Below are 43,567 nucleotides of genomic sequence, written 5' to 3'. Positions count from 1 at the left end.
TTTCGGCGCGCTGGCGCGCGCGGGGTCGAGGCCCCCGAAGTCTCGCCGTTCAGGCCTCGAGACTCGAGCCTTCGGCTCATGCGCTTTCGAGGCCTGAACGGCGAGACGGGCCTCAACCCTTTGGGGTGTCTCGTAAAACTCGACTCGGGGGGTGCGGTGGCAGTCGAGGTTCCGGTCGGCATGCGGGCCGGTTGTGCTCGGGTGGGGGTTTCTCCTGTTCTGGGCGGGTGGGAACCTGAATCGGGTAGTGGCCTGTGGGGGTGGGGGACGTGTTCGGGATCACCGCCGACGATCCTGTCGGTGAGTTCGGGGACAATGGGCGTCAGCCGAGGTGAGGAGGTGTCCCGTGGCGGACGGGCCGCTGATCGTGCAGAGCGATAAAACAGTCCTGTTGGAGGTCGATCACGAACTGGCGAATGTGGCGCGTCAGGCCATTGCGCCGTTCGCGGAGCTGGAACGGGCGCCCGAACACGTGCACACCTATCGGGTGACACCGCTGGCCCTGTGGAACGCCCGGGCCGCGGGGCACGACGCGGAGCAGGTGGTGGACGCGCTGGTCGGCCATTCCCGCTTCCCGGTTCCGCAGCCGCTGCTCGTCGATATCGTCGAGACGATGGCCCGTTACGGGCGGTTGCAGCTGGTCAAGCATCCGGCGCACGGCCTGACACTGGTGAGCCTGGATCGGGCGGTGCTGGCCGAGGTGCTGCGGCACAAGAAGATCGCCCCCATGCTCGGCGAGCGGATCGACGAGGACACGGTGGTGGTGCACGCGTCCGAGCGCGGGCACATCAAACAGCAGCTTCTCAAGATCGGCTGGCCCGCCGAGGACCTGGCCGGATATGTCGACGGCGAAGCCCATCCGATCGATCTCGATTTCGACGGCGCGAGCTGGCAGTTGCGCGACTATCAGGAGATGGCCGCGGATTCGTTCTGGGCGGGCGGGTCCGGTGTGGTGGTGCTACCGTGCGGCGCCGGTAAGACGATGGTGGGGGCGGCTGCGATGGCGCGTGCCAAGGCCACCACCCTCATCCTGGTGACCAATACCGTCGCAGGCCGGCAGTGGCGGCGGGAGCTGCTCGCGCGCACCTCGCTCACCGAGGAGGAGATCGGCGAGTATTCCGGGGAGCGCAAGGAGATCCGTCCGGTCACTATCGCCACCTACCAGGTGATCACCCGCAAATCGAAGGGTGAGTACAAGCATCTGGAATTGTTCGACAGCCGGGACTGGGGCCTGGTGATCTACGACGAGGTGCATCTGCTGCCCGCTCCGGTGTTCCGGATGACGGCCGATCTGCAGTCCCGGCGGCGGCTCGGACTCACCGCGACACTGGTTCGTGAGGACGGCCGCGAGGGCGATGTATTCTCGCTGATCGGTCCCAAGCGCTACGACGCGCCGTGGAAGGATATCGAGGCCCAGGGCTGGATAGCTCCGGCCGACTGCATCGAGGTCCGGGTCACGCTGACCGATGCCGAGCGGATGTCCTATGCGACGGCCGAGCCCGAGGAGCGCTACAAACTCTGTTCCACCGCGCATACCAAGATCGCCGTGGTGAAGTCGATTCTGGACCGGCACCCCTCGGCGCCCACTCTGGTGATCGGCGCCTATCTGGACCAGTTGGAGGAGTTGGGCACCGCCCTGGACGCCCCGGTGATCCAGGGGTCGACGAAGAACAAGGAACGCGAGGCCCTTTTCGACGCATTCCGCCGCGGTGAGATCCCGGTACTCGTGGTGAGCAAGGTCGCGAATTTCTCCATCGACCTGCCCGAGGCGTCGGTGGCGGTGCAGGTTTCCGGTACCTTCGGTTCGCGCCAAGAGGAAGCCCAGCGGCTGGGCCGATTGCTGCGCCCGAAACACGACGGCGGTCAGGCCCATTTCTATTCCGTGGTGGCCCGCGACACACTGGACGCCGATTACGCTGCACATCGGCAACGTTTTCTCGCCGAACAGGGTTATGCCTATCGGATAACGGATGCCGATGATCTGCTGGGCCCCGCGATCGGTCCCGGCGAGCAATAGCAGCATTCCGAACTCGACGAATTGTGTTAGGAATGGCGACGTGCGACGCTTCGAATTCGCGGTGGACCGCCGGCATGCCCACGCGGTCAACGAAGTCGTCGCCGGACGCCGCCGGGTGCGTTTCGCCGCCGTTCCCGTCGCCTTCGGCGCCGCCACCGGCACCGCCTACCTGGTGTGGCTGGGGCACCCCTGGTCCTATCCACTGGCTCTGGCCGGCGCGCTCGGTGCCGCGACAGCGTTGTGGGTGGCGGTGTGGGCACCGCGCCGCGCCGGTATCGATCAGCTCTATGCCGAGGGGGAACTGGTGCCGGCGGTGGTCGCACCGATCCGGTCGCGCGGTGCGGTACTGCTCGCGCTGGTGAATGTGGCCCGGCGCGATACCGGGGAGTCGCGATACGCGCTGGTCACCAGGAAGGTACGGCAATTGCCGGGGCACCGGGTGACCGAAGGGGAGCGGGTCCCCGCGGTCACGGTCCGCGCTGACCGCACCGCCCGTTCGATCGGCGAACGCTGGCTTCCGGTCGAGGCGATGCCGATCGCCTGGGGAACCGCGGATACGGCCGTGATCGACCGCGCCCGCGCCGCCATCGCCGAGATCGAATGGCGTTTGCTCGCCGACAATCTCGCCCTCGCCGAACAGGTCCACCGCAGTGCGGCCAAACGACTGTTGCTCGACCCGGACCGCCTACCGGACGGCCTCGGCGCCTGAATCGTGGCACGCGACATTACGCCGGTGGTCCACGGCGGCCCGGAAACGCTCGCGCGCCGCGTTTTCCGGGGGTGCCGGGATCCGGGGCCGGCAGCGACTAACGTCGTCGACCGGGGTAACCGGGAGAATACGAGTCGAGCACGGAAGGTGGAATCGCATGAGGCTCACCCGCTGGCTGATCGCCGCGGTGCTCGCGCTGTCGAGTCCGGCCCTGGTGCCGGTCGCCGCGCAGGCGCCGTCCGCGTCGTCGGCGGGATCGGAGGGCATGGGCGATCCGTACTTTCCCCGGGACGGTAACGGCGGTTACGACGTCGCACACTACGATGTGACGCTCGGCTACGATCCGGCCGATCACCAGCTCACCGGCTCGGCCCGGATCGATGCCGCGGCCACCCAGCCGCTGACGTCCTTCGATCTCGATTACAGCGGCCCTCCGGTGCGAACGGTGCGGGTGAACAATATGCCCGCCGGATTCGAATTGCGGAAACCGCACGAACTGGTCGTACACCCGGCGTTGCCGCTTCTGCCCGGCCTGCCGTTCACCGTCACCGTCGATTACGCGGGTACGGCCCCCGATACGCGCGGCGCGGGCTGGACCTACGCACCGACCGGCGGCGCCTTCGCCACCGGACAACCGCATTCGGCTTCCACCTGGTATCCGCTCAACGATTCGCCGCGGGACAAGGCCACATTTACCCTGCATACGACCGTTCCGGAGGAATGGCAGGTGATGTCGGGCGGCACCAAAGTGCGCGACGATGTGCGAGACGGTTTCCGCACAGTGAGCTGGGAACAGCGTTATCCGGTGATCGGATACCTAACCACTGTGGCCATCGACCGGTTCGAATTCCTGGAGCAGCGCCGGGCGAACGGGACCCCACTGCTCAGCGCTTTCGCGCCAGGTGCCGAGGATCTGCGCCAGTACGAGGAGAAGCTGCCGCAGATCCTCGATTTCGCCGAAGGTCTCTACGGCCCGTATCCGTTCGACACCGGCGGTGGGATATTCCTGGCCGCGAAGATCCCGTTCTCCCTGGAAACCCAGACCCGGCCCACCTATGCGTCGTGGGCCGATCTGAACACGGTGGTGCACGAGACGGCTCATCAGTGGTGGGGCGATTCGGTCTCCGTCCAGAACTGGTCCGATATCTGTCTGAACGAATGCGTAGCCAGCTATACCGCCGACTACCTCTGGCCGGAGCGGACCGAGGGCGCCGATGTGGACGCGAAATACCGTGACACGATCCGGGAGATGTCGGCGAAGCCGAAATTCTGGGAAGTGCCGCTACAGGATCCCGGACCCGAGGATATGTTCACCTCGGTCTACTACCGGGGACCGCTGTTTCTGCATGCCCTGCGTAAACAGCTGGGCGACGACATCTTCTTCGGCGCCTTGCGTGAATTCGTGGCGGCGCACGCCTACGGCAATGCTTCGATGCCGGAGTTCCGGACCTTCATCCAGTCCAGATCACCGACCGATCTCACCGGGTTCTTCGATGCCTGGCTGCGCGGCACGACCCCGCCGCCGGACCAGTACCTCTATCCGGGTTCGCTGCGCGGCTGAGTGATCCGGCGGCGGCACGGCTACTCGAGCAGCGCGACCGATGAGATCCGGTGCAGCGTGAACTGCCGGACCGTTCCGGTGACCGGATCCAGCGCTTCGAGCTGACCGTTGCCCACCCGCACCGGTTCGACGACCCGCTGGATCGCGGTGCCTTTGGCGTCGACATAGCCTATGTGGACCTGCCGCCGCACCCGCGCCGCCAGTTGGAGCAATGCCAGAGCGGCGGCCGTACTCGTGCGGGTGCCGTCGCTGCGTACCGCCTGCCCGGAGGCGGCGGTGGCGGCCCGTTCTCCGGCGCGTAGCTCGGTGACCAAGAGCTCCAGCTGATCGCTCGTCGGCGGCGACGGTCGGTACGGCTGCCGGGCCAGCGGCCGGACACTGATCCGCGCACCGCGCTGCCGCAGGTCCACGATCGCGCCGGAAGCATCCTCACCGGCAGGTGCGAAGCCTGCCGCGCGCAGCTGCTCGAACAATTCGCCCAGCGGCGCCTGCGATATCGCCACTGTCGGCGCGATACCGCGCAGTGCGAGGGTTTCGGCGACGGGGGAGACCAGCACCTGGGCCAACAGCGCGGGATCCTCACTGCGCACGAACGACTGTGCCATTCCGGCCCGCAACCGGCCGTGCCGCCGGGCCACATCGTCGATCAGATAGGTGAGTGTCTGCGGGACGGGAGTGCGGGAGTGCCGGCCGAAGAGACTGTGCAGTTCCGCGGCGGTGAGACCGGCGTCGAGTGCGCGGCGCAAGGTGGGTTCGCCGATCCGGTAGACGGTGGCCGCACCGGCCGATTCCACATCGGCTACCAGCTCGATCCGGCGTTGCAGATCGGCGGTGAGCGGTCCCGGTGCCACCACCGTCAGATCGGCCTGGACCAGGACATGGTCCACCGGGTCGGGGAGCGCGGCCTCCAGTGCCGCTTCGGCGGCCGCGAGAGTATCGGTGAGCATCGTCCGGGCGGCGGTGGTGAGCGCACCGCGCCCCACCAGTCCGAGTGCGGCGGCCTCGTCCAATGTGTTGTCGACGACCTGGCGCCGGAAGTGCCGCCGGCGCCGCGGGGTCCGCCATGCCAGCAGGCGCGCGAGGTCGCCGGGATCGAGCTCGGTACCGGGTGGTTGTTCGGCGAGGGTTTCCAGCACGATTCGCCGGTCCCGTACGGCATACGGCACCCGGAGCTCGTGCGCGAGTGCCGCCAGCGGCTTGTCGGCGGCGTCCCGCAGACCGATCATCCACGGATTCCGGTCCAGCTCCAGCCAGGCGTGGGCGAGTGGCACCCAGCGGCGGGCCGCCGGTGCTTCCAGCCAGGAGTCGGCGGCGGGTGTCGGCGCCCAGAAATCGTCGGCGTCGGTCTCCGGTGCCGGATCGGGGAAACCCTTCTCGATCAGCTTCGCCGCCGCCAGTAGTTCCACCAGCAGACCCGCCCGGGTTTCGTCGATCCTGGCGTGCTTGGCGATCCGGCGCAGTTCCCGCACGCCCAGGCCACCGGCCCGCAGCGCCGGCGCAGGTAGCTGCCCCAGTACTTCGAGGATCGCGGCACAGTGCCGCAGCAGTTCGCCGACCTCACCCGCACCGACGCCGTCGACCTCGGCTGTCCGGTGCGGGGTCGCCCGCGGCTCGGGCTCGGTCAGCCGGTACGGGTCGGTGACCGGTTCGCCGCGCAGCAGCTGACCCACCGCGGGCGGAAGCTCCACCGTCTCGTCGTCGATCCGGCGCAGCAGCCCGGCAGCCAGCAATCGAGGCACCGGACGGTCCGCCGGTGCGTCCGGCGCGGCGTCGCGGGTGCGCCCGCGCGGGCCGGTTTCGGCGAGTTTGTCCAACAGCGCACGTTCGGCGGCGAGCAGATCGGTGAGTGCCGCGGTGATCTCCGGTTCGGACAGGGCGCCGGCGGGGTCGGCTCCGCTGCCCAGCGACCACGGCAAGGCCTCTGCGGTGGCCGGTACCAGCCGGATCCGGTCGCCGTCGAACCAGAGCAGTGCCCGGTCGGCCAGTTCGGTGACCGCGGCGTCCACCGTCGCCGCCTTGGCGCGGGGGCGCAGCGCGCGTTTGAGTTCGATACGGGTGAACGGCTCCCCGCCGCCCGCGGTGTGCAGCGCCAGCACCTCCACGATCGCGAACGGTACGGTGCCCAGTTCATCGGCCGCGCGCAGGACCGAGGCACGTTGTTCGGCGCGAGCGGCGAGCACCGCCATGGAGGACGGCAGCGGTACCGCCAGATCGGGCCGGCGTTCGAGGAGAGCCACCAATTGTGCGTCGGATCGGGCACCGAGCCAGGCGGTGAACGAGTCTTGGCCGGTCATCCGGTCCAGACTAGCCGGGGCTGCCGGTTCGGTGGGGCCGCGGCCGGGTAGCTGTCGCCGACCGGGCCTGCGACGTGCGGTACCGAGGTGGTTGACGTGCGGCCCCGTGGCGCGGCCGTGCCAGAATGAGGAGGTGGTGAACAAATCGAAGAAACCCTACGTCGACAACGGCTGGCCCGAGGTGGCCGACGGCGATCACGCTGTCACCGAGTTGTCGTCGTCCCGCTCCGGTAATCTCTCGCCGTTCGGTGAGGACACCGAGTTCCCGCTGGCTGCCGACAAGCTGCCGTATCTGCACCCGCAAACAGTGATCAACCGCTGAGCGCACGAACGAAAGAACCCCGCGTCACCTGATGGTGAGGCGGGGTTCTTTCGTTGCCGGGGCGCCCGTTCAGGAGGGCAGCAGGCCCTTGTTGGCCTCGAAGACATTGAGCAGGCCGGGATCGAGCTGGGGGGTTCCGGCCTTGACGGCCTCGAACAGATCCAGCGCGGGCTGCGGAACCTGGACGCCCTGTGCCTGGACGGCGGCGAGCGCGCGATCCACGGCGGTGTAGACCTCCTGGGTCTGCGTGGGGGTCTGGGCCGGAGCCTGGGTCTGGGTGCCGGGCGCGGCATGGGCACCCGGGGTCTGGGTTTCGGTCTGGACGGCCGGAGTGTCGGCCGGGGTTTCGCGCGGGGTCGAGCCGCTGCTCAGGCCCAGCGAGGACGAGCAGGAAGGCCAGGCACCCCAGCCCTGCGAGGCGAGTACGTTTTCGGCGACGTCGATCTGCTGTTCGCGACTGGCCTGGTTCGCGGTCGGCGCGTACTGCCCGCCGCCGTTGGCCTGCCAGGTGCTCTGCGAGAACTGCAGTCCGCCGTGATAGCCGTTACCGGTGTTGATGGCCCAGTTGCCGCCGGCTTCGCACTGTGCGAGTCGATCCCAGTCGGAGTCGGGTGCCGCGCTGGCGGTACCGGCGAGGGCAACGCCCGCACCGCTGATCATGGCGCCGGTGACGGCGACCTTGGCCACAGTGCGACCGGTATTGGTGGGCTTGCGATGGCGTCCACTCATTCGGGTTCGTCTTCCTCTCGTACGCACCTGCGAGGTATTCGCTCGGGTCCAGGCTGAGAGGGTGCCCGTCCCGCCCTCGCCCCTCTTGGTTTCCGTCGGGTTCCGGTACCCGCGGGGCGAGGTTCGGTGCGGCGGGCCGGTGGGCCGGTGTGCCCGGCTGGGGTAGACGGTACGACGTTCCCCGCGAAAAATCACTATTTGGTAACCGGCGTGTGCGGATGGGTTGCGGAGCGGTCACGGCGGTCGCGATCGGACTCTGCGCAGCTAGTAGAGCCGCGTCGGGGATCGGTCGCAGGACACGCTGTGCCGTTATCGGGCTGTTATGTGATTATCATCACATAACGCTTCGGTCGCGACACGGCCGGGTATTCGACAGTCGTCACCTGGATCGGCGACCCGAGCGCAGCGCGAAGATCAGCGCCGCCACGAAGCCGACCGGAGCCAGCATCGCGCCCAGGTACAACCAGAGTCCCGGCTCGCCGTCCGTGAGGATCGGCGTCAGGAAGATCGCTACGACGGACAGCAGCCCGAGTGCGAAGAGCGCGAGCGCGAGCTGCAGCAACCAGTTGCCGGGGGTGCGCCCGGGTGGCGGGCCCGAGGGCCCCGGATCGGCGGAATTCGTCACCGTTCGACCGTAAAACTGATGTGCTGGCCCCGTACTCACCGGGGTAGACTCGGACCGATCTCGCGTCCTGCATGCTTGTGGGGCGCGTTTTTCGAGTAGTGGACAAGACCTGCCACCAGCGGGTTTCAGCAGATGAGTGTGACCGGGCCCGGTGGGCCGGGCGCCGAACAGACGAACGGATGAGCGCAGTGCCGACCGGCAAGGTGAAGTGGTACGACGTGGAAAAGGGCTTCGGCTTCCTTTCCCAGGACGAGGGTGAGGACGTCTACGTCCGCTCGTCCGCGCTGCCCCAGGGTGTCGAGACGCTCAAACCCGGTCAACGGGTCGAATTCGGGATGGCGGCCGGTCGGCGCGGGCCGCAGGCACTGAGCCTGAAATTGGTGGAGGCGCCCCCGTCGGTGCGGCAGAACCAGGAGCGCAGCCCCCGCAAGGAGCCGGTCGCGCGCAAGCACAGCCCCGACGAACTGCACGGCATGGTCGAGGACATGATCACGCTGCTGGAGGCGAAGGTGCAGCCGGATCTGCGCAAGGGCCGCTACCCGGATCGCAAGACCGCACAGCGCATCTCGGAGGTCGTACGCGCGGTGGCGCGGGAACTCGACAGCTGATCCGACGCGCGAGAACGTTCGGGCCGGCCGGTTCATCCGGCCGGCCCGCTCTCGTATCAGGCCGTTTTGATCGACCACACCGCGTGCGGAACGGGGAACTCGTTACCGGACTCGTCGATCGCGATGATCATCACCTGCAATTCCACCCCGATCAGTTCCAGTCCCGGTTCGGGCCGGGACTGGACGGTCAGGGCGCGAGTGTTCGCCGGGTGATCCCGATAGGAACTCGGCTGCTCGATCAGCTCACCGTTCTCGCGGGCGTAAAGCGGCAGCAGTTCCCACGGACTGTCGACCAGTTCGTCGGGTAGCGAGATCTGCAGGGGATTCCCGGCGGGCACCTCCAGGAACACGGTTTCACCCTGCCGGCAGTCCTGCATCCGCACCGTGCAGTAGCGGAACGGCGGCACCGTGACGCTGGTGCCGTGGGCGTAGGCGGTGAGTTCGGGGTCCTTCGGTTCGGCGTTCCGCGCCAGCAGCCAGACCACACCGGCGGTGGCGGCCACCAGCACCAGGATCCCGGCCAGGGCCAGCGCGAGGGTCGTGCGGACTTTGTTCGTACTCACCGGGCGGCTTCTCCTCGTAGGGGGTCGTAGTGCGGAACTTCCTGTTCGGCGTGCAACGGCCGGCGACCGCCGAGACCGGGCAGCAGACTGAACCCGCGATAACTCAGCACAGTCTGGACCAGCCCCCCGACCAGCACCGCACTGACCACCGCGAAACCTTTCCAGTAGTCGGTCGGCAGCAGTACCCCACCGGCGCCGCCGATCACCCAGCTGAGCTGCAGCACCGTTTCGGAGCGACCGAAGCCGGAGGCGATCGACTCCGGTGGGAGATCGTCCTGAATGGCGGCGTCGAGTGAGACCTTCGCCAGCGCGCTCGCCCCCGACGCGATCAGCGCGGCCACCGCCGCACCGAACAGGTTGTCCATCACGACGGCGAGTACGGCCACGGCCGTGCATCCGATCGTGCAGTTCACCACGATCAGCGAGGGTCGGCCGAGCAGCAGTCGGGCCCCGGTGGCATTGCCCGCGAAGTTGCCGATGGCGGCTGCCGCCCCGACCAGGCCCAGCATCGCCGCCTGCTGTACCGGGCGATGTTCGGTCGCCTTGGCCACGAAGGCGATGTAGAAGGTCAGGAATCCGGTGAGTACACGGATACTTCCGTTGCCCCACAGCCCGGTGACGACTGCGCGGCCGAGGGGCTGGCGGCGTTTGCGGGCCGGTATCGCGGATTCGGTGGTGGGATCGAAGGCCTCGGTTTCCGCGTCGCGGGCGTGATAGCCGAGGGTGGTCGGTACCTCGCCCTCGGTGATCTCCACCCAGCGCGGGATCTTCCAGCTCAGATACGCTCCGCCGACGGCGATTCCGGTGGCCAGGATCAGCGCGCCGGTCGAGCCCGCGACAGCGGCGGTCAACCCGGCGACACCGCCCGCGCCGAGCGTCCCGCCGACCAGTCCGAAGACGGTCAGTCGGGAATTCGTCCGGACCAGGTCTATATCGGGGGGCAGGACTCTGGGTGTCACCGCACTCTTGAGCACCGCGAACGATTTGCTGAGCACCATCATGCACAGCGCGAGCGGGTAGAGCACCCAGCTGTCGAAACTGAAGATCAGCACCACCGCCAGGACCGCGCGCACGGCGAACGAACTGGCCAGGGCCAGCCGGCGGCCCCGCTGCAGCCGGTCCAGGGCGGGACCGATGAGCGGCGCGATGATCGCGAACGGCGCGATAGTGATCAGCAGATACAGCGCGACCTTCGTCTTGCTCTCCGCGGTCGCGCTGGCGAAGAAGAGGGTATTGGCCAGGGCGACCGCTATCGCGGCGTCCAGCGCGAAGTTCGCCATGGTGGCGTAGGTGAGCGCCGTCAGACCGGATTTGTCCGCACCGTCGGCTTCGGCCGCCCGCCGGAAGGTGGCGATTCCCTTCTCGGTGATCTCCCGGCCACGCATGGCCGCCACCCGGGTGACGGTGAGTTTCCGGGGTACGCGCCGGCTCTCGGGATCTTGTTCCGAACCGGCGTCGGCGCTCGGATACTCCTTGGTCGGCGTCGGCCCAACGGATCTGCCACCGTCCGCCCCGGGCTGCCGATCGCCGGTGCTGCTCGGTGCAGTGCGATCCTGAGCGGCGGCGTCCGGCGCCGGTCGGTCCCAGGTTTCCCGGCGGCCCTCGGTCGAGGGAGGACGATCACCGGCACCGGATCGGCCCGGATCGCGCCGTGCGCCCGGATCGGGCGAGCGGGCCGGACCGGCGGAAGCACGGTCATCGGCGGGCGGACCCGGCCGGTTACGGGGGACGGGCCGGTCCGTCCCGGAGCCGGAGTCACCGGCCGTGGGAACGAAGCTGCCCGCTGGGGGAGCGGAGTTGCCCGCGCGGGAGCCGCCGGAACCGGAGCCGCCCGGAGCGGAGCCGCTGGGCACCGAGTCATCCCGACGCCCGCCGCCCGGAGCGGAACCGTTCGCGGCGTAACCCGGACCGGGTCGGCCGCGCTCGCCGCCGGACCGCGGCTGTCTCTCGCCGGAGAAGGACGGAGTGCCACTCGGCTCACCGCCCGGCCGGCCGGCCGTTCCGCGCTCGACCGGCGGATCGACCGGTTCTCCCGACCCGCGTGATCCGCTCAGCGACCCCAGCATGCGAGCGAACCGCCCCGCCCGCCGCGCCGAGCGGTCCTGGTCGGCCGCCACCGGCGGGACCTGATGGCCGCTGCGTGCCGACCCGGACCGGTGGCCGTCCGGGCGTGTGGTGCCGGATTCGGCGGCGGGCAGTGGACGGGTCGGTGGCGGGGCCGGTCGAGGGTTGCCGGGGTCGGGCTCGTGATTGCGGTGTGGCACGTTCGGCGGGGGGTAGCGGTCGAAACCTGGATGCCGCTGGGGTGGCGGAGACTCGCCGGCGGGCCACTGACCGCGATCGGAACCGGAGGGCTCGCGGGAAGTGGGCACATCATCAATTCTGGCCCACGGCGGCGGCCCGCAAACGCCCCCCTGCTCACGACGGCCGGAAAGTGAGATGTGTCGCTGTCGGGCCGCGCCGGTCAAGCCGGGACGAAACGGACTTCGAACACCGTGGGCCAATACTTTCCGGTGATCAGGAAGCGGTCGGTGCCCGGGATCTGGGCGATACCGTTGAGCACGTCGGTCTGTGCGCGCTCGGTGGCCGGCAGCAGTCCGGCGGCATCGACGACGCCCAGGACACGCCCGGTGTCCGGATCGATCCGGAGAATTTCGTCGGTGGGCCAGGAGTTCGCGTAGACCGAACCGTCCTCGGCGCATTCGAGCTCGTTGAGGCGGGCGTCGGTGTGACTGGTCAGTGCCACCGAACCGGTCGGTGCGAAGGTCTCGGGGTCGCGGAAGGTGAGTCCGGCCGAACCGTCGCTCATGACGAGTCGCCCGTCTCGGGTGCACAGACCCCAGCCCTCGCCCGGGTAGTCCACCCGGTGTCTCTCCGCCAGCGTCCCCGGGTCACGTGCGAACGCGACCCCTTCTTTCCAGGTGATCTGCCACAGCGTGTCGCCGGCCAGGGTGATGCCTTCACCGAAGTAGGGCGGCGGAAGCGCGACACGGACCAGTTCCGCACCGGTTTCGCGGTCGGTGGTGCGGATACCGGAGTACCCGACCATCCCGGTGCTCTCGTACAGCACGCCGTCGTGGATTTCGAGGCCTTGGGTGAACGCGCCCAGGTCGTGCCGGTGGGTCGCCAGCACCTCGATACCGAGCCGTGGGACCGCGCCTCCGGTACTCCCGCAGGCGGCTGTGGCGAGCAGGCAGACCAGCGTGGCACCGACCCAGGTACGCCGAGTGCGCTTCATACGGCAAAATGTAGTCCGTGAGCGCAGTATCTGTTTCGGACACCGAGGTGCGGACGATCCTTGCCGGGGCCGTCGACCTGGCTCGTAGTGCGCTCGTGGACCTGGAGCCGACCGGGGTCGGAGTGCATCTGGGGGTCCGCGCCGAGGACGAATGCTCGGCGACGCACCGCTTCGAGGCCACCCTGCCCGGCTACCACGGATGGCAGTGGGCGGTGGTGGTGGCGGCCGCGCCGGACACCGACCGGGTGACCGTGAGCGAGTCGGCGCTGCTGCCCGGGCCCGACGCGCTGATCGCGCCGGACTTCGTGCCCTGGGATCAGCGAATCCGCCCCGGCGATCTGGCGCCGGGAGATCTGCTCGCCCCGGCCGCGGACGATTCGCGACTCGCCCCCGGCTACACCGCCACAGGTGACCCCGAGGTCGACGAAGTGGCCGGCCAAGTGGGGCTGGGCCGGAAACAGGTGCTCAGCCGCGAGGGCCGGGAGGACGCGGCCGAACGCTGGTACGCCGAATTCGGACCCGATACCGAGATGGCCAAGGCGGCGCCTGCCTCATGTGAGAGCTGCGGTTTCTATGTCCCGCTGGCCGGTGCCCTGCGTGCCTGTTTCGGTGTCTGCGCGAACGCAATGGGCGCCGACGGTCATGTGGTGCATATGGGGTACGGCTGTGGTGCCCATTCGGATACCCAGTTGCCGACCGGCGCCGGATCACCGATCTATCAGGCCTACGACGATGCCGCGATCGAGCTCGTCACCGTGACGCCGGCCACCGGGACCGAGGCCGGAGCGGCTGCGGAGTCCGGCGCCGGCCCCGCCGCGGAGTCCGCGGCCGCACAGACTTCCGCCGAACCCGCCGGTCCGTCCGCTGTCGATGCCGGCGCGCAGACGCCCACCGACGGCCCGGCGGCCGAGTCCGCCGGCGAGCCGACCGGGGAAGCCCGCGATGCGACCGCGGCGGATCCGGCTGCGCGGACCATCGAGGGCCGTACCGCTGAGTCGGCCGACAGCCCGGTCGCCGAGACATCCGGCAGCTCGCGTACCGAATCCGCTCCCGCCGCACCCGCGGATTCCACGGCTACCGCCGACCCCGCTACGGAAAGCGCCGAACCGGTCGATACCGGTGCCGAGAGCGCCGGTCATCCCGGTGCACCTCGGCCGGATCCGGCTCCCGCGGAAGGGGAGGATCCCGCTCCCTCACCGGAAACTCCCTGATCGACGGACTGCCCGCCGACCCTTGCGCGGCATTGCCCCGGCGCCGGTTCCGCGGCTACTCGGGCCCGTCCGGTGACCCTACGTGCGTGGCACGATCGGCGGATCCGGGCACGTAGGCTGGCTCGGGTGAGCGAGACCGGTGCGGTGGGCGAAACGTTCGGGCCAGTGGGAACGGATGCCGGTACCGCGGACCCCTTCGACACGGCGGCACTGCGCGCGGCGGTGCTGGCCGCCTGGCGTGATTCGCCGACCCGGCTGCGTGAGGACGCGACCACCGAGGCCGATCTGGTACGTGCCGGTTATCGCGATCGGCTGCTGACCGAGCTGGCACAGAACGCGGCGGACGCGGCGGTGAAAGCGGGAGTACCGGGCCGGGTCACCGTGCGGTGCACCGGCCGCACGTTGTCGGTGGCCAATACCGGCGCGCCACTGGATATATCCGGAGTGCACGCGCTGACCGCGCTGCGGGCTTCGGGGAAATCCGGGAGCGGTGGCGAGACCGGCCGTTTCGGTGTCGGGTTCACCGCGGTACCGACGGTGAGTGATGAGCTCGAATTCCGTTCCACCAGTGGCTCGCTGCGTTTCTCCCGGGAACGCACCCGGGCGGCCCTGAGCGCCGCCGGGGTGGCCGTGCCGCAGGCCGAGAACGAGTTCGTGCCACCGGTGCTACGACTGGCCTGGCCTGTGGCCGCCGCCCCGGTCGAGGGTGCCGATTCCGAGATCGTGCTGTGGTTGCGTGACGGTATCGACCCCGGCGCGCTGCTGGAATCCATGCGGGCCGAGGCCGTCGATCTGCTGCTGGAGTTGCCCGCGCTGCGGGAGATCCGCATCGGTGACGATGTCGTGCGCGCCGAAACCGGCGATTCGGGGCTACCGGGAGTCGGCGAGTTACGGATCAGCGGCCCCGGAACCGAGCAGCGGTGGTGGGAGTTCCGGACGCCCCGGGCGCGTTGGCTGCTGCCGTTGCGCGACGGAGTCCCGGTGCCGGCCGACCCCGATGTGCTGCGAGCGCCGACCCGTTCCGACGAGGAACTGTCGCTTCCGGCAGTGCTCATCGCCGATATTCCGATGCAGCCGGACCGTCGCCGGTTGCTACCCGGAAACCATCCGGCCGAACTGGTCGCGGGCTACGCCGATTTCGCTCGCGCGCTGCCCCGGCGCTCACGGCTGGTACTGGTGCCGCCACCGGCGTTCGCCCGAAGTGAGACCGACGGTCTGTTACGTGCGGCGATCCTGCGTGAACTGCGGACCGGAGTATGGCTTCCGGTGGTCGCTGTGCCACCGGACACCGGCAGCGACGAGGTGACCGCGGCCGGCGATACCGACGGGCAAGGCCGGGTGGCGGTACCCGCGCGGGCGAGTGTGTATCCCGATCTCTCGCCCGAGCTGGCCGGGCTGCTGGGTGGGGTGCTGGATCCGCTGGTCGTCCCGGACCTGTCCGGCGCGCGGTACGCCGAAGCGCTCGCCGCACTGGAGGTGCACCGGCTCGGTCCGGCGCGCCTGGCCGAACTCTGCGCCGGGCTGGACCGGGCTCCGTCCTGGTGGTTCGCTCTCTACGCCGCGCTGGAACCCTTCGTCACCGATCCACTGACCGTGGAGGAACTGGGCGCCCTGCCGGTCCCGCTGGCCGACGGACGGCTGGTGACGGGGCCGCGGACGGTGGTGCTGGACGACGAACTCGCCGCCCTGCCCGCCGCGGTTCCGGTGCATTGGGCCCGGCTGGTGCATCCGGAAGCATCGCATCCGCTACTGGCGCGGCTCGGCGCGCAGCAGGCGGGGGTAGCGGATCTGCTGTCGGACCCCGGGCTACAGGCGGAATTGACCGAGCACCCCGCCGATCCGGAGACGGTCGAGGCGGTACTGCGGTTGGCCGCGGCCGCCGACCCGGCCGAACTGCCGGATTGGCTCGGCATGCTCGAACTGCCCGACGCTTCCGGTGCTCTGCGACCGGCCGACGAACTGCTGTTACCCGATGCCCCGTTGATCGAACTGCTGGTGCCGGATTCGCCGTTCGGGGTCGTGGCCGGGGAAGTGGTCGCCGAGTACGGTGCCGAGGCGCTGCGGGCAATCGGGGTCGGCTGGGATTTCGGGGTGGTCGCCGAAACCGATCCCACCGGTCCCGACCATCATCTCGACGGCGAGGAAACCTGGTGGGCCGAGCTCGCCGCGGACCCCGCGGAGCTGGTCGCGGTCCGTGATCTGGATCTGGTGGACGACGCGGCCTGGCCGGAGGCGCTGTGGCGGTTGCTGACCACGGAACGCACCCGGCCGCTGCTCGCCGATCCGGATGGGTACACGGCGTGGTGGTTGCGTCAGCACGCCCGGATCGACGGAGTCGCGCTGGGGGGTTACCGGCATCCGGCGGATACCGAATTCGCCGGACTGCTACCGGAACTCCCGATCACCGGGCTGTCCGCTGTCGATCTCGATGCGTTGCGCGGCTGTCTCGCCGATCCCGTGGCTCTGGATCTCGCGCTGATCGAAACACTGCTGGCAGCGCTGGCCGACGACGAGCGGTCGCCCGTTCCGGAAGTGGTGTCGCTGATACACACCCGGCTGGGAGCGGCCGTACCACGACTGGATCTCACCGAGCTCGATCCGCCGGACCGGGTCCGGGCCCTCTCCGGTGCGGTGATCGACGCCGGTGACGCACTGGTACTGGACCAGCCGTGGTTCGGTCTCGCGATACCCGCGGACCGCCTGGTGGTCGCGGATCCGGCGACCGCTGTCGATCTCGCCGCCCTGCTGGATCTGCCGTTGGTGTCCGAACAGGTCGACGCCGAAGTGATCGGAACCGGCCACGAAACCGATTGGGCGGGGGAACCGCTGGGGGTCGTATTGCGCGGGCTTTTCGCGCTGCCACCGCAGGATGGGCCCCTGATTCTGCACGACGAACTGTGTGTTCGGCTGACGGGTGCGGTGACCGCGACCGTGGCCGTCCCGTGGTGGCGCGACGGGACCGCGACCCATGTGCTGCGGCCGGGCCGTCGCTGCTGACCGGCGGCGGCCGATCAGTCGGCGTGCCCGGCCAGGGCCTGGGCGAGCAGATCCAGTTGGGTACGAACGCTTTCGCTGTCGTTGTCGACCAGCCAGCGCAATACGATGCCGTCGATCACGCTCAGGGTGAAGCGCGAGAGCTGGGGCACCGGAACCTTCCAGGTGCTACCGGTGGCATCACGAGCGTGGTCGAGGATATCGGCCACCGTGGAATCGTTGAAGTTGTACTGTTCCCGGGCGATCGCCAGTTTGGCGGGAGTCTGTTCGCCTTCACGCAGTGCGTAGGTGGTGGTTTCGTAGGTGAGCAGCTGACGTTCCGGTGTGGCTTCGATATTGAGCCACATGAGTTCCAGTCCGGCACGCAGCAGATCGCGTAACGCGGTGTTACCACTACCCGCTTGCTGCCAGACCGATTCGTTGGCGTCCACCGAATCGCGCAGCTCCATCGACAGCGCCTTGACCAATTCGGTCATCAGCGCGTCTTTGTTCTCGAAGCAGTAGTGCACCACGCCTAGCGAGACGCCCGCGGCCTGAGCGACGTCACGGGTGGTCACCCCCGCGACTCCCTTTTTCTCGGCAAGGCCGATCGCGGCCTCGATCAGGTGGGCCCGTCGTTCTTCGACGCTCAATCGGGAGGACACCTGAGCGAGTCTGACCCGCTCGACCCGAACAGTCAATTCCCCGGACGAGGGCTACCGGTGCCGAACACCGCGCCGGAATTTCAGGCCCGCTGCCTCGGACGATGCTCTGTAACGCCGCGGAGTTGGGCGCCGATGTTCACAGTCCGGTTTGCGCACCCTTGTCGCCGCGCCGCGCACCGCGCCGCTGAATGGCGAAAATCAGGTACCCGAGCAGTCCGACCGCCAAACCCATCAGGCATACCGGACGCGCCGATTCCCAGCGCTGTCCGCCGGCCCAGACCACCACCGTGGCGACGGCGAACAGCGCGCAGCCGATGGCGAGGACCGGCCGGGGGTCGGTCAGCCACGAGGGGAACTGCGGGAGCTGCGGGGTCATTCGATCAGCGTAACCGCTGTACGCACGCCGATCCGACGCGTGTCACGTATGGTTCACATTGTGACTACCCACTCGGATGTGCGGGCGCTGGCCAGCGACCTCTCGTTGGCGGTGGTGCGTTTGACGCGGCATCTACGGGGGCGGCGTGCGGAATCGCAGATATCGCTGACTCAGCTTTCGGTTCTGGCCACGCTCGGTAACGAGGGCGCCATGACACCCGGTGCCCTGGCGGCCAAGGAACGGGTCCAGCCGCCGTCGATGACCCGGGTGATCGCCTCACTCACCGATCTGGGTCTGGTGGAGCGTAATCCGCACCCGACCGACGGACGGCAGATCATCGTCTCGCTGTCGCCGGCCGGGCAGGCGCTGCTCGCCGACGAACGCAGCGCTCGCGAGGCCTGGATGAGCGCGCAGCTCGCGGATCTGGAAGCGGAACAGCTCGCGGATCTGGAACGGGCCGTGGCGATCATGAATCAGATCGTCGCCGATTCGGAATGAGCCGGTAGCGCCGCCGGCCCCGCGGCCGGAGTTCAGCGCGCCCCGAACGGCTGGTCGCTGTCCACGATTTCGCGGCCCAGCGGGAACAACGCGAGCGGAATCAGCTTGAGGTTCGCCCAGGCGAACGGGATCCCGATGATCGTGCAGGCCAGCGCGATGCTGGTGCCGAGATGGCCGAGCGCCAGCCACCAGCCCGCGACCACGAACCAGATGATATTGCCCAGCAGCGCGCCCGCCCCGGCGCCCGGTTTCTCGACGGTGGTGCGGCCGAACGGCCACAGCATATAGACGCCGTTTCGCAGCGCCGCGACCCCGAACGGGATCGTGATGATGAGGACGAAGCAGATCAGGGCGGCCACGAAATAGCCCAGCGCCATCCAGAATCCCGCGAAGACGAGCCACAGGATGTTGAGCAGGAGCTGGATCGGCTTCATATGACGAGCATGCCCTAAAGCGGCCGGGCGCGCACCCACCACGAACCGCCCGCCGGGTGGTTGGCAGGATGGGCGCCGTGGCGGTGGTTCTCGAGGTGGACAGTGTTGACGATCCGCGGGTCGACGATTTCCGAGACCTGAAGGCAGCCGACCGCAGACCCGACCGGCCCGGTGGGAAAGGTCTGGTCATCGCGGAGGGCACCGTGGTGGTGCGGCGCATGCTGGACTCGGCGTTCCGACCGCACGCACTGCTCGGTGTGGACAAGAGGTGGCAGGAACTCGCGCCCGAACTCGCGGCGCTGGATGTGCCGTTCTATCGCGCTTCGGCCGAAGTGATGGCCGAGGTGGTCGGTTTCCATCTGAACCGCGGTGTACTGGCGGTGGCGCACCGGCCGGCCGAACGCGATTTCGACGAGGTCGTCGCCGCCGCCGGCACCGTCGCGGTGCTCGAAGGTATCAACGATCACGAGAACCTGGGTTCGATGTTCCGCAACGCGGCCGGTCTGGGCGTGGACGCGATCCTGTTCGGCGACCGCTGCGCCGATCCGCTGTACCGTCGATCCGTGCGGGTTTCGATGGGACATGCGCTACGGGTGCCGTTCGCCCGGGTGCCCGACTGGCCGGGCGGACTCGGCCTGCTGCGGCGCCGTGGTTTCCAGGTGGTGGCGCTGACCCCGGATCCGGCCGCTCCCACGCTGGCCACCGCGCTCACCGGCGATCGGGTGGCGCTGCTGCTGGGCGCCGAGGGCCCGGGCCTGACCGAGCAGGCAATGACCGCGGCGGATGTGCGGGCCCGGATACCGATGTCGGCGGGTACCGATTCACTGAACGTGGCGACCGCCGCGGCCATGGCCTTCTACGAGCGGGTGCGGGCGTCGTGACCCCGGGGTTCGGCGGTCACGGCGTGGTCCGCAGGCCCGTTCCACCCGGCGAGCCCACGCCCTGGGCAGTGGGGATCACGGTCGCCGTGTTGGTGGCCGCATTGACCGCTGCCGGGGTGTATGCCTTCGGGGCGGCGCTGGCCCAGGTACATCCGCTGCTGTCGCCGGCGGTGAACCTGGTTGCGGTCGGGGGTATCGCGCCCACCGTCTGGCGCTGGCGGTACCGGCCGGTGACCCGATGGGTACTGGCCGGGGCCACCGCGGGTGTGGCGCTGGCCTGGATCGGGTTGCTGTTCTCCGTGTGAACCGGGCGGCGATGCCCGCTCATTGATCGGCGCCGACCGCGGGCTCGTGCCCGCGTAACCAGGACAGCAGTCCTTTACGTTCGTGCGCGATCCGGTTGTGCGGTGGCCGAGGTGGTTCCGGATCGGCGGTGTCCCCGCGGGGGCGCAACCGGAAACCGCAGACCCGGATGTCCTTGGGGTCGACCGCGCGGGCCGGATCGCCGGTCGCGTCGTCGTCTGCTTCGGGGGCGAACGGGAAATACCGGAAGCCCAGCCATTCCCGATTGGCGGTATCGGCAAAACCGGGGGGATCGAACGGCAGCACCAGCGGGTCGGGCAGCTCACCCGGATTCCACAGGATGGGGTGGTCGCCGGCCCAGTGTGGGCGCTCCCAGACATGCGGCAGACCGTGGTCCTGCAGAATGTTGAGCCGGGTCGAGCTGAATGCCCGGCGCAGTTCGCCGCGTTCCCAGTGCGCGAACGCGCCCCAGCCGTATTCCAGATCGAACGAGACCAGGTAGGTGTGTTCCTCGGCGAGCGGCCGCACCAGCAGTTCGGGTATGGCGGTCGGCTGGACCCGCGCCGCATAGGAACTGCACAGCAGAGTGAGACCCGGATAGCTGCCGATATAGACCTCGTCGGCTCCCGGACCGTCGGTATCGCCGAGCGTGACCGATTCGGTCGGCTCCACCTCGAGGTCGGGATGGAGTTGCTTGGCCAGCGCGTACGCCGCCGCGGGATCGGGGTCGGGATCGGTGCTGAGCACCGCCGCCGGGTCGAGGGTATCGACGTACCACACCGATGAAACCTTGGACAGCATCGGTCCACCTCCGATAGCGCACGAAACCAGGTCGCGAACTTCTCGGCGCAACTGCTGTCGTCGTCCGGGCCAGCCCCGGAATCATCGGACCGCGTCGCCGTATACGCCCGAACTTACCCGCGTCAACGGGTGATTCGTGCGGTTGTGCGGGGTAACACGCCGGTCCGTGCCGGGTCAGTGACCCGAACTGCGGACACCGAGCAGTACGTCTTCCCAGGACGGCATGGGCGCCTTGCCGCGTTTGGTGCGGGCCGCCGATTTCGCCGCTTTGGCGGGAGGCTTCTTGGCCGCCGGTTTCGCCGCGACGGTTTCGGGTTCCGATGCTTCGGCGACCGGTTCGGGAGCGGGCTCCTCGGCCGGTGCGCTCGGCTCGGCCGGTGCGCTCGGCTCGGCCGGTGCGCTCGGCACCTCGGACGCCGCCGGCTCCGTGGTTTCGGCGGCCGGGGGAGCGGCGGTTTCGGCATCCGGCTGCGCGTCGGTGCCCGCCGTCGGCTCCGCGGATTCGGCGGCCGGGGCGGCCTCGGACGGAGTCGGCGTGGTCGACGCGCTCGCCGCCGGGGCGGGTGCGACAGGAGCCGGTTCGGGTGCGGCGGGCACGACCTCGGGTTCCGCGGTGGCCGCGGGTTCGGGCGCGACCGGTTCGGGGGCGACCGGTTCGGGTTCGGGGGCCGCTGTCGGCGCGGCCGGCAGTTCGGCGGCCGGGGCAGCCGGAACCGGCGCGGCGGTCGGGGTGTACGAGCCCGCGGGTGCCGGACGCGGCCCCACGGGACGGGCCGGCTCGGCCGGAACCGGGTAGGTTTCGGCCGGCGGCCGATAGCTCTCCGCGGGGGGCCGGTAGGTTTCGGCGGGTGCGCTCGCCGCGGTGGTTCCGGCGGGCAGCCCGGTTCCACCCGGGCGAGCAGAGCCGGGAGACAGCGGAGTCGCCGTGGCGGGCAACGGAGTCGTACCGCCGGCCGCGACCGCTCGCTGCTCGTAGTAGTCGTCCATCGCGGCGGGCCGGGCGGGTTCACGCCGCGGCTCGGCCACCGGTTCGGGCACGGCCACCGGTTCGGGCTCGACCGGCAGGATCGAGGCGAGACCACGCAGCGCCCGGCCGAAATCGGGATCGATGAGGTCGGTGGCCGGATCGTCGAGCGGGGAAACACTGCCGCCGTGCGCGTCCGGTTGATAGCGCCAGTGCGCGGCGATTTCCGAACGGCCGTTCTGCCACTGCAACTGGGCGACCCAGAAGCCCTTCTCGTCCTTCCAGGCATCCCATTCGGCGTGATCGAGGGTGTGACCGCGAGCGGTGAAAGCCGCCGTCACCACGTCGATCAGGATCTCCACCGCCGGGCCGTCGGGCCGGATCGGATGGGCCTTCTGCGCGAGTTCGGCGGCGCGAGCCCGTTCGAGCAGTACCGGATAGGCGAACCGCTCCACCCGGCTCACCGGCATACCGGATTCCTGTGTCACCTGTTCCACGGACGCACCGGCCCGGATTCGAGCCTGGATATCGCGAGGACGCATAGTAGCTTCCATTTCGATCTCGATCTGGCCGAATCGGGCAAGGTCGCCGCGGGCAGCGGCACGAAGTTTGTCATCGGCGGGAAGCCGGAATTTCTGACCACTTTCGGTGTCGACGCACACGATATGGGCGGAGTCGGGCGTCACCCCGATCACTCGAAGTTCACGCACCGTAACCTCCTTATCGCGTCGCTCGCGATACCGCCCACGTTCTGGAACAGTAGTGCACTTCTGGGATTCGTGTGGCAAGACACGCGGCATCGAAATGTACCCTGCGGGCGCGATCTACCGCTAATCTGCTCTATTCCCTTGTGTATCAAGTCGATTCCCCGAGACAGCGGCGGGCCCGTCGCGCGACACGCGCGACGGGCCCGAACTCACAGGTGATCTCGACTCAGCCGAGGTTCGCGACCACCCAATCGATGCAGCGGGTCAGCTGGGAGACATCCTCGGGATCGATCGCGGGGAACATCCCGACGCGCAACTGGTTGCGGCCCAGCTTGCGGTAGGGCTCGGTATCGACGATGCCGTTGGCCCGCAGCGTCTTGGCCACCGCGGCGGCATCCACCGAATCCGCGAAGTCGATGGTGCCGACCACCTGGGACCGGTGCGCCGGGTCGGTGACGAACGGGGTGGCGAATTCACTGGCCTCGGCCCACGAGTACAGCCGCGACGAGGAATCCAGAGTCCGCTTGACCGCCCAATCCAGGCCGCCGTTGCGATTCAGCCAATCGATCTGATCGGCGAACAGCAACAGGGTCGCGAGAGCCGGGGTGTTGTAGGTCTGGTCTTTGACGCTGTTCTCGACGGCGATCGGCAGCGACAGGAAATCCGGAGTCCAGCGACCGGATTCCTTGATCTCTTCCACCCGGGCCAAGGCGGCCGGGCTCATCAGCGCGATCCACAGGCCACCGTCGGCGGCGAAACATTTCTGCGGAGCGAAGTAATAGACGTCGGCGTCGGTGATGTTCACCGGCAGCCCGCCCGCGCCCGAGGTGGCATCGATCGCGATGAGCGCGCTCTCCGAGCCCGCCGGCCGCTGGACCGGAACGGAAACACCGGTGGAGGTCTCGTTATGGGCCCACCCGATGAGATCGGCGGCCGGGTCGGCGACGGGCTCCGGGGCGCTGCCCGGGTCGGCGGAGACGACGATCGGATCGCCGATGAACGGGTTCTTCTTGGTGACACTGGCGAACTTCGAACTGAACTCGCCGTAGGTGAGGTGCAGGGAACGCTCGCGGACCAGGCCGAACGCGGCGGCGTCCCAGAACGCGGTGGTGCCACCGTTGCCGAGAACGACCTCGTAGCCCTCGGGGAGGGCGAACAGGTCCCGTAACCCGGACCGCACCCGGGCCACCACATCCTTGACCGGTTTCTGCCGATGGCTGGTACCGAATACCGAGGCACCCACCTCCACCAGGGACTGCAGCTGCTCCGGGCGAACCTTGGACGGACCGCAGCCGAAACGACCGTCGGCGGGCTTGAGGTCTTCAGGGATGGTCGGGAACGCACTGGTCATGGCGAACAGCGTAGCCGCGCCGTTGCTGTGCCGCGTACCACACTCCGGCTAACGTGAACCGGTATGAGCATGCGGTCGTCCAGGGGGGCTGCCGGGGGTCGACCCGGTGCCGCCCGTGCACAGCGCCGGAACGAACTTCCGGGTTCGCCCGGCCCGCTCACCCGATTGCGTGACCTGCTCCCACGCCGTTTCCGCCGACGCGGGGAAGCGCCCACCGGATCCGATCGCCGCGACCTGCTGAGCACCGGAACGGCTGGTTCGGCGACCGTTCTGGCAGCCCGGACCCGCCGCACCGAACCCGGCTACACCTTCCGGGTCCGCGTCCGCCTGCCCGGGCTGCCGCCCTACGAAGCGCAGGTCCGGCAGCGGGTGTCCGGTGCCGAACTGGACCGGATGCGGCCGGGTGACCTGGTGTGCTGCCGGGTCGACCCGCAGGACCGCGACCGCATGGTGCTGTATCTCCCCGGCGATACCGACCCTCGTCGTGCCGGTCTGGTCAAAGTCCTCACCGAAGGGCGTCGCGCCGAGGCCACGGTCCTGGCGGTGACCCCCGTCGACGCCGACTACTGCGGCTGCGACGACCCGGTCCTGCGCCTTGACCTCGAACTACGCGCCTGGGACGAACCCGAACCGTGGCGGGTCCGGGTGGTCCAGTCGGTCCCGTTGGCCGCTATCGGCCTATTGGACCTGGGCGCCAAACTCCAGGCCGCCTTCTTCGCGGTGGACACCGGAGAATCGGTCGCCATCGACTGGGAAGCCGAACCCGAGCGAACCTGATGGCGGGGGTGGGGGTCGTGGGTGAGGGGTTTCTTGTGAAGGTGGGGGAGGTTGACCTGTTTGTGAAGGTGCTGTGTTTTTGGCGCGCTGGCGCGCGCGGGGTCGAGGGCCCCCGAAGTCTCGCCGTTCAGGCCTCGAGACTCGAGCCTTCGGCTCATGCGACGTGCGGTCGGCCGTCCGCGGAATGCGACCGTTGAGCACCTCCGGTCAAGGGCGAGACGGGCCTCAACCCTTTGAGGTGTCTCGTAAAACTCGACGCATGCGGTTGCGGGGGCATCGACTGGTTGTGGTGGCGTTCGACGGTCGGCGTGCATGTGAACCGTCGGGGCAGGGGCACGTCGGCCCCTGGGGATCGGCGGGGTTCGGTCCCGGTTATGCGGTGTGGACTGCGTTCCAGCCGGTGACGTCCTGCGGTTTGCGGGGGCCGGGGCCGGTGTAGATCGCTGCCGGGCGGACCAGTTTGCCCAGTTTCTTCTGTTCCATGATGTGTGCGCACCAGCCGGCGGTGCGGCCGCAGGTGAACATGGCGGGCATCATATGGGCCGGTACCTCGGCGAAATCCAGGATCACCGCTGCCCAGAATTCGACATTGGTCTCGATGGCGCGGTCGGGCCGGCGTTCGCGGAGTTCGGCCAGGGCCGCCTGTTCGAGGGCGGCGGCCACCTCGTAGCGGGGTGCGTCCAGGCGGGCGGCGGTATCGCGCAGGACCCGGGCGCGTGGGTCCTGCGCCCGGTACACGCGATGACCGAAGCCCATCAGCTTTTCCTTGCGGTCCAGGATTCCCTTGACCAGGGCGCGGGCGTCGCCGGTGCGTTCCACTGCTTCGATCATCGGCAGGACCCGGGCGGGTGCGCCGCCGTGCAGGGGCCCGGACATGGCGCCGATGGCTCCGGAGAGCGAGGCCGCGACATCGGCGCCCGTCGAGGCGATGACGCGGGCGGTGAAGGTGGAGGCGTTCATACCGTGTTCGGCCGCCGATACCCAGTAGGCGTCGATGGCTTCGGTGTGCCGCGGGTCGGGGTCGCCCTTCCAGCGGGTCATGAACCGGTCGGTGACCGTGGTGCATTCGTCGATCCGTCGTTGCGGAACCGCGGGCTGATAGATGCCGCGGGCGGATTGCGCCACATAGGAAAGAGCCATCACCGAGGCGCGGGCCAGGTTCTCCCGGGCGGTCGCGTCGTCGATGTCCAGCAGCGGTTGATAGCCCCAGATGGGAGCGAGCATCGCCAGCCCGGCCTGTACGTCGACGCGGACGTCGCCGGTGTGCACGGGGAGCGGGAAGGGTTCGGCCGGGGGTAGGCCGTGGCCGAATTCGCCGTCGACGAGGAGGGCCCAGACATCGCCGAAGGTGACCCGGTTACCGACCAGATCCTCGATGTCCACGCCGCGATAACGCAGCGCGCCGCCGTCCTTGTCCGGTTCGGCGATCTCGGTGGTGAACGCGACCACCCCCTCGAGACCGCTGACGAAGTCGTCCGGCACCTCGCCGGACCCCGATACCGCGGAATTGGTGGTCATACGCGACTCTCCTTTCAACAGAACTCTAGCGCCGACCTACTCGGGAGTAACGTCTGGCCCATGTCCGATGTGGAGGAGACCGGCGCCGATCTCGGGGCGATGCGCGCCGAATACGGTGTGTCGCATCCGGGTTCGCGCGACTCCGGTCCGTTGCTGGGAGTACACGACACGGAACTCGACGAAGTGTCGGTGGCCGGGGGATGGGAGCCGCTACTGCGGCTGTGGATAGAACAGGCAACCGTCGCCGAGATCGCCGAACCCAACGCGATGGTGCTCGGGACCGTCGCGGGCACCGGATCGGCTGTCCGGCCGGTGACCCGCACCGTGCTCTGCAAGGGCCTGTCTCCGGAGGGTGTCGTCTTCTATACGAACTACGACTCCGCCAAAGGCGCCCAGCTGGCGGCGACGCCGTATGCGTCGGCGACCTTCCTGTGGCCGCAACTGGCCCGGCAGGCGCATGTGCGCGGGCGGGTGGAACGTGTATCCGCCGAGGCGACCGAACGGTACTGGCGGTCGCGGCCCCGGGAATCCCAGCTCGGCGCGTGGGCTTCGCGGCAGTCCGAACCGATCGGCTCCCGTGCGGAGCTGGACCGGCAGCTGGAACGAACCGCGGACCGTTTCGCCGCCGTCGCCGAGATTCCGGTACCGCCGCACTGGGGTGGCTACCTGCTGCGACCGGACGAAGTGGAGTTCTGGCAGGGGCAGCGGGGGAGACTGCACAACCGGATCGTGGTCCGGATCGGCGATGCCGAGATGACGGTGCGTCGGCTCCAGCCGTGAGTGCGTTATCCGCCCGTTGCTGCAGTTCGCGCCGCATGTCCAGGCCCGTTACACACCGGTCGGTGATGTTCGGCACGGTTTCGCGGCGAGGGTTGTGGGTACGTTCTGCAAGCGGTGGTGATCGACGATTCCCCGTATTACTCACACCGACGTCGTCCACAACCGGCCGGATTCGTTTCCCGCGGGCAATTCCCCCGGTCACAGCGCTGTCGGCCGGTAGGCGAACCGCCGAATCTCACGCCCGCGCGGGCCGATTGTGAGATCTACGCGCGGGTACCCTCCCCACCGGTCCCGCCGGAGCAAGGACTAGCGTCTACCGATAACGCACCGTGTGTCGTCCGCACGCGATGCCGTCGGTCATAAGCCTGAGAGGGAACCTTCCGTGCCCGAGAATCACATCAATGACGCCAAACCGGTTCTCACCTACCCCGGTGGCGAATACCCAATGACGATCGCCGAGGCCGCCGAAGGAAACGACGGTATCGACCTCGGCAAGCTGCTGGCGAGCACGGGATATACGACCTATGACCCGGGTTTCGTCAACACCGCGTCGACCAAATCGGCCATCACCTATATCGACGGTGAAGAAGGTATTCTGCGCTACCGGGGTTACCCGATCGAGCAGCTCGCGGACAACTCGACTTTCATCGAGGTCAGCTATCTGCTCATCTACGGCGAACTACCCACCCAGGATCAGCTCGAGGATTTCACCGACAAGATCCGCCGGCACACCCTGCTGCACGAGGATCTGAAGCGCTTCTTCGACGGCTTCCCGCGCAACGCGCACCCCATGCCCGTGCTCTCCTCGGCGGTCAACGCGCTGTCGGCCTACTACCAGGACTCACTGGACCCCCGCGACCCCGAACAGGTCGAACTGTCCACCATCCGGCTGCTGGCCAAACTGCCCACCATCGCCGCGTACTCGTACAAGAAGTCGGTGGGCCAGCCGTTCCTCTACCCCGACAACTCGCTGTCGCTGGTGGAGAACTTCCTGCGGATGACCTTCGGTTTCCCGGCCGAGCCCTACCAGGTCGACCCCGAGATCGCTGCCGCTCTCGACATGCTGCTGATCCTGCACGCCGACCATGAGCAGAACTGCTCCACCTCCACGGTCCGGCTGGTCGGCTCCTCGGACGCCAACCTGTTCACCTCGGTATCCGGCGGTATCAACGCGCTGTGGGGCCCGCTGCACGGTGGCGCGAACCAGGCGGTGCTGGAGATGCTGGACGGTATCCTCGCCGACGGTGGCGATGTGAAGGAATTCATCCGCAAGGTCAAGGCCAAGGAAGACGGCGTGAAGCTCATGGGCTTCGGGCATCGCGTCTACCGCAACTACGACCCGCGCGCCGCCATCGCCAAAAAACACGCCGACACCATTCTGAGCAAACTCGGCAGCGATCCGCTGTTCGATATCGCTCAGGCCCTGGAAGAGGCCGCGCTCACCGACGAGTACTTCGTCGAACGCAAGCTGTACCCGAACGTCGACTTCTACACCGGCGTCATCTACAAGGCCATGGGCTTCCCGACGCGAATGTTCACGGTACTGTTCGCGATGGGCCGGCTGCCGGGCTGGATCGCACACTGGCGGGAAATGCACAGTGAAGCGATCAAGATCGGCCGTCCGCGGCAGATCTACACCGGCTACGGTGCCCGTGACTACAACGAAATCGCCAATCGCTGAAACCGATTGAATCGAAGGGGATTCAAGGCATGAGCAAACCGGAGATCGAATTCCAGGCGGGCCCCGCGCCCACCGAACTGGCCATCAAGGACATCACCGTCGGCGAGGGCGCGGAAGCCGTGCCCGGCGGGACGGTCGAAGTGCACTATGTCGGGGTGGAATTCGATACCGGCGACGAATTCGACTCGTCGTGGAACCGCGGTGAATCGATCACTTTCCCGCTGCGCGGCCTCATCCAGGGCTGGCAGGACGGTATCCCCGGGATGAAGGTCGGTGGCCGTCGTCAGCTGACCATCCCGCCGGAACTGGCCTACGGTGCGGCGGGCGGCGGACACCCGCTGTCGGGCAAGACCCTGGTCTTCGTCATCGACCTGCTGGACGCCAAGTAGTCCCGCGCCCGGGGTGATCCCCTCGACACCGTTTCGGCCCTCGAAGCCCAGCGCTTCGGGGGCCGAACGTTTGTGATCGGCCCCGGCGCCGGACGCGCGTCTCCGCGCCGCCGGGATCCCTACCCCCAGCGGGGCAGACTCAGCGTTCCACCCCCGGAGACTGCGCGGCGGTGCGGTCGACGGACCGGTGGGGGAGAACCAGCACCAGACGGACCCCGCCGAGTGTGCCGTCGTCGAAATAGGCCCGCCCGCCGTGGAGTTGGGCCTGCTGGGCGACAAGTGCCAGGCCCAGACCGGAACCACCCTTGCTGGCGTGGCTGCCGCGTGCGAAACGGGCGAAAACCTCTTCGCGTTCTTCGGGCGGGAGTCCTCGGCCGTTGTCGTCGACAGTGATGACGATGGTGTCATCGGGGGCGCGGTGAGCCGAGACCAGCGCCTCGGTCGCCCCACCGTGTCTGACGGAGTTCTTCAGTGCATTGTCCACCGCCAGCCGCAACCCCGCGGGCAGCCCCCGGGTGACCAGCTCCAGATCGGTATCGATGCGGACGGTCAGACCGGGATAGTGGCGCATGGCGTCGTGGGCCGCCTGATCGCACAACTCCGCGATATCCGTATCGATATGGTCCTTTTCCGAGGTCAGATCCCCAGAGGCGAGTCGTTCCAGTGCGGCGAGTGTCGTCTCCACCCGGCCCTGGCTGCGTTGCAGATCGCCGAGGATCTCGGCGCGCTGCGATTCGTCTAGATCGAGGGTCGCCAGCACTTCCAGATCGGTTCGCATAGCGGTGAGCGGAGTGCGTAGTTCGTGCGCGGATACCGCGGCGAAATCCCGGGCGGTCTCCAGCGCGGCCGCTGTTTCGGTCTGTGCCCGGGCGACCCGGCGCAACATGGTGTTCACCGCATCCGCCAGCTGTTCGGCCTCCAGAACACCGGAACTGTCGACGGGTTCGGGCGTACTGTCGCCGTAGCCGGTGCGGGCACCGACCTGACGGGTGAGCACCACGATGGGGCGGACCGCGCGCCCACCGAACAACCAGCCGAGACCGGCCGCCGCCGCGATCGCGAGCAGACCCCCGAACACCACCCAGCGCTGCTGCCCCGCCGTCATCTCCGCCGCCTCCGCCGCAGGGATCCCCAGCGACACCGAACGACCCGCGGGCTGGTTCTCCGTCGTGGTGAGCACCCGGTACGGGGTTTCGTTCACGGTGACCGTCTTCTCGCCCGGTTCCAACTCCGGCAACTCCACAGAACTGGATGCCAGCACCCGGCCGTCGTCCCGGACGGTCAGCGCCATATCGCGGTCGGGCCCGAGCAGGTTCACCACACCGACCGCCACCACCGGTTCGATCAACACCAGCCGTGAGGCGATCCGCAACTGCTGATCGGTCTGCTGCAGATTGTTGTGCTCGATGGCGGGAATCGCGATCGCGCTCACCACCGCCACGATGAGTACCGCCCCGGCCGCGGCCGCCCCGGCGACCCGGGCCCGCAGCGAATACGACCGCCGACGGCGTTTTCGCCCGGGGCGGCCGATATTCATTTCGTTTCCCGCAGCACGAATCCGACGCCGCGAATGGTGTGCAGCAGCCGCGGAGTGCCGTCGGTCTCCAGTTTGCGGCGCAGGTAGCCGACGAACACATCCACCACATTGGTATCGGCCGCGAAATCGTAGCCCCAGACCAATTCCAGCAGCCGTTCCCGGCTCAGCACCACCCCCGAATTACGCGCCAACGTCGAGAGCAGTTCGAACTCCCGTTTGGTCAGCTCGATCTCCCGCCCGTTCAGCAGCGCCCGGTACCCGGCCGTATCCACCTGCAACGGTCCCACCGTGCTGACATCCGGCCCCCCGGCGGTGGCCGCGGCGTCGGTGCGACGCCGCAACAGCGCCTTGATCCGCGCCACCAATTCGGCCAGCACGAACGGTTTCACCAGATAGTCGTCGGCACCCGATTCCAGTCCGGCGATCCGGTCCCCTACGGAGCTACGTGCGCTCAGCACACAGATCGGCACGTCGTTACCCATCGCACGCAGCGCCGTCACCACGCCGGCCCCGTCCAGGACGGGCATGTTCATATCCAGGACGATCGCATCGGGTGCCTCCTCCGACACCGCACGCAGCGCGGCAGCCCCATCCCTCGCGATATTCACCCGGAACCCGGACAAACGCAGCCCCCGCTCGACCGAGGCGAGGACGTCCTCGTCGTCGTCGACCACGAGCACCGCCGGATTGCTGGTCCATTCCGTCACATCGTCCATTCTGCCTACCTACCCACGGGATTTCTCCGACCCCGAAGCTGTGTTGACAGCCGGGCAGGGACGTGCGAGTGGGAGCCGGGCTCACTCGCCGAGGTGCTGTGTTCATTTATTGCGGTGCCGCGGTTCGAGGCCCCGGAGGCCCGCCGTTCAGCCCCCGAGATTTGCGCTTCGCGCATGCGACGTGCGGCCGTACGGAGGGCGCGACCATTGAGCACCTCCGGCGTGGGGCGGGACGGGCCTCGACCTTTATGGGCACGTCGAGCCCGGCACCGAGACAACGCGCCGGTCCGCCGACGCGACACATACGAGGTTTGTGAGGGAAGCGAATAACGAGAACCCCGGCGGAGCAGCGGCGAAGCTCCCAGCGAACGCCGACAGCTGTGGTCGGCGACCGAGGACGCAGGCGACCCGCCACCCGGTCAGGTGTTGTGCGACCCGACCGGAGACAGAAAAGTCCTCAGCGATCCGCCGTGCGTGTGAGCCCACATGCCGACCAGAACATCGAATGCCACCGCAACTCACCTGCGTCGAGGTTTTACGAGACACCTCGAAGGGTTGAGGCCCGTCCCGGCCCCTGGCCGGAGGTGCTCAACGGTCGGCATTCCGCGGACTGCCGACCGCACGTCGCATGAGCCGAAGGCTCGAGTCTCGAGGCCTGAACGGCGAGACCACGGGGGCCTCAACCCCGCGCCGCCGTGGGCGGCGCCGAAAAATCAGTAGTTGTGGCAGGTGTCTGCCACGCCCTGGAGGGTCGCCCGGAGTTGCTGGGAGCGGGGGTCGTTCTCGGCCTGCTGCGCCTGCTCCGGGTTCTGTTCGATGTATTGCTGCAGTTCGGCGCGGCGTTGTTCGACGGGCTGATCGAACTTGCTCTGCAGCTGTGCCTTCATATCGGGGTTGTTGTCCAGCATGGCCGCCATTTCCGGGGCTTGGTCGTGGAGGGCGGCGTCGACCTGGGCGAACGAACAGTCGCTGGTGATCAGCGGTTCGGCGAAATCCGTCGGTGCCGCGGAGGCGACCGCGGGGCTCAGGAACGCGGTGACCGCTGCTGCCGCGCCCAGGGCGAGGGTGGTTGCGCCGAGCTTGCTGCGGTGCCGTGTCGTGGAGTGTGCCATGGGGTTTACTGCCTCCTGCCGTTGTCGTTTCGAGCCGGAGCTCGTGGACTGCCTCAGACCGTATTGCCCCCTCATGGCCGACCTCTGAGGGTTTCTTAAGAGGAGTTTGAGTTTTGTGCGGGTCGCACGATTCGGGCGAGTTCGTCGAGGACGGTGGGATCTTCGATAGTGGAGGGTATTTCGTAGTTTTCACCCGCGGTCATCTGGCGCAGGGTTTTGCGCAGGATCTTGCCGGATCGGGTTTTGGGTAGGGCGGGTACGACGACGGCATCGTAGAGGCCGGCTACCGGACCTATTTGTTTCCGGACGCGTTCGCTCAATTCGTCGCGCAGGCTTTCGGGATCGACGACGGCGTCGGCCTTGAGGACCACATAAGCGATGGGGCGTTGTCCTTTGAGTTCGTCGGGCAGTCCGATCACCGCGCATTCGGCGACGGCGTCGTGTCCGGCGACGGCGGCTTCGATACTGCCTGCGGAAAGGCGGTGCCCGGCCATATTGATCACGTCGTCGCTGCGGCCGAGGACGAACAGGTATCCGTCCTCGTCGAAATAGCCGGAGTCGCCGGTGAGGAAATGGCCGGGATATGCCGATAGATAGGACCGGCGGTAGCGTTCTTCGTCGCGCCACAGTCCGGTGAGTGCGCCGGGGGGCAGGGGCAGGCCGATGACGATATTGCCCTCGGCGCCCGCGGCGACCGGGTTGCCGGAGGAGTCCAGAACCCGCAACCGGTAGCCGGGTACGGGGACCGAGGCCGAGCCCGGTTTGATCGGTAGTTGTTGCAGGCCGAGCGGGTTGGCGCAGATGGGCCAGCCGGTCTCGGTCTGCCACCAGTGGTCTACCACCGGGCAGTCCTCGCGGTCCGCCAGCAGCGTTTCGTCGGCCCACCGATAGGTGGCCGGATCGAGCCGTTCACCTGCGCAGAACAGTGCGTGCAGCGAGCTGAGGTCGTGATCGCGGGCGAAGACGGCGCCGGGGTCGGCGCGGCGGATCGCGCGCAGGGCGGTGGGGGCGGTGAACAGGGTGTGCACCCGGTGTTCGGCCACAACGCGCCAGAAGGCGCCGGCGTCCGGGGTGCCCACCGGTTTGCCCTCGTAGAGAAGTGTGGTCGCGCCGGCCAGCAGGGGCCCGTAGACGATGTAGGAGTGGCCGACGACCCAGCCGACGTCGGAGGCGGCCCAGATGACCTGTCCCGGACCGACATCGTAGATATTGCGCATCGACCAGGTCAGGGCGACGGCATGTCCGCCGTTGTCGCGGACCACGCCCTTCGGTTTACCGGTCGTGCCCGAGGTGTACAGGACGTACAGCGGATCGGTCGCCGCCACCGAAACAGGTTCGGCGGGTTCGGCATCGCGGACCGTGGCGTCCCAATCCAGCCACCGTGCGGAACTGTCGGCGGGGGCCGGATTCCCGTTGTGTTCGGGGAAATCCGCACGTTGTTTCACCAGGACGGTTCGCGGGGCGGTGGTTCCGGCGAGTGCGAGCGCTTCGCCCACGATGGGTGGATAGGCGATGCGGCGGTTCGGTTCCAGCCCCCCTGACGCCGTCACGATCAGGACAGGTTCGGCATCGTCGAGGCGGGCGGCCAGTTCGGGAGCGGCGAATCCACCGAATACCACCGAGTGAACGGCGCCGATCCGGGCACAGGCCAGCATCGCGATCACTGCTTCGGGGATCATCGGCAGGTAGATCACGACCCGGTCACCGGCGGTTACGCCGAGGTCGCGCATGGCGCCGGCGAATCGGGCGACTTCGTCGCGGAGTTCGGAATAGCTGAAGACCTGTTTCGTACCGGTCATCGCCGAGTCGTAGATCAACGCCGCCTGTTCCGCGCGACCGGCTTCGATATGCCGGTCGAGGGCGTTGTAGCAGGTGTTGAGGCGGGCGCCCGGGAACCAGCGCGACGTTCGCCTATCGGTGTCGAGAGCCTGGTCAGGGGGTAGATCCCAATCTATCGCCGAGGCTGCGCGGGTCCAGAACTCGGCCGGATCGACCAGACTGGTCTGATAGACCGGTCGATACTCGTTCCTCGCGTTCACCCGTGCTCCCTAGCCTCGCAGCAATCCCCGCCTCGATAGATCAGCACGATTGTGGCAGACTTCACGCGACCCCCCATCGGGTGTCGCGACCATGGCTTATGCCTGTAACCGGCTGGTCAATGTGCGTGAACCCGGGCTGAGTACACCAAGAAGTTATTGATCCGTTAGAATCTGATGACACAAATTCGGTCCGTCGTAGACGCAATTTCTCGGCCAGCCGCGACCCACGGGCAGCTCCACCCGTCGAGCCACTATGCGAGTGTGGAGTTCCGCTGATGGTGCATGGCTGGGGCCAGGTTGGAAAGTGAGTGGGAATGCGTGACGCCGCTAGGTCCGGCACTAAGCGCTGGGCGCTGAGTAACTGGGACCTTCGCTGGAAGGTTACGGCCGTGCTGGCTGTGCCGTTGGCGGTCGCGGTCGGGCTCGGCGTGTCCAGGATCTCGGCGGAATGGAGCAACGCGAACCGGCTGGGTTCCGCCTCCGAGAATGTCAGCCTCGTTCCTTCCGTTCTCGATCTCAGTACGGCCACGTCCGCGACGGCGGGTTCTCAGGTGATCGCCATCGCGCCGGGCCGGTCGATGGTCACCGAGGACAATCTGACCGCGCTGGACAAGGCGATCGCCGCGGCCGAAGCCTCCGTCGGCGAGCTCGACGATCTACCGGCCGCGCGGCAGGCGCTGACGGAGATGATCGATCAGGCCAAGGGCGTTCGCGCCGGCGGTACGGCGCCCTCGAACCTGCCTCCGGATCAGGCCGTGCAAGTGCTGGACAAGGCCCGTAACGCGGGTGTCCGGGCCGTGGAGGCCATACTCGGGGAGGTCGGCGACGCATCGATCGACCCGGCGAAACTCCGCCTGGTCGACGCGCTGAACCTGCGTTCCACCATGGTCGGTGAGATCACCGCCGCGGCCGAACTCCTGCGCAACCAGGAGACCGGCGAGCAGGCCTACCGCACCGCGACCAACACCGAACGCGCACTGCTCAACATTCTGAGCCAGCGCTACAACGCCGAGGATCCCGATATCGCGATCCTGCGCCAGGGCATCGACAACCGTTCCGCCATGCTCGAGACGCCCGAGGCGCAGGCCGGTCGGCTGCCGCTGGGCGAGGCCAGGCAGTCTCTGCTGGACAGCACCGCGACCACCGACAAACTGATCGCCGAGGCCACGTCCTCGATCGACGACGGGGTACGGAAACTGGCCGACAAGGCCCTGTCCGACGCGGTCGTCTACTCGATCGTCGTGCTGTTGACGATCCTCGCGGCGCTGTTGCTCGCCGTCTTCGTGGCCCGCTCGATGATCGTGCCGCTGCACCGGCTGCGCCTCGCCGCGCTGCGCGTGGCCGAAAGCGACCTGCCCGACGAGGTCGCCCAGCTCCGTACCGGTGCCTCCCCGGAGGAAGTACCGCTCGAACCGATGCCCATCCGGTCCGAGGAGGAGATCGGTCAGCTCGCGCGCGCGATCGACGATATCCACGGGCAGGCGCTGCGTCTGGCCAGTGATCAGGCGCAGATGCGTTCCCAGGTCAACGATATGTTCGAGACCCTGGCCCGGCGCAGCAAGTCACTCGTCGACCATCAGCTGAGCCTCATCGAGGCGATGGAGTACGACGAGAAGGACCCGCGCCTGCTGGAGAACCTCTTCCGGCTGGACCACCTCGCCGCGCGTATGCGCCGTAACGGCGACAACCTCCTGATCCTCGCCGGTACGAAACAGCGTCGCGCCAAATCTGCGCCCGTCGAGATCGCCGACGTGCTGCGCGCCGCGATCTCCGAGGTCGAGGACTACGAGCGGGTCAAGCTCGGCGCCACCCCGCGCGGTGCGCTGATCGAACCGGCCGCCTCCGATATGGCGCACCTGTTCGCCGAACTCCTGGACAACGCGCTGCGTGCCTCGCCGCCGGAAACGGATGTGAAGTTCACCTTCGCGCAGGCACACGATCAGGGTCTGCTCATCGAGGTCGCCGACCGCGGTATCGGTATGCCGCCGAGCGAGATGGCCGAGATCAACCGCCGCCTGGAGAACACCGCCGAACCCGGGCCGGACACCGCCCGACACATGGGTCTTTTCGTGGTGGGCCGACTCGCCGAACGGCACGGCCTCAACGTGCGACTGCGGCCGACCTTCGATACCGCCCGCGACCCGGGTGTCACCGTCACCGTGCACGTGCCGATGAGCCTGATCGTCGCCGGGGAGACCCAGATCCTCCCGCTGGCGACCGGTTCCGGCCCGCAGCCGCTGGTCGCGAAAGACACCGGGAAGAAGAAGCCCGAGGAATCCCCGGACGAGGCCGCCGCCGCCCTGTTGCGCAACGGGCCGGGCGGACCGTCCATGCAGACCCGTGGGATCAGCCGTACCGCGGCCGGCAACATGATGGTCACCGTCGACCCCGGCATGAGCGGTCCGCTCCCGGCCGTCGAACGGCCCAAACCGCCGGAGCGTCCGTCCACCCCCGCGCCGCTGGGCGCGGGTGGACTGCCGCAGCGGCAGCCGGGCAATGCCATGGCCGGTGGTTCGCGCGAAGGTGAGCAGGGCACCACTTCCCTCCGGGAAGCGAGTGCCGGCAGTACCGCGCAGCGCGGCAAACTGGCGGCCGCCAGTCTGCCCAAACGCAATCTGAGTCCGGGCGGCGGCGGTGCCACCCCGACCCTGCCACCGCGCGGCGCGAACGAAAGCGCCACCCCGACCCTGCCGCCGCGGACTCCGGGCGGTCCGGCCGCGGGCGGTCCGCCGCCGCGGGAGCCCAAGATCGGTCCCGGTGGGCTGCCACAGCGGCAGCCGGGCACCGCTGGTGCGCCGCAGCCGGGCCTCGGCGGCGGACTGCCGCAGCGTCAGCCCGGTGCCAACGGGGCGCCCGGCAGTCGCCGGGAGGCCACACCGGCCCAGCCGGAAGACGAGCGCCCGGCCGAGACCGCAGCCGAAACCGCCGCGCCGCCTCGCGGTCCGGGAGCGCTGCCCACGCGGCAGCCGGGCCAGCAGCGGGCCAACGGTCTGCCGCAACGGGATCCGGGTACCAACGGTGCACCGGCTCGCGAGAACGGTGCCTCGGGTCTGCCGCAACGCGGTCCGGCCGCCGGCGGTCCGGCCCGGCACGAGCCGGAACCGCGCCCCGCCAACGACTCCGCGTCCGGTGGGCTGCCCCCGCGGCGTGAGCCGGGCTCCAACGGTCTGCCGCACCGGGATACCTCCGGCGAACTGCCGGCCCGGCCACGGCCGGCTGCCGGTGGCGGATTGCCCCAGCGCGACACCTCCGGTGGGTTGCCCACGCAGCGCCCGGCGTCCGGTGAACTGCCCACGCAGCGCCCGGCCTCCGGTGAACTGCCCACCCGGCGTCCGGCGTCCGGCGGTCTCCCGTCGCGGCGAGAAACACCGGGTAGCGGTCTGCCGCAGCGTCCGGCGCCCGGTGGCGGTCTGCCTCAGCGCGGGGCTCCGGCCGACAACGGCCGCTCGGCCCGGGAGAACTCGAATACGCTGCCGCAGCGGGACAACGGGGCGCCCGGCAGGCCGCCGCGGCCCGCCGAACCCGGCGGACTGCCCCGGCGGGAGCCGGGCGGCTACACCGCCGAACGGTTCGACAACCCGCCCGGTGTCGCGTTGCCCCGGGAACCCGAACCCGCCGAAGGCTCCGCGGCCGCACGGGAACCCGGTCGGCACAGTTACAAGTCCAACCCGGCGAAGACCGCTTCGTTCTTCCAGACCCGGCTGCAGCCGGCGGAGGAGACCGACAGTGTGCTGGGTGGCACGCCCATCTTCGCGGAGATGATGTCGGCATGGCTGTCGGATTCCGATACCGACCGCTCCCAGGCCGTGGCCTCCTTCGACTCACCCGGCGACGAGGGCTGGACAGCGGCCCGGCGAGCCAGTGAAGCCGAGCCGGAGACCCGCACCGCGGCCGGTCTGCCACAGCGTAATCCGGGTAACCGATTGGTACCCGGCGCCGTCAACGGGGCCCAGGAGCGTACGCCGAGTCGCAATCCCGACACGATCCGGTCTAGTTTGAGTCGGCACCAGCAAGGTGTTCGGGATGGCCGTGCAATGAGAGCAATGAACCTAACCGGAGACAAAGGAGACCGATGAACCCCGAACTAGGTGGTACGAACCGTCAGTTGGATTGGCTGGTTTCGAACTTCGCAGGCGAGGTTCCTGGCGTAGCCCATGCCGTTCTGGTCTCGGCAGACGGCCTGCTGATGGCGGCGAGTGCCCAACTACCGGTCGATCGGGCCGAGCAGCTCTCGGCGGTCACGGCCGGCCTGGCGAGTCTCTCGGTGGGTGTGTCCAATCTGTTCGAAGGCGGCACGGTACTGCAGTCCGTCGTCGAAATGGAGCACGGCTACCTGCTGCTGATGGCAGTGGGCGACGGGTCATATCTCGCGGTGCTGACCAATACGTCCTGCGATATCGGACAGGTCGGCTACGAGATGGCTTTGTTGGTCGAACGCGTGGGCCAGACAGTTCAGGCCACTCCGCGCGTCACGATGGGTTCCTGATGGTGGGATGGACATAGAGGATCACCGCGTGGGAGGCTTCGAGCCCAGTCTCGTGCGTCCGTACTCGCTGACCGCCGGTCGTACCCGACCGAAGGTGGAGTTGGCGCTCGAGGCTCTCGTTGCGTCCCATCCCATTTCGCTCGAACGCCAGTACGAACTGAGCAATATCGAAAACTCGATAGTCGAGTTGTGCAGGGAGTCGCCGTCGGTCGCCGAACTAGCGGCTCGACTGGGTATACCGATCGGGGTGGCGCGTGTACTTGTAGCGGACCTGATCGAAGCCGGGCATGTCCGCGTTTCGGCGACTTTGAAAGACGATTCCAGCGACGATGAACGTCGCGAGCTGATCGAAAGGGTTCTCAGTGGACTCCGGCGTATATGATTCGACGGCACAGGTCGATACCCGCCAGACCAAGCCGACCTCGGCGAAGATCGTGGTCGCAGGCGGGTTCGGCGTGGGCAAAACGACGCTGGTGGGGGCAGTTTCGGAAATCGTCCCGTTGAGAACCGAGGCTCTGGTGACCAATGCCAGTGCCGGGATCGACAGTCTCGCGGGTATCGAGAGCAAATCCACCACCACGGTGGCCATGGACTTCGGCCGGATCAGTCTGGCCGATGATCTGGTGCTGTACCTGTTCGGCACCCCGGGCCAGTACCGCTTCTGGTTTATGTGGGACGACCTCATCCGCGGTGCGATCGGCGCGGTCGTGCTGATCGACACCCGTCGGCTCGAGGACAGTTTCGCGGCGGTCGACTACTTCGAGGCGCGCAACCTGCCGTTCCTCGTGGCGCTCAACCAGTTCGACGACGCCCCGATGTACCCGATCGAGGACATCCGGCAGGCGCTGGCCGTCCCGGCCGATGTGCCGATCATGCCGATCGACGCCCGGCGCCGGGAACCGGCCAAGGAAGCGCTGGTGCGGCTGACCGAGTACGCATTGCAGAAGGTCACGCGCGGCTACTGAGCCGACTGCCCGTCATACTGGTCGTCGTGCCGGTGTGGACAGAGGCGGTGCCGAGTGCGCCGGGGTGGCTTCGATGACGCCGCCGCGGATCGGTTCCCGGCGACTGCTCGATACGCTGCTGGATCCGGGCTCCTTCGTGAGCTGGGATGCCCCGCCATCGGACATGGCGCGGACCGGTGCCTACCGGTCCGCGCTCGCCCGCGCGAGCGCGGCGGCGGGCACCGACGAATCGGTGCTCACCGGCGAAGGCCTGTTGCGCGGACGGCGGATCGCGGTCGTGGCATGTGAGTTCGGCTTTCTGGCCGGGTCGGTAGGTGTCGCCGCGGCCGAACGGATCGTCACCGCGGTGGAGCGTGCCACCGAGCTGGGGCTGCCGCTGGTCGCCTCACCCACCTCGGGCGGGACCAGGATGCAAGAGGGCACCCTCGCCTTCGTGCAGATGGTGAAGATCGCCGGGGCGGTGGCGGCACACAAAGCGGCCGGTCACCCCTATGTGGTTTATCTGCGCAACCCGACGATGGGCGGCGTATTCGCCTCATGGGGCTCACTCGGGCACATCACCTTCGCGGAACCGGGGGCGCTCATCGGATTCCTCGGGCCGCGGGTGTACGAGGCGCTCTACGGTCATCCGTTCCCCGAAGGGGTCCAGACCGCCGAGAATCTCTACCACAACGGGGTGATCGACGGGGTTGTCGAGGTCGGTGTCTTCCGGCGGATCGCGCATCGCGCATTGAGTGTGTTCAGTGGAGTCGTCCGACCGCCCGCCGAACCGAGAAACGCTGCCGCCCAGGATGTCCCGCTTCCCGTCCACACCGTCGAAGCCTGGGAGTCGGTCCGGGCTTCCCGGCGACCGGACCGGCCGGGGCTGCGTGCCCTGTTGCGCCGTACCACCCAACGGGTACCGCTGAGCGGCACCGGACAGGGCGAGACGGATCGATCCGTGGTGCTGGCCCTGGCGCGTTTCCACGGCCGGCCGTGTGTGGTCTTCGGTCACGATCGGGCCCATCAGGATCCCGAGCACACCATGGGCCCGGCCGCGCTGCGCGAAGCGCGTCGCAGTATGCAGCTCGCCGCCGAACTCGGGTTACCGCTGGTATTGGTGATCGATACGATCGGCGCGGCATTGTCCAAGGAAGCCGAGGAGCGCGGTCTGGCGCCGGAGATCGCCCGGTGTCTGGCCGATCTGGTGAGGTTGCGGACGCCGACGATCTCGGTGCTGCTCGGTCAGGGGACCGGCGGCGGCGCGCTCGCGCTACTGCCCGCGGACCGGGTGCTGGCGGCGACCCACGGCTGGCTGGCGCCGCTTCCCCCGGAGGGGGCCAGCGCCATCGTCCATCGCGATATCGAACACGCGCCGGAACTGGCTGCGGCGCAACGTATCCGGTCGGTGGATCTGCTGGTCGACGGCATCGTGGACCGAATCGTGCCCGAATATCCCGACGCCGCCGACGAACCGGACGATTTCGCCCGCCGGATGGTCGCGGCGATCGCCGGGGAACTCACCGCGCTGAGCGCCCGGCCACCGGCCGAATTGCGGGCGACCCGGCAGCGCCGGTACCGACGACTGGGGGTAACGAGCGGCGTCGACGGTACCGACCGGCATCGGGAGGCCGATCCCGGGTGAGGTCTGCGGGCCCGTTTCCGGCGAGACGGGCGACGCGCCGTACCGGGGAGTTCGCGGATGACGCGCGGCTCCGGTTCCGGACCTGTCCCGCGCCGGTCGCCGGGTGAAGACCCGATCCCGTCGAAGTCTTCACTACAGCGGGGCCGTGGCACGTACGGACCGGCCCGCGATCCGGTCTGCCGGCCCGAGGCGGATGTTCAGCTCTCCGATTCGGGGTCGGACCTGGTCCAGGCGAGGATCATGGCGGGTGCGCACCCACCGGCCAGCAGAGTCGCCAGGATCATCAATCCGCCTGCGTAGGCGGTGTCGGCGGCATCGGCGTCCGGGAACAGCGCGCCGCTCCAGACGAGATACATCACGGGCAAGATCGATAGCACCTGGGTGATGGTCAGGCCGAGCGATCGGGCGCTCTCGCGCTGGGCGAATTCCAGCTCGTCCAGTGTTTCGGCCGGAGCATTGTCCTGGGCCTCGGCGACGATTCGCACCATGGTCCAGGACGGCAGGAAGACCAGTGCGCTGATCCCGCCCAGCAGCGGGGCCCATTTCACCCCGAAGGCGCACAGCAGTCCGGCCACGAAGACCAGGGTCAGCGCCGCGATCACGGCGATCACCAGAGCTCGGCGGCGCCGAGTGGTGCGCCAGCCGGGCAGCATTCCGGCGATCTGTTTCTCCCGTACCAGCCAGCGTCGGATCCGGTATGCGCGGTAACGCTCTACCAGGGATTTCGGTTCGGTGGCAGCGGTCATGGCTGCTGTCCTTTCTCGCGGGAGTACAACTCGGCCGACAGGGGCGTGAACTCGGTTCTGGAGAACACCGCCTCCACCGGCAGCCGGAACACCTCGCAGATCCGCAGGGCCAGGTCCAGGCTCGGGTAGTGATCGCCGCGTTCCAGCGCGCCGATCGTCTGAGGATTGACGTCGACCGCTTCGGCCAGGGCGGCCCGCGACATCCGGTGCTCGGCCCGCAGTACGGCGATCCGGTTGAATATCGGTAGAGTTTCCCCGCGTCTTACTGGGCTCACCTAATGAAGTGTTGTAAAAACACAATGAAATGTCAAGTATTTCTGAAGACCAGAATGAGGCGGACACGGACCGGGCGTTCGTTGACCTGCTGCCCAAGCGCTTCTACCGTCGAGGCGGTGACCACTAGACGTGAGACCGGTGTAGTGCCTCCGATCGTGTTGAACGACGGAAGCCTGATCCCGCAACTGGGCTTCGGGGTGTTCCAGGTGCCGGACGACCAGGTGTTCGACACTGTCACTGCCGCGCTGAACGCGGGCTACCGCAGTATCGACACCGCGGCGATCTACGGAAACGAAGAAGGCACCGGCCGGGCCATCCGGCAATTCGGGCTACCCCGCGACGAGGTCTTCGTCACGACGAAACTGTGGAACGCCGACCAGGGTTACGACGCCGCCCTGCGGGCCTTCGACGCGAGCTCACAGCGACTGGGACTGGACTACCTCGACCTGTACCTCATCCACTGGCCGGTACCATCCGCCGATCGGTTCGTCGACACCTTCCGCGCATTCCAGCGACTCAAAACCGACGGCCGGGTCCGATCCATCGGCGTCTCGAACTTCCGGATCGCCGACCTCGACCGGCTCATCACCGAAACCGGAGAAACCCCCTCGGTCAACCAGATCGAACTGCACCCCAGACTGGCCCAGCGCGAACTGCGCGAATACCACGCCGAACACGCCATCGCCACGGAAGCCTGGAGCCCGCTCGGCCAAGGCGCGCTCCTGGACGACCCGGTGATCACCGCAATCGCCACCGAGCTGGACCGCAGCCCGGCCCAGGTGATCATCCGCTGGCATCTGCAACTCGGCAATGTGGTGATCCCGAAATCCGTGACACCCGCCCGGATCGTCGAAAATTTCGACGTCCTCGGCTTCGAACTGTCGGCCGACCAGATGGCAGCGATCTCGGGCCTGGACAACGGAACCCGCACCGGCGCCGACCCGGACACCTTCGCCTTCGGCCTGGAGAACTGAGAGGGGCTGTATCTATTTGCCCGGGACTGTGGATTTAACGGTGTTTCCGGCCTGATTCGCTGACCGGATGGTCAGCGGGAAGGTGCCGTGATGACGACACTTGATGCCGTGGCGAAG

General features: G+C 68.2%; 38 protein-coding genes and 1 pseudogene. 20 read left to right on the top strand and 19 right to left on the bottom strand.

The window, feature by feature from the left end:
* Nucleotides 1–346: 346 nt before the first annotated feature.
* From ACWCPQ_RS29740 to ACWCPQ_RS29730, 3 genes are all read left to right on the top strand, one after another.
* The gene (locus tag ACWCPQ_RS29740; protein WP_449905017.1) at nucleotides 347–2,017 is read left to right on the top strand and encodes a DNA repair helicase XPB; all 1,671 of its coding nucleotides are present in this window, start codon (nucleotides 347–349) and stop codon (nucleotides 2,015–2,017) included.
* Nucleotides 2,018–2,057: 40 nt separating this feature from the next.
* Nucleotides 2,058–2,726, top strand: coding sequence for a DUF3239 domain-containing protein (locus tag ACWCPQ_RS29735; RefSeq protein WP_449905015.1), 669 nt, complete (start codon nucleotides 2,058–2,060; stop codon nucleotides 2,724–2,726).
* 157 nt (nucleotides 2,727–2,883) lie between these two features.
* A complete protein-coding gene (locus tag ACWCPQ_RS29730) occupies nucleotides 2,884–4,287 on the top strand; it encodes a M1 family metallopeptidase (RefSeq protein ID WP_449905013.1) in 1,404 nt (467 codons plus the stop codon).
* 20 nt (nucleotides 4,288–4,307) lie between these two features.
* Here the strand turns inward: ACWCPQ_RS29730 and ACWCPQ_RS29725 are convergent, their stop codons facing one another.
* Nucleotides 4,308–6,581 carry a helicase-associated domain-containing protein gene (locus tag ACWCPQ_RS29725; RefSeq protein WP_449905011.1) on the bottom strand — a complete coding sequence of 758 codons (2,274 nt, stop codon included), beginning with the start codon at nucleotides 6,579–6,581 and terminating at the stop codon, nucleotides 4,308–4,310.
* 133 nt (nucleotides 6,582–6,714) lie between these two features.
* Here ACWCPQ_RS29725 and ACWCPQ_RS29720 point away from each other — a divergent pair, with 133 nt between their 5' ends.
* Complete coding sequence (locus ACWCPQ_RS29720) at nucleotides 6,715–6,903, top strand: hypothetical protein (protein WP_449905009.1); 189 nt, start codon at nucleotides 6,715–6,717, stop codon at nucleotides 6,901–6,903.
* A 69-nt stretch (nucleotides 6,904–6,972) separates the two neighbouring features.
* On the opposite strand, the gene ACWCPQ_RS29715 is transcribed toward ACWCPQ_RS29720, so the two are convergent.
* On the bottom strand, nucleotides 6,973–7,632 hold the full coding sequence (locus ACWCPQ_RS29715) for a transglycosylase family protein (RefSeq protein WP_449905007.1): 660 nt from the start codon (nucleotides 7,630–7,632) through the stop codon (nucleotides 6,973–6,975).
* A 379-nt stretch (nucleotides 7,633–8,011) separates the two neighbouring features.
* Nucleotides 8,012–8,257 (bottom strand): hypothetical protein, encoded by a 246-nt coding sequence (locus tag ACWCPQ_RS29710; protein WP_449905005.1) that lies wholly within the window; start codon nucleotides 8,255–8,257, stop codon nucleotides 8,012–8,014.
* 188 nt (nucleotides 8,258–8,445) lie between these two features.
* On the opposite strand from ACWCPQ_RS29710, the gene ACWCPQ_RS29705 reads away from it, so the two are divergent.
* On the top strand, nucleotides 8,446–8,865 hold the full coding sequence (locus tag ACWCPQ_RS29705) for a cold-shock protein (protein ID WP_449905021.1): 420 nt from the start codon (nucleotides 8,446–8,448) through the stop codon (nucleotides 8,863–8,865).
* 56 nt (nucleotides 8,866–8,921) lie between these two features.
* Here ACWCPQ_RS29705 and ACWCPQ_RS29700 read toward each other — a convergent pair whose 3' ends face one another.
* From ACWCPQ_RS29700 to ACWCPQ_RS29690, 3 genes and pseudogenes are all read right to left on the bottom strand, one after another.
* Nucleotides 8,922–9,428 (bottom strand): DUF2771 domain-containing protein, encoded by a 507-nt coding sequence (locus tag ACWCPQ_RS29700; RefSeq protein ID WP_449905003.1) that lies wholly within the window; start codon nucleotides 9,426–9,428, stop codon nucleotides 8,922–8,924.
* Nucleotides 9,425–10,849, bottom strand: a pseudogene (locus ACWCPQ_RS29695) (MFS transporter); the annotation flags it as partial. The pseudogene ACWCPQ_RS29695 and the gene ACWCPQ_RS29700, both read right to left, overlap by 4 nt.
* 1,043 nt (nucleotides 10,850–11,892) lie before the next feature.
* Nucleotides 11,893–12,666 carry a glutaminyl-peptide cyclotransferase gene (locus ACWCPQ_RS29690; protein WP_449905001.1) on the bottom strand — a complete coding sequence of 258 codons (774 nt, stop codon included), beginning with the start codon at nucleotides 12,664–12,666 and terminating at the stop codon, nucleotides 11,893–11,895.
* A gap of 17 nt (nucleotides 12,667–12,683) precedes the next feature.
* Between ACWCPQ_RS29690 and ACWCPQ_RS29685 the strand changes: the two genes are divergently transcribed.
* Entirely contained in the window at nucleotides 12,684–13,877 is a 1,194-nt protein-coding gene (locus ACWCPQ_RS29685) for a DUF3027 domain-containing protein (protein ID WP_449904999.1), read from the top strand.
* Between the two features lie 222 nt (nucleotides 13,878–14,099).
* Nucleotides 14,100–16,874: a sacsin N-terminal ATP-binding-like domain-containing protein gene (locus tag ACWCPQ_RS29680; RefSeq protein ID WP_449905019.1), complete on the top strand. Its 2,775-nt coding sequence runs from the start codon at nucleotides 14,100–14,102 to the stop codon at nucleotides 16,872–16,874.
* Between the two features lie 14 nt (nucleotides 16,875–16,888).
* Here ACWCPQ_RS29680 and ACWCPQ_RS29675 read toward each other — a convergent pair whose 3' ends face one another.
* Both ACWCPQ_RS29675 and ACWCPQ_RS29670 read right to left on the bottom strand, forming a co-directional pair.
* Nucleotides 16,889–17,515 (bottom strand): TetR/AcrR family transcriptional regulator, encoded by a 627-nt coding sequence (locus ACWCPQ_RS29675; protein WP_449904997.1) that lies wholly within the window; start codon nucleotides 17,513–17,515, stop codon nucleotides 16,889–16,891.
* 136 nt (nucleotides 17,516–17,651) lie between these two features.
* Nucleotides 17,652–17,891, bottom strand: a complete 240-nt coding sequence (locus tag ACWCPQ_RS29670) for a DUF2530 domain-containing protein (RefSeq protein WP_449904996.1) — start codon at nucleotides 17,889–17,891, stop codon at nucleotides 17,652–17,654.
* A gap of 48 nt (nucleotides 17,892–17,939) precedes the next feature.
* On the opposite strand from ACWCPQ_RS29670, the gene ACWCPQ_RS29665 reads away from it, so the two are divergent.
* Entirely contained in the window at nucleotides 17,940–18,389 is a 450-nt protein-coding gene (locus tag ACWCPQ_RS29665; RefSeq protein ID WP_449904994.1) for a MarR family winged helix-turn-helix transcriptional regulator, read from the top strand.
* Between the two features lie 32 nt (nucleotides 18,390–18,421).
* Here the strand turns inward: ACWCPQ_RS29665 and ACWCPQ_RS29660 are convergent, their stop codons facing one another.
* Nucleotides 18,422–18,823, bottom strand: a complete 402-nt coding sequence (locus ACWCPQ_RS29660; RefSeq protein WP_449904993.1) for a YccF domain-containing protein — start codon at nucleotides 18,821–18,823, stop codon at nucleotides 18,422–18,424.
* A gap of 77 nt (nucleotides 18,824–18,900) precedes the next feature.
* On the opposite strand from ACWCPQ_RS29660, the gene ACWCPQ_RS29655 reads away from it, so the two are divergent.
* Together ACWCPQ_RS29655 and ACWCPQ_RS29650 are read left to right on the top strand one after the other, a co-directional pair.
* A complete protein-coding gene (locus tag ACWCPQ_RS29655) occupies nucleotides 18,901–19,704 on the top strand; it encodes a TrmH family RNA methyltransferase (protein ID WP_449904991.1) in 804 nt (267 codons plus the stop codon).
* Nucleotides 19,701–20,009: a DUF2537 domain-containing protein gene (locus ACWCPQ_RS29650; RefSeq protein ID WP_449904990.1), complete on the top strand. Its 309-nt coding sequence runs from the start codon at nucleotides 19,701–19,703 to the stop codon at nucleotides 20,007–20,009. Before ACWCPQ_RS29655 ends, ACWCPQ_RS29650 begins: the two co-directional genes overlap by 4 nt.
* A 19-nt stretch (nucleotides 20,010–20,028) precedes the next feature.
* Here ACWCPQ_RS29650 and ACWCPQ_RS29645 read toward each other — a convergent pair whose 3' ends face one another.
* The 3 genes from ACWCPQ_RS29645 to serC form a co-directional block, all read right to left on the bottom strand.
* On the bottom strand, nucleotides 20,029–20,808 hold the full coding sequence (locus ACWCPQ_RS29645) for a DUF6928 family protein (protein WP_449904988.1): 780 nt from the start codon (nucleotides 20,806–20,808) through the stop codon (nucleotides 20,029–20,031).
* Nucleotides 20,809–20,982: 174 nt separating this feature from the next.
* Nucleotides 20,983–22,482 carry a septation protein SepH gene (gene sepH, locus ACWCPQ_RS29640; protein ID WP_449904987.1) on the bottom strand — a complete coding sequence of 500 codons (1,500 nt, stop codon included), beginning with the start codon at nucleotides 22,480–22,482 and terminating at the stop codon, nucleotides 20,983–20,985.
* A gap of 223 nt (nucleotides 22,483–22,705) precedes the next feature.
* Nucleotides 22,706–23,830, bottom strand: coding sequence for a phosphoserine transaminase (serC, locus tag ACWCPQ_RS29635; RefSeq protein ID WP_449904985.1), 1,125 nt, complete (start codon nucleotides 23,828–23,830; stop codon nucleotides 22,706–22,708).
* 165 nt (nucleotides 23,831–23,995) lie between these two features.
* On the opposite strand from serC, the gene ACWCPQ_RS29630 reads away from it, so the two are divergent.
* The gene (locus ACWCPQ_RS29630) at nucleotides 23,996–24,607 is read left to right on the top strand and encodes a hypothetical protein (RefSeq protein WP_449904983.1); all 612 of its coding nucleotides are present in this window, start codon (nucleotides 23,996–23,998) and stop codon (nucleotides 24,605–24,607) included.
* A 372-nt stretch (nucleotides 24,608–24,979) separates the two neighbouring features.
* Here the strand turns inward: ACWCPQ_RS29630 and ACWCPQ_RS29625 are convergent, their stop codons facing one another.
* A complete protein-coding gene (locus tag ACWCPQ_RS29625; RefSeq protein ID WP_449904981.1) occupies nucleotides 24,980–26,125 on the bottom strand; it encodes a citrate synthase 2 in 1,146 nt (381 codons plus the stop codon).
* Nucleotides 26,126–26,185: 60 nt separating this feature from the next.
* Between ACWCPQ_RS29625 and pdxH the strand changes: the two genes are divergently transcribed.
* From pdxH to ACWCPQ_RS29610, 3 genes are all read left to right on the top strand, one after another.
* Nucleotides 26,186–26,905: a pyridoxamine 5'-phosphate oxidase gene (gene pdxH / locus ACWCPQ_RS29620; RefSeq protein WP_449904979.1), complete on the top strand. Its 720-nt coding sequence runs from the start codon at nucleotides 26,186–26,188 to the stop codon at nucleotides 26,903–26,905.
* A gap of 382 nt (nucleotides 26,906–27,287) precedes the next feature.
* Nucleotides 27,288–28,586 carry a citrate synthase gene (locus ACWCPQ_RS29615; RefSeq protein WP_449904977.1) on the top strand — a complete coding sequence of 433 codons (1,299 nt, stop codon included), beginning with the start codon at nucleotides 27,288–27,290 and terminating at the stop codon, nucleotides 28,584–28,586.
* Between the two features lie 29 nt (nucleotides 28,587–28,615).
* Complete coding sequence (locus ACWCPQ_RS29610) at nucleotides 28,616–28,975, top strand: FKBP-type peptidyl-prolyl cis-trans isomerase (RefSeq protein ID WP_449904976.1); 360 nt, start codon at nucleotides 28,616–28,618, stop codon at nucleotides 28,973–28,975.
* Nucleotides 28,976–29,114: 139 nt separating this feature from the next.
* On the opposite strand, the gene ACWCPQ_RS29605 is transcribed toward ACWCPQ_RS29610, so the two are convergent.
* The 4 genes from ACWCPQ_RS29605 to ACWCPQ_RS29590 all read right to left on the bottom strand — a co-directional run bounded on the left by ACWCPQ_RS29605 (nucleotide 29,115) and on the right by ACWCPQ_RS29590 (nucleotide 34,379).
* Nucleotides 29,115–30,512, bottom strand: a complete 1,398-nt coding sequence (locus ACWCPQ_RS29605) for a sensor histidine kinase (protein ID WP_449904975.1) — start codon at nucleotides 30,510–30,512, stop codon at nucleotides 29,115–29,117.
* Complete coding sequence (locus ACWCPQ_RS29600) at nucleotides 30,509–31,228, bottom strand: response regulator transcription factor (RefSeq protein ID WP_449904973.1); 720 nt, start codon at nucleotides 31,226–31,228, stop codon at nucleotides 30,509–30,511. Before ACWCPQ_RS29600 ends, ACWCPQ_RS29605 begins: the two co-directional genes overlap by 4 nt.
* Before the next feature lie 713 nt (nucleotides 31,229–31,941).
* The gene (locus ACWCPQ_RS29595) at nucleotides 31,942–32,340 is read right to left on the bottom strand and encodes a hemophore-related protein (protein ID WP_449904971.1); all 399 of its coding nucleotides are present in this window, start codon (nucleotides 32,338–32,340) and stop codon (nucleotides 31,942–31,944) included.
* Nucleotides 32,341–32,435: 95 nt separating this feature from the next.
* Nucleotides 32,436–34,379, bottom strand: coding sequence for an AMP-binding protein (locus ACWCPQ_RS29590; RefSeq protein WP_449904969.1), 1,944 nt, complete (start codon nucleotides 34,377–34,379; stop codon nucleotides 32,436–32,438).
* A gap of 389 nt (nucleotides 34,380–34,768) precedes the next feature.
* Here ACWCPQ_RS29590 and ACWCPQ_RS29585 point away from each other — a divergent pair, with 389 nt between their 5' ends.
* From ACWCPQ_RS29585 to ACWCPQ_RS29565, 5 genes are all read left to right on the top strand, one after another.
* On the top strand, nucleotides 34,769–38,455 hold the full coding sequence (locus ACWCPQ_RS29585; protein WP_449904967.1) for an ATP-binding protein: 3,687 nt from the start codon (nucleotides 34,769–34,771) through the stop codon (nucleotides 38,453–38,455).
* Nucleotides 38,452–38,865 (top strand): roadblock/LC7 domain-containing protein, encoded by a 414-nt coding sequence (locus ACWCPQ_RS29580; protein ID WP_030522784.1) that lies wholly within the window; start codon nucleotides 38,452–38,454, stop codon nucleotides 38,863–38,865. Before ACWCPQ_RS29585 ends, ACWCPQ_RS29580 begins: the two co-directional genes overlap by 4 nt.
* A 7-nt stretch (nucleotides 38,866–38,872) precedes the next feature.
* Nucleotides 38,873–39,247, top strand: coding sequence for a DUF742 domain-containing protein (locus ACWCPQ_RS29575; RefSeq protein ID WP_063035525.1), 375 nt, complete (start codon nucleotides 38,873–38,875; stop codon nucleotides 39,245–39,247).
* Entirely contained in the window at nucleotides 39,228–39,830 is a 603-nt protein-coding gene (locus tag ACWCPQ_RS29570) for a GTP-binding protein (RefSeq protein WP_449904965.1), read from the top strand. The genes ACWCPQ_RS29575 and ACWCPQ_RS29570 overlap by 20 nt, the downstream gene beginning before the upstream one ends.
* A 73-nt stretch (nucleotides 39,831–39,903) precedes the next feature.
* Nucleotides 39,904–41,454: a carboxyl transferase domain-containing protein gene (locus ACWCPQ_RS29565; protein WP_449904963.1), complete on the top strand. Its 1,551-nt coding sequence runs from the start codon at nucleotides 39,904–39,906 to the stop codon at nucleotides 41,452–41,454.
* Nucleotides 41,455–41,651: 197 nt separating this feature from the next.
* Here ACWCPQ_RS29565 and ACWCPQ_RS29560 read toward each other — a convergent pair whose 3' ends face one another.
* Both ACWCPQ_RS29560 and ACWCPQ_RS29555 read right to left on the bottom strand, forming a co-directional pair.
* Nucleotides 41,652–42,200, bottom strand: coding sequence for a hypothetical protein (locus tag ACWCPQ_RS29560; protein WP_449904961.1), 549 nt, complete (start codon nucleotides 42,198–42,200; stop codon nucleotides 41,652–41,654).
* A complete protein-coding gene (locus ACWCPQ_RS29555; RefSeq protein ID WP_449904959.1) occupies nucleotides 42,197–42,475 on the bottom strand; it encodes a helix-turn-helix transcriptional regulator in 279 nt (92 codons plus the stop codon). Before ACWCPQ_RS29555 ends, ACWCPQ_RS29560 begins: the two co-directional genes overlap by 4 nt.
* 117 nt (nucleotides 42,476–42,592) lie before the next feature.
* Between ACWCPQ_RS29555 and ACWCPQ_RS29550 the strand changes: the two genes are divergently transcribed.
* Complete coding sequence (locus tag ACWCPQ_RS29550) at nucleotides 42,593–43,450, top strand: aldo/keto reductase (RefSeq protein ID WP_449904958.1); 858 nt, start codon at nucleotides 42,593–42,595, stop codon at nucleotides 43,448–43,450.
* Nucleotides 43,451–43,567: the final 117 nt, after the last annotated feature.

The sequence above is a fragment of the Nocardia sp. NPDC001965 genome, assembly GCF_053594175.1.
The sequence above is the reverse complement of the archived record's forward strand: the minus strand, read 5'-3'. Positions and strand labels throughout refer to the sequence as shown.

Bases quoted from the DNA above. Each gene is read 5' to 3' on its own strand.
- ACWCPQ_RS29625 (WP_449904981.1), bottom strand. From the start codon at position 26,125: ATGACCACCAATTCCGCGGTATCGGGGTCCGGCGAGGTGCCGGACGAC.
- ACWCPQ_RS29715 (WP_449905007.1), bottom strand. From the start codon at position 7,632: ATGAGTGGACGCCATCGCAAGCCCACCAATACCGGTCGCACTGTGGCC.
- ACWCPQ_RS29580 (WP_030522784.1), top strand. From the start codon at position 38,452: ATGAACCCCGAACTAGGTGGTACGAACCGTCAGTTGGATTGGCTGGTT.
- ACWCPQ_RS29730 (WP_449905013.1), top strand. From the start codon at position 2,884: ATGAGGCTCACCCGCTGGCTGATCGCCGCGGTGCTCGCGCTGTCGAGT.
- ACWCPQ_RS29610 (WP_449904976.1), top strand. From the start codon at position 28,616: ATGAGCAAACCGGAGATCGAATTCCAGGCGGGCCCCGCGCCCACCGAA.
- ACWCPQ_RS29600 (WP_449904973.1), bottom strand. From the start codon at position 31,228: ATGGACGATGTGACGGAATGGACCAGCAATCCGGCGGTGCTCGTGGTC.
- ACWCPQ_RS29660 (WP_449904993.1), bottom strand. From the start codon at position 18,823: ATGAAGCCGATCCAGCTCCTGCTCAACATCCTGTGGCTCGTCTTCGCG.
- ACWCPQ_RS29565 (WP_449904963.1), top strand. From the start codon at position 39,904: ATGACGCCGCCGCGGATCGGTTCCCGGCGACTGCTCGATACGCTGCTG.
- ACWCPQ_RS29690 (WP_449905001.1), bottom strand. From the start codon at position 12,666: ATGAAGCGCACTCGGCGTACCTGGGTCGGTGCCACGCTGGTCTGCCTG.
- pdxH (WP_449904979.1), top strand. From the start codon at position 26,186: ATGTCCGATGTGGAGGAGACCGGCGCCGATCTCGGGGCGATGCGCGCC.
- ACWCPQ_RS29605 (WP_449904975.1), bottom strand. From the start codon at position 30,512: ATGAATATCGGCCGCCCCGGGCGAAAACGCCGTCGGCGGTCGTATTCG.
- ACWCPQ_RS29560 (WP_449904961.1), bottom strand. From the start codon at position 42,200: ATGACCGCTGCCACCGAACCGAAATCCCTGGTAGAGCGTTACCGCGCA.
- ACWCPQ_RS29575 (WP_063035525.1), top strand. From the start codon at position 38,873: ATGGACATAGAGGATCACCGCGTGGGAGGCTTCGAGCCCAGTCTCGTG.
- ACWCPQ_RS29645 (WP_449904988.1), bottom strand. From the start codon at position 20,808: ATGCTGTCCAAGGTTTCATCGGTGTGGTACGTCGATACCCTCGACCCG.
- ACWCPQ_RS29670 (WP_449904996.1), bottom strand. From the start codon at position 17,891: ATGACCCCGCAGCTCCCGCAGTTCCCCTCGTGGCTGACCGACCCCCGG.
- ACWCPQ_RS29595 (WP_449904971.1), bottom strand. From the start codon at position 32,340: ATGGCACACTCCACGACACGGCACCGCAGCAAGCTCGGCGCAACCACC.
- ACWCPQ_RS29665 (WP_449904994.1), top strand. From the start codon at position 17,940: ATGGTTCACATTGTGACTACCCACTCGGATGTGCGGGCGCTGGCCAGC.
- ACWCPQ_RS29725 (WP_449905011.1), bottom strand. From the start codon at position 6,581: ATGACCGGCCAAGACTCGTTCACCGCCTGGCTCGGTGCCCGATCCGAC.
- serC (WP_449904985.1), bottom strand. From the start codon at position 23,830: ATGACCAGTGCGTTCCCGACCATCCCTGAAGACCTCAAGCCCGCCGAC.